The sequence below is a fragment of the Mycobacterium nebraskense genome (assembly GCF_002102255.1).
GTDB classification, from domain to species: domain Bacteria; phylum Actinomycetota; class Actinomycetes; order Mycobacteriales; family Mycobacteriaceae; genus Mycobacterium; species Mycobacterium nebraskense.
The window spans coordinates 115,344-165,979 of record NZ_LQPH01000158.1 but is presented as its reverse complement, the minus strand read 5'-3'; the positions used below and the strand labels follow the sequence as shown (position 1 = coordinate 165,979).

At 66.5% G+C, this 50,636-nt stretch carries 37 protein-coding genes and 1 pseudogene (1 of these 38 only partly in view); 15 read left to right on the top strand and 23 right to left on the bottom strand.

What is annotated here, in order from left to right:
• The 4 genes and pseudogenes from AWC17_RS24365 to lepA form a co-directional block, all read right to left on the bottom strand.
• A partial coding sequence (locus AWC17_RS24365; RefSeq protein ID WP_141224754.1) for a sensor domain-containing protein occupies positions 1 to 437 on the bottom strand: 437 nt, incomplete at its 3' end.
• On the bottom strand, positions 437 to 793 hold the full coding sequence (locus AWC17_RS33895; RefSeq protein ID WP_264056332.1) for a sensor domain-containing protein: 357 nt from the start codon (positions 791 to 793) through the stop codon (positions 437 to 439). The genes AWC17_RS24365 and AWC17_RS33895, both read right to left, overlap by 1 nt.
• Before the next feature lie 74 nt (positions 794 to 867).
• A pseudogene (locus AWC17_RS33890) lies at positions 868 to 1,161 on the bottom strand (sensor domain-containing protein); the annotation flags it as partial.
• Between the two features lie 5 nt (positions 1,162 to 1,166).
• A complete protein-coding gene (lepA, locus tag AWC17_RS24355; protein ID WP_082123088.1) occupies positions 1,167 to 3,161 on the bottom strand; it encodes a translation elongation factor 4 in 1,995 nt (664 codons plus the stop codon).
• Between lepA and AWC17_RS24350 the strand changes: the two genes are divergently transcribed.
• Positions 3,143 to 3,742 (top strand): type II toxin-antitoxin system PemK/MazF family toxin, encoded by a 600-nt coding sequence (locus tag AWC17_RS24350; RefSeq protein WP_046185099.1) that lies wholly within the window; start codon positions 3,143 to 3,145, stop codon positions 3,740 to 3,742. The genes lepA and AWC17_RS24350 overlap by 19 nt on opposite strands.
• A gap of 132 nt (positions 3,743 to 3,874) precedes the next feature.
• On the opposite strand, the gene AWC17_RS24345 is transcribed toward AWC17_RS24350, so the two are convergent.
• Entirely contained in the window at positions 3,875 to 4,303 is a 429-nt protein-coding gene (locus tag AWC17_RS24345) for a CBS domain-containing protein (protein WP_046185102.1), read from the bottom strand.
• Positions 4,304 to 4,490: 187 nt separating this feature from the next.
• On the opposite strand from AWC17_RS24345, the gene AWC17_RS24340 reads away from it, so the two are divergent.
• Positions 4,491 to 5,330: a ribonuclease Z gene (locus tag AWC17_RS24340; RefSeq protein ID WP_046185100.1), complete on the top strand. Its 840-nt coding sequence runs from the start codon at positions 4,491 to 4,493 to the stop codon at positions 5,328 to 5,330.
• A 3-nt stretch (positions 5,331 to 5,333) separates the two neighbouring features.
• Here AWC17_RS24340 and AWC17_RS24335 read toward each other — a convergent pair whose 3' ends face one another.
• From AWC17_RS24335 to AWC17_RS24320, 4 genes are all read right to left on the bottom strand, one after another.
• Complete coding sequence (locus AWC17_RS24335) at positions 5,334 to 5,909, bottom strand: hypothetical protein (protein WP_141224758.1); 576 nt, start codon at positions 5,907 to 5,909, stop codon at positions 5,334 to 5,336.
• A 132-nt stretch (positions 5,910 to 6,041) separates the two neighbouring features.
• Positions 6,042 to 6,881: a transglutaminase family protein gene (locus tag AWC17_RS24330; RefSeq protein WP_046186251.1), complete on the bottom strand. Its 840-nt coding sequence runs from the start codon at positions 6,879 to 6,881 to the stop codon at positions 6,042 to 6,044.
• A complete protein-coding gene (locus tag AWC17_RS24325) occupies positions 6,881 to 7,858 on the bottom strand; it encodes an alpha-E domain-containing protein (protein ID WP_046186252.1) in 978 nt (325 codons plus the stop codon). Before AWC17_RS24325 ends, AWC17_RS24330 begins: the two co-directional genes overlap by 1 nt.
• Entirely contained in the window at positions 7,858 to 9,534 is a 1,677-nt protein-coding gene (locus AWC17_RS24320; RefSeq protein WP_046186253.1) for a circularly permuted type 2 ATP-grasp protein, read from the bottom strand. Before AWC17_RS24320 ends, AWC17_RS24325 begins: the two co-directional genes overlap by 1 nt.
• 145 nt (positions 9,535 to 9,679) lie before the next feature.
• Here AWC17_RS24320 and rpsT point away from each other — a divergent pair, with 145 nt between their 5' ends.
• Positions 9,680 to 9,940, top strand: a complete 261-nt coding sequence (gene rpsT / locus AWC17_RS24315; RefSeq protein WP_046186254.1) for a 30S ribosomal protein S20 — start codon at positions 9,680 to 9,682, stop codon at positions 9,938 to 9,940.
• 13 nt (positions 9,941 to 9,953) lie between these two features.
• On the opposite strand, the gene holA is transcribed toward rpsT, so the two are convergent.
• From holA to AWC17_RS24300, 3 genes are read right to left on the bottom strand one after another with little or no spacing between them, the layout of a single operon-like run.
• Positions 9,954 to 10,913, bottom strand: coding sequence for a DNA polymerase III subunit delta (gene holA / locus AWC17_RS24310; protein ID WP_141224757.1), 960 nt, complete (start codon positions 10,911 to 10,913; stop codon positions 9,954 to 9,956).
• Between the two features lie 44 nt (positions 10,914 to 10,957).
• Positions 10,958 to 12,550 (bottom strand): ComEC/Rec2 family competence protein, encoded by a 1,593-nt coding sequence (locus AWC17_RS24305; RefSeq protein WP_047323202.1) that lies wholly within the window; start codon positions 12,548 to 12,550, stop codon positions 10,958 to 10,960.
• A 5-nt stretch (positions 12,551 to 12,555) separates the two neighbouring features.
• The gene (locus AWC17_RS24300) at positions 12,556 to 13,407 is read right to left on the bottom strand and encodes a ComEA family DNA-binding protein (protein ID WP_047323203.1); all 852 of its coding nucleotides are present in this window, start codon (positions 13,405 to 13,407) and stop codon (positions 12,556 to 12,558) included.
• Between the two features lie 194 nt (positions 13,408 to 13,601).
• Between AWC17_RS24300 and AWC17_RS24295 the strand changes: the two genes are divergently transcribed.
• The 3 genes from AWC17_RS24295 to AWC17_RS24285 are packed head-to-tail and all read left to right on the top strand — an operon-like array spanning position 13,602 to position 16,314.
• Positions 13,602 to 14,762, top strand: a complete 1,161-nt coding sequence (locus AWC17_RS24295; protein ID WP_046182133.1) for an acyl-CoA dehydrogenase family protein — start codon at positions 13,602 to 13,604, stop codon at positions 14,760 to 14,762.
• 7 nt (positions 14,763 to 14,769) lie between these two features.
• The gene (locus tag AWC17_RS24290; RefSeq protein WP_046182112.1) at positions 14,770 to 15,888 is read left to right on the top strand and encodes an acyl-CoA dehydrogenase family protein; all 1,119 of its coding nucleotides are present in this window, start codon (positions 14,770 to 14,772) and stop codon (positions 15,886 to 15,888) included.
• Positions 15,889 to 15,891: 3 nt separating this feature from the next.
• On the top strand, positions 15,892 to 16,314 hold the full coding sequence (locus AWC17_RS24285) for a PPOX class F420-dependent oxidoreductase (RefSeq protein WP_046182113.1): 423 nt from the start codon (positions 15,892 to 15,894) through the stop codon (positions 16,312 to 16,314).
• On the opposite strand, the gene AWC17_RS24280 is transcribed toward AWC17_RS24285, so the two are convergent.
• Entirely contained in the window at positions 16,258 to 27,291 is an 11,034-nt protein-coding gene (locus AWC17_RS24280; protein WP_046182114.1) for a type I polyketide synthase, read from the bottom strand. The genes AWC17_RS24285 and AWC17_RS24280 overlap by 57 nt on opposite strands.
• A gap of 293 nt (positions 27,292 to 27,584) precedes the next feature.
• Here AWC17_RS24280 and AWC17_RS24270 point away from each other — a divergent pair, with 293 nt between their 5' ends.
• The 9 genes from AWC17_RS24270 to AWC17_RS24230 all read left to right on the top strand — a co-directional run bounded on the left by AWC17_RS24270 (position 27,585) and on the right by AWC17_RS24230 (position 41,229).
• On the top strand, positions 27,585 to 29,006 hold the full coding sequence (locus AWC17_RS24270) for a condensation domain-containing protein (protein WP_046182115.1): 1,422 nt from the start codon (positions 27,585 to 27,587) through the stop codon (positions 29,004 to 29,006).
• A 141-nt stretch (positions 29,007 to 29,147) separates the two neighbouring features.
• Positions 29,148 to 32,147 (top strand): MMPL/RND family transporter, encoded by a 3,000-nt coding sequence (locus AWC17_RS24265; RefSeq protein ID WP_046182116.1) that lies wholly within the window; start codon positions 29,148 to 29,150, stop codon positions 32,145 to 32,147.
• A gap of 57 nt (positions 32,148 to 32,204) precedes the next feature.
• Positions 32,205 to 33,323 (top strand): acyltransferase PE, encoded by a 1,119-nt coding sequence (gene pe, locus AWC17_RS24260; protein ID WP_046182117.1) that lies wholly within the window; start codon positions 32,205 to 32,207, stop codon positions 33,321 to 33,323.
• A 10-nt stretch (positions 33,324 to 33,333) separates the two neighbouring features.
• Complete coding sequence (locus AWC17_RS24255; protein WP_082122840.1) at positions 33,334 to 35,070, top strand: AMP-binding protein; 1,737 nt, start codon at positions 33,334 to 33,336, stop codon at positions 35,068 to 35,070.
• A gap of 32 nt (positions 35,071 to 35,102) precedes the next feature.
• Positions 35,103 to 35,753, top strand: a complete 651-nt coding sequence (locus AWC17_RS24250) for a GAP family protein (protein WP_046182134.1) — start codon at positions 35,103 to 35,105, stop codon at positions 35,751 to 35,753.
• Positions 35,754 to 35,822: 69 nt separating this feature from the next.
• On the top strand, positions 35,823 to 36,881 hold the full coding sequence (locus tag AWC17_RS24245; protein ID WP_046182135.1) for an NAD(P)H-dependent amine dehydrogenase family protein: 1,059 nt from the start codon (positions 35,823 to 35,825) through the stop codon (positions 36,879 to 36,881).
• A 172-nt stretch (positions 36,882 to 37,053) separates the two neighbouring features.
• Positions 37,054 to 37,521: an MmpS family transport accessory protein gene (locus AWC17_RS24240; protein ID WP_197083342.1), complete on the top strand. Its 468-nt coding sequence runs from the start codon at positions 37,054 to 37,056 to the stop codon at positions 37,519 to 37,521.
• Entirely contained in the window at positions 37,518 to 40,442 is a 2,925-nt protein-coding gene (locus tag AWC17_RS24235; RefSeq protein ID WP_046182120.1) for an MMPL/RND family transporter, read from the top strand. The genes AWC17_RS24240 and AWC17_RS24235 overlap by 4 nt, the downstream gene beginning before the upstream one ends.
• 67 nt (positions 40,443 to 40,509) lie before the next feature.
• The gene (locus tag AWC17_RS24230; protein WP_046182121.1) at positions 40,510 to 41,229 is read left to right on the top strand and encodes a hypothetical protein; all 720 of its coding nucleotides are present in this window, start codon (positions 40,510 to 40,512) and stop codon (positions 41,227 to 41,229) included.
• Between the two features lie 31 nt (positions 41,230 to 41,260).
• Here the strand turns inward: AWC17_RS24230 and AWC17_RS24225 are convergent, their stop codons facing one another.
• The 10 genes from AWC17_RS24225 to AWC17_RS24180 form a co-directional block, all read right to left on the bottom strand.
• On the bottom strand, positions 41,261 to 42,103 hold the full coding sequence (locus tag AWC17_RS24225) for a DegV family protein (RefSeq protein WP_047323206.1): 843 nt from the start codon (positions 42,101 to 42,103) through the stop codon (positions 41,261 to 41,263).
• Positions 42,104 to 42,107: 4 nt separating this feature from the next.
• On the bottom strand, positions 42,108 to 42,845 hold the full coding sequence (octT, locus tag AWC17_RS24220) for a diglucosylglycerate octanoyltransferase (protein ID WP_046182123.1): 738 nt from the start codon (positions 42,843 to 42,845) through the stop codon (positions 42,108 to 42,110).
• Positions 42,835 to 43,518 carry a glucosyl-3-phosphoglycerate phosphatase gene (gene gpgP, locus AWC17_RS24215; RefSeq protein ID WP_046182124.1) on the bottom strand — a complete coding sequence of 228 codons (684 nt, stop codon included), beginning with the start codon at positions 43,516 to 43,518 and terminating at the stop codon, positions 42,835 to 42,837. The genes octT and gpgP overlap by 11 nt, the downstream gene beginning before the upstream one ends.
• The gene (rsfS, locus tag AWC17_RS24210) at positions 43,515 to 43,904 is read right to left on the bottom strand and encodes a ribosome silencing factor (protein WP_046182125.1); all 390 of its coding nucleotides are present in this window, start codon (positions 43,902 to 43,904) and stop codon (positions 43,515 to 43,517) included. The genes gpgP and rsfS overlap by 4 nt, the downstream gene beginning before the upstream one ends.
• Positions 43,901 to 44,557, bottom strand: coding sequence for a nicotinate-nucleotide adenylyltransferase (gene nadD / locus AWC17_RS24205; protein WP_264055822.1), 657 nt, complete (start codon positions 44,555 to 44,557; stop codon positions 43,901 to 43,903). Before nadD ends, rsfS begins: the two co-directional genes overlap by 4 nt.
• 248 nt (positions 44,558 to 44,805) lie before the next feature.
• On the bottom strand, positions 44,806 to 46,254 hold the full coding sequence (locus tag AWC17_RS24200) for a vWA domain-containing protein (RefSeq protein ID WP_046182126.1): 1,449 nt from the start codon (positions 46,252 to 46,254) through the stop codon (positions 44,806 to 44,808).
• A 10-nt stretch (positions 46,255 to 46,264) separates the two neighbouring features.
• Positions 46,265 to 47,140 (bottom strand): AAA family ATPase, encoded by an 876-nt coding sequence (locus AWC17_RS24195; protein WP_046182127.1) that lies wholly within the window; start codon positions 47,138 to 47,140, stop codon positions 46,265 to 46,267.
• A 36-nt stretch (positions 47,141 to 47,176) separates the two neighbouring features.
• Positions 47,177 to 48,406 carry a glutamate-5-semialdehyde dehydrogenase gene (locus AWC17_RS24190; protein ID WP_046182128.1) on the bottom strand — a complete coding sequence of 410 codons (1,230 nt, stop codon included), beginning with the start codon at positions 48,404 to 48,406 and terminating at the stop codon, positions 47,177 to 47,179.
• A 211-nt stretch (positions 48,407 to 48,617) separates the two neighbouring features.
• Entirely contained in the window at positions 48,618 to 50,063 is a 1,446-nt protein-coding gene (locus AWC17_RS24185; protein ID WP_046182129.1) for a mechanosensitive ion channel domain-containing protein, read from the bottom strand.
• Positions 50,060 to 50,636 carry the end of an adenylate/guanylate cyclase domain-containing protein gene (locus tag AWC17_RS24180; RefSeq protein WP_046182130.1) on the bottom strand. The gene runs 1,664 nt beyond the window's last position, so only the last 577 of its 2,241 coding nucleotides appear in the window; its start codon lies beyond the right edge, outside the window — the gene reads right to left on this strand; the stop codon is at positions 50,060 to 50,062. The genes AWC17_RS24185 and AWC17_RS24180 overlap by 4 nt, the downstream gene beginning before the upstream one ends.

The following is a 50,636-nucleotide window of genomic DNA, read 5'->3' as shown; positions in this document are numbered from 1 at the left end:
TACCTCGGATAGATTGGCAAAGACACGCCGATACCGCAGATACGGTGGCAATACATCACATCGGATGTCAACGGACACGCCGGTCCGCGCATGTTCCACCATGTTTCCCGCGCCGCGTTCTTGACGTCGCCGGATTGGTAGGCGTTCTTCACCATCATCGAGGTGACACCGACGCAGTTGAGGGGCGAGACCGCGCCGAACGCCGGCGGCAACACCTCGGGGCCGCCGAACCGCGCCGGAAGTTCGGTTTTGGCTCCGAAGGACTGGCCGAGCAGCTTCGACAGTTCACCGTCGTCGAGGAGCACCTTCTTGACGGGTTGCCCGGTGACCGGGTGGGGCTTCAAACCCGGCGCGGGCCGCGCGGTGCCGGCGACGGTGCAGCCGGTGCCCAGCGCGATGGCCAATAGGCAGGTGAGGACGGTCCGGCCGGCTCTCATCAGTTGCTGCTCGAGACTTTTCGCAACATCGCCTTGACGACATCGATGGCCCTGGTCCCGGCTTGCGCGTGCGGGTCGACGGCGACTTTGACATCGGCGATGATGTCGCCCTGGATGCCCACGGCCCGCTCGTCCGGGGCTGGCGAAGTGTGATGGTTGTCCCACCCGACGACGGTCGCCGAACGCACCGGCCCGTCGGCGCGGGTGTTTGTCACCTTCGCGTACAACTCGGTGTTGCTCGAGTCGTGGGTGAATATGGTGACCGTGGTGCCCGCGCAATGTTGCCATTGCTGCACGAACGACGCGAAGAGTCGTTGTGCGTCGGCCGGCGACGCCAGCTTGATCGCCGCCGCCATTGCGCTGGAAAGGCCACGCCGGAGTCGTAATTCCAGTAGGACTGCGTCGCGGCGCCGCGTACGTGGCCATTTTCGTAGACGATGCGCATCGCCGGCTCGATGACGCCGAGGCATTCGATGGGTGCGGCGTCACCGCTGTCCCGAATCCCGTTGGGCAGCATGTCGATACCACCAACCAACGCGGGACTATGTGGCGGCAGCGCGTTTCCCACCGCGGCGCTGACCTCCTCGGCGTCCGGCAGGATTTGTTCGAGTGGCAACGCGGCTCCGCCGAGGTGACCAGCGCGCGTAGGTGTGCCGGTGACCGTCGTGACGCATCCGGTGCCCAGCACACCGATACCAGCCAGAGCAACGGCCCGTGTCAGCATCGGGGCTACTTCTTGCCCTTGTCCCCCGCGGCATCGGTGGACAGCGCCGCGACGAAGGCCTCCTGCGGCACGTCCACCCGCCCGATGGTCTTCATCCGCTTCTTGCCCTCCTTCTGCTTTTCCAGCAGCTTGCGTTTGCGGGTGATGTCCCCGCCGTAGCACTTGGATAGCACGTCCTTTCGGATCGCCCGGATATTCTCGCGCGCAATGATTTTGGACCCGATGGCCGCCTGCACCGGCACCTCGAACTGCTGGCGCGGAATCAGCTCTTTGAGTTTGGTGGTCATCTTGTTGCCATAGGCCGAAGCCGCATCTTTGTGGACAATCGCGCTGAACGCGTCGACGGCCTCGCCCTGCAACAGGATGTCGACCTTGACCAGCTGGGCCTCCTGTTCGCCGGCCTCCTCATAGTCGAGGCTGGCGTAGCCGCGGGTCCGCGACTTCAGCGAGTCGAAGAAGTCGAAGATGATCTCCCCGAGCGGCATGGTGTAGCGCAGTTCGACCCGCTCGGGTGACAGGTAGTCCATGCCACCCAGCTCGCCGCGGCGCGACTGACACAGCTCCATGATGGTGCCGATGAACTCGCTGGGCGCGATGATGGTGGTCTTGACCACGGGCTCGTAGACCGTGCGGACCTTGCCCTCGGGCCAGTCGGACGGGTTGGTCACGATGATCTCTGTGTCGTCATCTTTGATGACCCGGTAGACGACGTTGGGCGACGTCGAGATCAGGTCCAGATCGAACTCGCGCTCCAGGCGTTCGCGGGTGATCTCCATGTGCAGCAGGCCCAGGAAGCCGCACCGGAACCCGAAGCCCAGCGCCACCGACGTTTCCGGCTCGTAGGTCAGGGCCGCGTCGTTGAGCTGCAGCTTGTCCAGGGCATCGCGCAGGTCCGGGTAATCGGAGCCGTCCACCGGATACAGGCCCGAGTAGACCATCGGCTTGGGTTCGCGATAACCGGTCAGCGCCTCGGTGGCGCCGTGCCGGGCCGTCGTCACCGTGTCGCCGACTTTGGACTGGCGGACGTCCTTCACCCCGGTGATCAGGTAACCCACCTCGCCCACCCCCAGGCCCTGGCTGGGCTTGGGTTCGGGCGAGACGATGCCCACCTCGAGCAGCTCGTGGGTGGCGCCGGTGGACATCATCAAGATGCGCTCACGCGGGACGATCTTGCCGTCCATCACCCGGACATAGGTCACCACACCGCGGTAGATGTCGTAGACGGAGTCGAAGATCATCGCGCGGGTGGGCGCGTTGGCGTCGCCCTGCGGAGGGGGCACCTCGCGCACGACGTGGTCGAGCAGGTCGGCGACGCCCTCGCCGGTTTTGCCGGACACCCGCAGCACGTCGTCCGGCTCGCAGCCGATGATGTGGGCGATCTCCCCCGCATAGCGGTCGGGGTCCGCCGCGGGCAGGTCGATTTTGTTGAGCACCGGGATGATGTGCAGGTCACGGTCCAGCGCCAGGTACAGGTTGGCCAGCGTCTGCGCTTCGATGCCCTGGGCGGCGTCGACCAGCAGCACCGCGCCCTCACAAGCCTCCAGCGCCCGCGACACCTCGTAGGTGAAGTCGACGTGGCCCGGGGTGTCGATCAGGTGCAGGACGTGTTCTTGATCGCCGACTTTCCAGGGCAGCCGCACATTCTGGGCCTTGATCGTGATGCCGCGTTCCCGCTCGATGTCCATCCGGTCCAGGTACTGCGCCCGCATGTCCCGGTCTGCGACGACCCCGGTCAGTTGCAGCATTCGGTCGGCCAGCGTCGACTTGCCATGGTCGATGTGAGCGATGATGCAGAAGTTCCGAATCAGCGCCGGCGGGGTGAAGGTCTTGTCGGCGAAACTGCTGATGGGAATCTCCTGGTCTGCACATGCTTGCGGCCGCTTGAACGCCGGCTCATTGGTATGTCCAGGGTATCTAGGCAGGGTGGCCGAGACATACTTGGACACAATCGCACCCGCGCGCCCGCGTCTATGCTGCGAATATGGCGTCTGCCCGCAAATCCCAGTGGAAGACGTTCCAGCGGTTCGCGGAAAACCTGGTGTTCGATCGGGCCCCGCGGCTGGCCCGGCACGTGCAGAACTCACAGACCGTGCTGCGGGAATTGCAGCAGGCCGTGAAGATCACCGCGAACGTCATCGCCGCCGCCGCGCCGCAACCGCCCGCCGTCACCGCGGGACGCCCGGTGACCAGCGCGAGTTTCCCCACCGCGCAGCGGGCGCGCAGGCTGGTCTACGCCCCCGACCTCGACGGTCGGGCCGATCCCGGCGAGATCGTGTGGACGTGGGTGGTTTACGAGGACGACCCCACCCGCGGCAAGGACCGCCCCGTGCTCGTGGTCGGTCGTGACCGTCGCGTCTTGCTGGGGTTGATGGTGTCCAGCCAGGAGCGCAACGCCGAAGACCGGGACTGGATCGGGATCGGTTCCGGCGCTTGGGATTACGAGGGCAGGCAGAGTTGGGTCCGGTTGGACCGGGTGCTCGATGTGCCCGAAGAGAGCATTCGCCGCGAGGGCGCGATCCTGGATCGGGAGATCTTCGATCTGGTGGCCGAGCGGTTGCGCGCGGACTACTCCTGGAGCTAGTCGCCCGCCCAGCGTGTAACCACTGCGAAAAGACCGCAGGATTTTCGCGCTGAGTACACGTTCGGCGAAGAGCAGTCAGCCCCGCCCGGTGACGATGCACGCCGTGGAACGGCGTGAGAAGGAACCGGGCAGTCAGCCCTGCGTGATGTAGGACTGCAGCTGCTGCTGTTCGGCCTCGAGTTCTTCCATCCGGGTCTTCACCACGTCGCCGATGCTGACGATGCCGATCAGCTTCTTGCCGTCGAGCACCGGCACGTGACGCACCCGGTTCTTGGTCATCAGCACACTCAGGGAGTCGACCGTGTCGGCTTTCGTGCAGGTGGCGAGGGTGGTGGTCATGATCTTCGAGATCGGGCGGGACAGCACGCTGGCGCCATGGGTGTGCAGTTGGCGCACCACGTCGCGCTCGGAGACGATGCCGACGACGCCCTCGTCGCCGACCACCACCATGGCCCCGATGTTCTGATCAGCCATGCCGGCGAGCAGCTCTTTGACCGTCGCCTCGGGGTTGATGGTCACCACCGCCGCGCCCTTGTTCCGCAAGACGTCCGCAATCCGCATCAAGGCCTCCAGCCGGTTTGTGATCCGCTTCACATCAGGCTACGGCTAACTCGCGCGGCGCAAAAGCCACGACGAGAACCGGTAGCCGATCCGTGTCCGTACCCTGACGTCGCCGTTCGAAACCGGTGCCCGGCCGGATCGTCAGATTGGGCCACTGCGGAGGGCGGCGGCTTGCAAGATAGGGGCCATGATTGAGATCACGCTGCTAGGGACCGGAAGCCCGATCCCAGACCCCAACCGCGCCGGGCCGTCGACTTTGGTGCGGGCGGGCGGGCAGGTGTTTCTGGTGGATTGCGGCCGTGGCGTGTTGCAGCGCGCCGCAGCGGTGGGCGTCGGCGCCGGCGGATTGTCGGCGCTGCTGATCACCCATCTGCACAGCGACCACATCGGAGACCTCGGTGACCTCCTCATCACGCGGTGGATCAGCACCTTCGCACCGGACCCCGCGCCGCTGCCGATCATCGGACCGCCCGGGACCGCGGAGACGGTGGAGGCGACGCTGCAGGCCTTCCGCCACGACATCGGGTACCGGATCGCTCATCACGCCGACCTGAACGCCCCACCGGCGGTCGAGGTCCACGAATGCACCGAGGGGGCGGTGTGGGACCGCGACGGAGTGTCGATCCGCGTGGCGCCGACCGATCACCGGCCGGTAGCGCCGACCATCGGGTTCCGAATCGACTACGGGACGGCGTCGGTGGTGCTCGCCGGGGACACCGTGCCCTGCACCGACCTGGACCAGCTGGCGGCCGGCGCTGGCGCGTTGGTGCACACCGTGATCCGCAAGGACATCGTCGGCAACATCCCGCAACAGCGGCTCCAGGACATCTGCGACTACCACTCGTCAGTCGAAGAAGCGGCGGCAACCGCGGCCCGCGCGGGGGTGGGCACCCTCGTCATGACGCACTACGTGCCGGCGCTGGTGCCGGGCCAGGAAGAACAGTGGCGGGCGCTGGCGGCTTCGCAGTTCGGCGGGCGGATCGAGCTCGGTGACGACCTGCATCGCGTCGAAATCAACGCGTCGTAAAGGTCATTCCCGAATGTCGTTGCGCCGCAACGGCAGCAGCGCCCCGGCCAGTACCAGCCAACTCAGCGCCAGCACCCGGGCAGCCGGCAGGATCACGCCCAGCGCCGGCCAGATCAATACCACCGTCGCGGATTCGGCGAGGGCGGCGGTTCCCAGGCCGGCCCAGGCGACCGCTCTCGGCAGCAAACCCAGATTCAGGCCGGGCGCCGCCATCGCGGCGACCAGCAGACCCAGGGCGACGATGTGCCCCGGCCCGCCGACCAGGAACACCAGCAAGTACAGCGCCCGGACCAACGTCGTATCCGCGGCCACTTCGGGCCGCGACAGCGGCCAGGCCAGCAACCCGCACAGCCCCAGCGCGCCGGCCGCCAAAGTGCCACCTGTGAGCGCGACCGCGGCGCCTGGCGCCGCAGCTCCGAGCTGGCGCAGCCGCGCACTGGCCGCCGCCGCGTAGATCGCCAGGGGTATCGACGAGGCAAACGTCGCGACGGCGATGACGCGCACCGCGACCGGCTGCGCGCGGACGTAGGCCGCCACCGCGGCCACCGGGCCGTACGGCAATGGCATCACACCGCCCAGGCCGACCCCAACGGCGATTCCACCGAAGAGCAGCGCCGCGCACAGCACCGCAAGCGGCAGCAACGGGGAGCCGCCGCGGCGGGGCGCAGTGTCGTTCATGGCATGAACGCTATGCTCGCGCACGCTCCACGGCTAAGCCAGCCGGGTGACCTCCACGACGACGTCGAGATCGGTCGCCCCCTGACCGGAGTAGATGCCTTTCAGGGGAGGGACGTCGGTGTAGTCGCGGCCTGCGCCCACGCTGACGTATTGCTCGGAGATCTCGGATTCATTGGTGGGGTCGTAGCTCCACCACCCGCCCGTCCACGCCTGAATCCAGGCGTGGCTGCGCCCGTCCACGGTGTCCCCGACGACGGCGCTGCGTTTGGGATGCAGGTAACCCGACACGTAGTACGCCGGAATTCCCATGGCTCGCAACAACATAAGCGACAGGTGCACGAAGTCCTGGCAGACACCCTTGCCCTCGTTCAACGCATCGAGCCCGGACGAGTGCACGCTGGTGGTACCCGGGAGATATTCCAGCTCGCCGCGCACCCAGCGGGCCGCGGCGACGACGGCCTCGGCGGGCTTGTGTGACTTGGCGATCTTTTTGGCCACGGACGCAACCTTCTTGCTCGCCGGGGTGTGCGCGGTGGGGCGAAGCAATTCGTCGAACCGATCGATCACCGCCTCCGACTGCAGGTCACCCCAGCCGACGTCGATCACCGGCGGTTCCGGCCGCTCGGTTTCGACCACCGACGACGACGTCACCGTGAGGTCGGTGTGCGGCGCGTGCAGGTCGAATGCTGTTACGGCCGTGCCCCAATAGTCGATGTAGCGATAGGACCGGGTTGCGGGAATCGTCTCGACGCGATTGAGGATGACGTTCTGCCGGGTGTCCGAGCGCGGGGTCAACCGCGCTTCGTTGTAGGACGCGGTCACCGCCGACTGGTAGGCGTACCCGGTCGTGTGCACCACCCGCAGCCGCCACATCAGGCGTCTCCCTGCCTGCTGACCAGCCGGGCGCGGTCGGCGGCGTCCGACCATGCGACCCACGGAGTGACGTGGAAGTACTGCACCGCCAACGCTTCTCCGACATCGCGGCAGGTTCGCTGCAGCCCCGCCAAGCGGTTATCCAAGGATTCCAGCAGTACACCGGGTTGCACGAATTCCAGTTCGCTGCGGGCCTGTCCGAGCAACCGCTGCGCCTCCCCGGTTGCCCCGATCCGGCTCTGCCGACTGTGCATCAGTTCGTCGAGGTTGTGTTCGGCCAGCCGAAGCGAATAGAACACCGAACGCGGAAACAGCCGGTCCAGCAGCATGAACTCGACCACCCGGCTGGCATCCAGCACGCCGCGGTAGGTGCGCAGATAGGTGTCGTGCGCGCCCGCGGAGCGCAACAGCGTCACCCAGGCCGGGGATGACGCGCTGTCCCCCACCCGCGACAGCAGCAGCCGCACCGTCATGTCGACCCGCTCGATCGCGCGGCCCAGCACCATGAAGCGATACCCGTCGTCGCGCGACAGCGTCGAGTCCGCAAGCCCGGCGAACATCGCCGCCCGGCCTTCGACGTACGACAGAAATTCATGGGGCCCAAGTCGTTTGGCGGCACGCTCGCGTTCGGCCAGGGCATGGTAGGTGGTGTTGAGGCACTCCCAGATCTCGCTGGACGTCACTTCCCGCGCCGACTTGGCGTTTTCCCGAGCCGCCGTGACGGCGTCGACGATCGAACAACCGCCCGAAGCGTTCGTGCTGAAGGCCACCAGGTCGGTCAACGACCAGACATCGAGGTCGTGGTGCGGCGGATCGATTCCGAGCACCCGTAGCAGCAGCCGAGACGCCTGGTCCGGGTCGACGCTGGAATCCTCGAGCAGCTGGTGCAGCGCCACGTCGAGAATGCGCGCGGTGTCGTCGGCGCGCTCGACATAGCGACCGATCCAGAACAGCGCCTCGGCGTTACGGGCCAACATCAGCGCTTCGCTTTTCGCTGTTGCTGTTGCTGCAGGTGCTGTTCCTGGGGCGGTTCGGTGGGTTGCGGCTGTGTTTGCGTCAACCGTGGCGCGCCGTCCAGCACCGGGTCAGGGATGGACTCCGGCAGCGAGCGCACGACTTCCGCCGCCCCGAGCTCCCGGTCGCCTCCCGACGCGCGCGGTGCCAGCACCCAGGTGTCCTTCGAGCCACCGCCCTGACTGGAGTTGACCACCCGCGAGCCCTCTACCAGGGCCACCCGCGTCAGCCCGCCGGGCAGCACCCACACGTCGTTGCCGTCGTTGACCGCGAATGGCCGCAGGTCGACATACCGGGGCCCCAGCGTGTTGTCGATCTGCGTCGGCACGGTCGACAGTTCCATCATCGGCTGGGCGATCCAGCTGCGCGGATCGTCGCGAACCTTCTTGGCGACGGTGGCCAACTCCTTGTCGGATGCTTCCGGCCCGAACACGATGCCGTAACCGCCGGACCCTTCGACCGGCTTGAGGACCAACTCGTCGATCCGGTCCAGCACCTCTTCGCGTTCGTCATCAAGCCAGCACCGGTACGTCTCGACGTTGGCGAGCAGCGGCTTCTCCCCCAGGTAGTACTCGATCATGGTCGGCACATAGGTGTAGACGAGCTTGTCGTCACCCACACCGTTGCCGATGGCGCTGGAGATGACGACGTTCCCGGCGCGCGCGGCGTTGACCAGGCCCGCCACGCCCAGCACCGAGTCGGCACGGAACTGCAGCGGGTCCAGAAAGGTGTCGTCGATGCGCCGGTAGATGACGTCGACCTGCACCTCGCCTTCCGTGGTGCGCATGTATACCTGGTTGTCCCGGCAGAACAGGTCGCGACCTTCGACCAGCTCGACGCCCATCTGGCGGGCCAGCAGCGAGTGCTCGAAGTAGGCCGAGTTGTGCACGCCGGGGGTCAGCACCACCACCGTCGGGTCGGCCTCGTTGGTGGCCGCGGAATTGCGCAGGGCACGCAGCAGGTGCGACGCGTAGTCGTCGACCGCGCGCACCCGGTGGGTGGCGAACAGGTTCGGGAAGACCCGCGCCATGGTCCGCCGGTTCTCCATGACATAGGACACCCCCGACGGCGAGCGCAGGTTGTCCTCAAGCACCCGGAAGTTGCCCTTCTCGTCGCGGATCAGGTCGATGCCGGCGACGTGGATGCGCACGCCGTTGGGCGGGACGATGCCCATGGCCTGACGGTGGAAATGCTCGCAGGAAGTAACCAGGCGGCGCGGGATGATGTCGTCGTTGAGGATCTCCTGGTCGCCGTAGATGTCGTCGAGATACATCTCGAGGGCCTTGACGCGCTGGATGATGCCGCGCTCCAGCCGGCTCCACTCGGCGGCCGAGATCACCCGCGGAACCAGGTCAAGTGGAAAAGGCCGTTCCTGACCCGACAGCGAGAACGTGATGCCCTGGTCGATGAAGGCGCGGCCCAGCGCTTCGGCGCGGGCCTTGAGCTCCGAGGCGTCCGACGGCGCGAGCTCGGCATAGATGCCCTTGTACGGTCCCCTAACGGTGCCCTGGGCATCGAACATCTCGTCGAAGGCCATCGAATAGGTGTCCGACGACACGTTGTATCCGCCGAAAATGCGCTCGGCACGCGCAGCGCGCAACCCCCGCCTGGTTTCCTCAAGCTGGCTCGGAAGACTCACTTTTCAGATGCTGCCTCAAATTGGCGTTCTGGCAGGCCACGGGTTCCCGTTTTGGGAGAAAACGTAACCGACTGATAACCTGGGCAGTCGCTGTGGTGATATCCGGCGCCCCAAACAAACGTCGAATCGGAGAAGGAACTCAAGCGTGGCCAACATCAAGTCGCAGCAGAAGCGCAATCGGACCAATGAGCGCGCTCGCCTGCGCAACAAGTCGGTGAAGTCTTCGCTTCGCACCGCCGTGCGCGCGTTCCGCGAGGCCGCTCACGCCGGTGACAAAGACAAGGCCACGGAGTTGCTTGCGTCGACCAACCGCAAGCTGGACAAAGCGGCCAGCAAGGGCGTGATCCACAAGAATCAGGCGGCCAACAAGAAGTCGGCCCTGGCGCGAGCGCTCAACAAGCTCTGAGCCCCGCGCGCGATCATCGGTGCCGGTGGGCGGCCAGTTCGGCCACCTTTCTGACCGCCGACTCCAGCGCGTAATCGGCGTCCGCCACGGCCCCCTTGACGTTGGCATTGAGCGTCGCCACCACCTTCATCGCGGCCGCCACGCTGTCGCGCGACCAATACCGCGCCTGCTTCTGGGCCTTCTGCACCCGCCAGGGCGGCATTCCCAACTGCGACGCCAGCCGATAGGGATCGCCTGACAGCGGCCCGACCCGGCCGATCGTGTGGACCGCCTCGGCCAGCGCGTCGGCCAGCACCACCAGCGGCTCACCGCGCATCATCGCCCAGCGCAGCGCCTCGGCGGCTCCCGCAACGTCGCCGGCCACCGCCTTGTCCGCGATGTCGAAGCCCTTCACCTCGGCTTTGCCGCTGTGGTAGCGGCGGACCGCGGCGGCATCGACGACCCCACCGGTGTCGGCGACCAGTTGCGAACACGCGGCCGCCAGCTCTCGCACGTCGGAGCCGACCGCGTCCAGCATGGCGGTCACGGTCTCCTCATCGACCTTGACCCGCAGCGCACGAAACTCCTTGCGGACGAAGTCAACCCGCTCGCTGGCCTTGGTGATCCGCGCGCACGGATGCACGACGGCGCCGAGTGACTGCAACTCGGTGGGCAGCGCCTTGGCCCGCCCGCCGCCCGAATGCACGACCACCAGCATCGTGCCCAGTGGAACGTCGGCCGCGGCCGAGGCGATCACCGCGGCCGCCTCCTTGCCCGCTTCGCCGGCGGCCTCCAGCACGACGATGCGCTCGTCGCCGAACAGTGACGGGCTCAGCAGTTCGGCGAGCTCGTAGGTGCTGACGTCACCGGCCCGCATTCGGCTGACCGGAACGTCGGCCTCGTTTTTGAAGCCGGCCCGCTCGCGAGCCGACCGCAACACGTCGGCCACCGCGCGCTCGACCAGCAGATCCTCGTCTCCCAGGACCAGGTGCAACGGCGCAATCTCGCTCACCCCACGATGGTGTCACGAAGGACCGACTAGGCCGCCCTGGGATCCAACAGCTCCGACAACCACCAAGCGAGCGCGCAGAGGACAGCCGTCAGCGCGCCCAGGCCGATCGCGGCGCCAAACCAGCGCCGGCCGCGTAGCCGCGTGGCGACCACAACCATCAACGTGGTCACGCCGGCGACCAGCAGCACTCCGGGCACGCCGGACGGAACGGGTACCGTCGCCGCGGGCGCACCGGCCGACCAGCGCGCCACCCGCACCACCCACCACAGTTCGGGGCCGGTGAAACGGATCAAGAACTGCGCACCGGACGGCCACGGCACGCTCAACACGGCCGCCGCGCTGCCCAGCACGGTGATCGGCACTATCACCGGTGCCGCCGCCAGGTTGGCGCCCACCGCCACCAGGCTGACTCGACCAGAGATACCGGCCACCAGCGGAGCGGTCACCACGTGCGCGGCCGCGGCGATCGCCAGCGCGTCGGCCAGCGGCTTGGGCCAACCTCTGCCCACCAAACGTCGCGACCACCCCGGCGCGATGACTACCAACGCGGCCGTCGCGACCACCGACAGCGCGAAGCCCACGTCAACCGCCAGCTGTGGGGCAATCGCCAGTAGGACCAGCACCGTGGCGCAGAGCGCCGGGATGGCCTGGCGCGCCCGCGAAGACAGCATCCCCGCCAGCCCGATGGCGCCCATCACGGCCGCCCGCAACACGCTCGCCGTCGGTTGCACGACGACGACGAACGCGACCAGTGTCAGCGCGGCGAGGACGACGGCCGCCCGCGGACCGATCAGACGCGCCGAGAACAGGACAGCGGCACACACGATGGTCACGTTGGCCCCCGACACCGCCATCAAGTGCGTCATGCCGGCCGCGCGAAAGTCGCGGTCGGTCTCGGCGGTGACCGCCGACGTGTCACCCAGGACCAGGGCGGGCAGCATCGCCGCCTGTTCGGCGGGCAACGTGCCGCGAACGGCGGCGGCGAATCGGCCGCGCACCGTGTGGGCGGCCCGCTGCACGGCGCCGGCGGTGCCCAGGGTCGGGCGGCCCGACGCGTTGAGCACCGCGACGGTGAGGTCGCGGCGGGTCGGACGGCCGATTCGTGCGGTGAACCGCACCGGCCGGCCCACCATCAGCCCACCGGCTTCCGATTCGAAGTCCGAGGCGCGCGCGAATACGACCACCCGGCCGGAAATCTGCGCGTCGCGCAGGCGCTGCAGCGTGGCGCGAAACATGAGCCGGCCGCGACCCAACGACACGGGGCTCTCGGTCGGGGTGACCGTCAGCGGGGCGACCGTCCCGAACGCCGCGGTGATCGGGTGGCGATCGACCGCTTCGGCGCGCAGCGCTACCGCGAACCCAAACCCCGCGCCGATGACCCCGACCGCGACGACGCCGGCGCTGACGGCCCGCAGCCGCCCGGTTTCGCCCGGCCTGCGCGCGGCGCGCCACACCAGCACGCCGGAGGCGGCGACCAACACGACGCAGCACGCCGCCACCACCCGGCCGATCGGCCACCAGATCCCGGCCGCGGTCACCACCCAGCAGGTGAGCGCGGCCGGCACCAGGCGCGCATCGACGGGCGCCGCGCCCGATTCGACGCGGCCGGAATCGCGCACCGGTGTCAGACACGGACCAGGGCGCGCAGCTTCTCCAGCCGCGCCGGTCCGATGCCGTCGACATCGGCGAGCTGGTCGACGCTGGTGAACTTGCCGTTGGCCTGTCGCCAGGCGACGATCGCGGCGGCCGTGACCGGTCCGACGCCGGGCAGGGCGTCCAAGTCCTCCGCGGTCGCGGTGTTGAGGTCGAGGACCTCACCCGCCTTCGGCTTGACCGACCCGGTGCCGGCCCGCGGCGGCGGCGGCTTCGACGTCGGCGTCGACCCGGAGGCCACCGAGCTTCCCAGCGCGGTCGGCTGCCCGGGGACGGGAACGAGCCCGACGACGATCTGCTCGCCGTCGCCGAGCGGGCGCGCCATGTTCAGCCCGATGGTGTCGGCCCCGTTCACCGCCCCGCCCGCGGCCTGCAGCGCGTCGGCAACGCGCGCGCCGGGCGCCAGGGTGACCAGTCCGGGGCTGTGCACCAGGCCCACCACGCTCACCACCACCGGCCGGTCGGGGCCGGCACCGGGGCTCGCCGAGGGCTTGGGGCTTGCCGTGGACGCCTTCTCGACCGGCGGCAATTTGGCCGACATCACCGGCGCCGGCCGGTCGCGCAGCAGGGTGAACACCGTGACAAGCACGGCCAGCGCGGCCACGATCGCCAATCCGATGGCACCGGCACGCCCCGGGTCGGCGCGCAGTCTGGCCACCCAGCCCCGATCCGGGGAAGCATCGGGCAGCCACCGCGGCAGCAGTGAATTCTGGTCCTCGTCTGCCGCCTCCCCGGGTGACGTCGACCCCGAGCCGTCGGACTCGGTGTCCGGTTCGGCACCGAGTCGCCGCTGCAGGCGCTCGGCAGGAAGCTCTGTTCGCATGCGCCGACCGTAGGCGCGCCAACCCCCAGATCGGCCCCGCCCGGCGGCGCCGCGACCCGGACTGTGGACTAAATCGAGGCTGTGCACAACCGCCGTACGGGATGGGTCAATATGTAACCAAGAACGCGTCCCCAGATCCGGGCATTCATCCGACGCTGGTAGCCGCGTTCACCCCCAGACGACAGGAGGTCGCCGTGCAACTGGCGCTCACACCGGAGGAAGCCGCGTTCCGCGACGAACTCCGCACCATCTACACCACCAAGATTCCCGAAGAGGTGCGCGAGCGGGTGCGCCGTGGCGCGGCGGAAGTGAACCGCGACGACATCGTCACCAGCCACAAGATTCTGCACGAGCACGGTCTGGCGGTACCGAACTGGCCGATCGAGTGGGGCGGCAAGGACTGGACGCCCACCCAGCACCAGATCTGGGCCGACGAGATGCAACTGGCGTGTGTCCCGGAGCCGTTGAACTTCAATACCAAGATGGTGGGCCCGGTGATCGCCGAATTCGGTTCGGAGGAGGTCAAACAACGCTTCCTGCCCCCGACGGCCCGGCTCGACATCTGGTGGTGCCAGGGGTTCTCCGAGCCCGAGGCCGGTTCGGACCTGGCATCGCTGCGCACCACCGCGGTGCGGGACGGCGACAGCTATATCGTGAACGGCCAGAAGACCTGGACCACGCTCGGCCAGTACGCGGACTGGATCTTCTGTCTGGTGCGCACCGACCCGCAGGCGCCCAAGCGTCAGGCCGGCATCTCGTTTCTGCTGTTCGACATGAAGACGCCGGGCATCACGCTGCGGCCCATCAAGACGATCGACGGCGGCCACGAGGTCAACGAGATCTTTTTCGAAGACGTCCGCGTGCCCGCCAACCAGCTTGTGGGAGAAGAGAATAAGGGCTGGACGTACGCGAAGTTCCTACTGGGCAATGAGCGCACCGGCATCGCGGGGGTCGGGCGCACCAAAGTACGCCTGGCCGAGGTGAAGAAGCACGCCGCGGCCACCGGGGTGCTCGAGGATCCCCTGTTTGCGGCGCGGCTGGCCGAGGCCGAAAACGAGCTGCTGGCACTGGAACTCACGCAGTCGCGGGTGGTCACCGACTCCGCGAACGGGCAGCCCAACCCCGCCTCGTCGGTGCTCAAACTCCGCGGCAGCCAGCTACAGCAGGTGGCCACCGAACTGCTCGTCGAGGTGGCGGGCCCGGACGCACTGCCCGCCGACGGGGAAGGCATTGCGTCCCCGGACTGGGCGCAACACAGTGCGCCGCACTACCTCAACTACCGCAAGACGTCGATCTACGGCGGCAGCAGCGAGGTGCAGCGCAACATCATCGCGTCCACCATTCTGGGATTGTGAGGCAGCCATGGACTTTCAGTTGACCGACGAGCAGACCCTGCTCCGCGACACGACCCGCGACCTGCTGTCGCGCAGCTATGACCCGGAGAGCCGCAACAAGGTCATCGGCTCCGATCTGGGCTGGAGCCGTGAGGTGTGGAGTCAGCTCGCCGACACCGGGATCCTCGGCCTCGGCTTCGACCCGGACGAGGCGGGCCAGATCGAGATCATGGTCGTGCTCGCCGAGGCCGGGCGCCGGTTGGCGCCCGAACCGATCCTGCACGCCGCGCTGGCGCCAGGTGCGCTGATCGCTGAGCTGGGCACCGACGCCCAGAGAGAACAGCTCGACGATGTCGCGGCCGGCCAACGGCTGCTGGCCTTCGCCCACCTGGAACCGGGCCACCGCAAGCCGACCGCAGCTGTGGGCACCAAGGCTGTGCGGCAAGGGGATTCGTGGACGTTGAGCGGACGCAAGAACCCGGTGCTCGCCGGCGACTGCGCCGACACGTTGGTGGTCAGCACCGCCTTGCCGGACGGCGGCACCGGGCTGTTCCTGGTCGACGCGAGCTCCGAAACCCCCGCCATCACCCGTCACCCGTACCGGACCTTCGACGGACAACGCGGCGCGCAGGTCGACTTGGACGCCGCACCGGCCGAACCCCTGGGTGAAGCGGTCGACGCCTCGCAGGCCATCCGCGACGCCATCATCCGCATCCAGTCGGCGCTGTGCGCCGAAGCGGTCGGGGCGATGGAAGAAGCGCTGCGGCTGACCACCGATTACCTCAAGACGCGCAAGCAGTTCGGCGTCACGCTCAACAAATTCCAGGCACTCACCCAGCGGGCGGCCGACATGTACGTATCGCTGGAGTTGGCCCGCAGCATGAGCCTGTACGCGTCGATGTCGATCGCCGACGGCAACCTCGACCCGGTGATCGCCTCGCGCGCCAAGCTGCAGATCGGCCGGTCGGGCCGGCACATCGCGCAGGAGTCGATCCAGATGCATGGCGGAATCGGTGTGACCGCGGAATATCCGGTCGCCCACTACGCGGCCCGGCTCACCGCAATCGAGCACACCCTGGGCACCTCCGGCGACCACCTGCACAATCTGATCGACCACATCGGCGACTACGACTTGGCCCGGCTCTAGCGAATGGCCGAGCTGTCCGGCCGGGTCGTCGAGTTCCTGTCCGGCGGAACCCGCACCGGGATGCTCGGGTACGTCGCCGCCGACGGCAGACCACTGGTCGCCCCGGTGTGGTTCGTCGTCGACGACGGACAGCTGGCGTTCAACACCGGCCGCGACACGTCGAAAGGCCGTGCGCTGGCACGTGATCCGCGAGTCGTGATCTGCGTCGACGATCCCCACCCGCCCTACTCGTTCGTCCAGGTGCAGGGTGTCGCGGCGGTAACGGAGGATCCCCAGGACGTCCTGGACATCGCGACCCGCACCGGCGGCCGGTACATGGGCGCCGACCGCGCCGAGGAGTTCGGTCGCCGCAACTCCGCCCCCGGCGAACTAGTGGTTCGCGTCCGCCCCACTAAGGTCATCACCGGATTCGACATCACTGCCTGACCCGGCAACCGACTGCCGGCCCGGCGCAGAGTCCGCCTCGGACAGCTGACCGACGAGATATTCGGCGAGCCCCCCGATGGTCGGATAGTCGAACACCGCGGTCGCGTTAATCGTGAACTTGCCGCCGAACTGACTATGCAGCCGGTTGCGGAGTTCGATCGCCATCAGTGAATCCGTACCCAGGTCCAGGAACCGACTGGTCGCGGCGGGCGGTTGCGCGAGCCGCAGGAAGTTCTGTACTTCGCGCTGAAGGAATTCGGTCACGAAACCCGCGCGCTGCGGCACCGGTATCTCCATCAGCTGCTTGAGCAGCTCACTGTCGCCCGTGACCTCTCCGACGGCACTCGGCAACACCAGGTCGAGAATCGGTGGACGCGAACTGCCCAGCACCTTCGCCGCACGCTGCCAGTTGGCCTTGATGACGGTGGCCTGGCCGGTTCCATTGGCGACGACCTCGGCCAGGGCGCCCAGCGCGGCCGACGGTTCCAGTGGAATCAGGCCCTGCGCAGTGACATTGGCGCTCGCGGCCGCCGAGGAGGCCATGCCGCCCTGGGCCCAGGGACCGAAGTTGACACCAGTGGCGGGCAGGCCCCGCGCCCTTCTCTGCGCCACCAGACCGTCGAGCAACGCGTTGGCAGTCGCGTAGTTGGCCTGCCCGGGTGAACCGAACAGGCTGGACACCGAGGAGGACACGATGAAGAAGTCCAGATCATCGTCCTTGGTCAACCCGTCTAAATGGCGGGCGCCGAACGCCTTGGGCGCCAACGTTGTCCGGAATCGCTCCAGGTTCTGCTGAGACAGCAGCGCATCGTCGAGCACGCCGGCCAGATGCGCCACCCCGGCGAGCGGCGGCAACTCGGTGCGGATCCGTTCCAGCAGCTTCTCCACCTCGGACTCGTCGCCGACATCGGCCGCCAATACGTGGATGCGGCACTTGTAGCGCTCGGTGATCTCCTCGATGACGCGTTGCGCGTCCGCATCGGGCGCGCGCCGGCTGGTCAACACGATGTCACCGGCCCCGCGTTGGGCCAGATACGAGGCCATGTGCAGACCGATGGCACCGAGGCCGCCGGTGATGAGATAGCTCCGATCGGCCCGCGGCTGCAACGGATTCGGCATCTGCAGCACGATCTTGCCGATATGCCGCGCTTGCTGCATGCGGCGAAACGCCGTCTTCGCCTCCGTCAGCGGGTAGATCTCGGCGGGCAGTGGTGTCCACTCGCCGGCGGCCAACCCGTCCGACACCTCGGCCAGCAGGCCACGGATGCGTTCGGGCTCTTGGAAGGTAACCGTGTCCAGCGCAACGATCTCGTAGGCGATGTCGGGACGGGCCGCCGCCATCTGCTCCGGAGTCCAGATGTCGCGCTTGGCGATCTCGGCAAAGCGGCCATTCTGGGCGGTGGCCCGTACGGTGGCTTCGACAAATCCCTCGTTGGTCAGGCTGTTGAGCACCACGTCGACGCCCGCGCCGTCGGTATCGGCGAGGATTTGGTCGGCGAAATCCGTACTGCGCGAGTCGTAGACGTATTCCACGCCCAGCTTGCGCAGCGCCGCGCGCTTGTAGGTGCTGGCGGTGGCGAAGACGATCGCACCGTGCCGCTGCACCATCTGGATGGCGGCCAATCCGACACCACCGCTGGCGGCGTGGATGAGGACACGGTCGCCGGGCTTCAGCTGCGCCCAGTCGAACGCGAGCCGGGCCGTCAGCGCCGCGGCGGGAATGGTCGCCGCGTCCACCGCGCTCAGCCTGTCGGGAATCGGCGCCAGCAGCTGGGCCGGCACATTGAACCGGCTGGCGAAAGCGCCCTGCATGAAGCCGAAGACGCGTTGGCCGACCTCGAGCCCGCTGACGCCCCCACCCACCTGGGTTACGACGCCGGCGAAGTCGCCGCCGATCGGGCCCGGATCGCCCGGGTAGAGCCCCAGCACATTGAGCACGTCCCGGAAGTTCAAGCCGGCAGCCTCCACCCGGACCTGGACATAGCCCTCGTCCGGCGGCGGCACTTCCGCCTCGGTCAGCCGCAGGTTGTCGATCGCGCCGCGTTCGGTGGGCGCCAGGACGTAGTCGGTTGAACGCGGCACCGCGAGATGACCGCTGCGTGCCCACGGCAACAGCCGGGAGGCCAGCAGCTTTCCTTGTCGCAGCGCGAGTTCCGGTTCGTCGACCGGGGTGGCCAGCAGACTGGCCAACGCCGCAACCGCCTCCGGCGATCCGTCGCAGTCGACCAGCCTGCAGTGCAGCGCCGGTTCCTCGTTGATGGTGGTGCGCCCGAATCCCCAGAGTGCCGCCTGCACTGGGTCGACCGGCTCGCCGGATTCGGTGGCTACCGCCCGATCGGTGACGATCCACAGTCCTCCAGGCAGTTTCACGTCGCCGCGTTGCGCGGTGTGCACGGCGCTGAGCAGGTTGGCGATCTCGGTCTCGATGCGTGCGGCGACCTCAGCGCTCGACTCGCCTCCGCCCGGTGCGGCGGCGCGCCAGACGACGCCCGAGAACGGCAGACCACGTTCGTGGGCCTGCGCCAGCAGCTGTCCCAGGGGCTCGGAATCGGTGGTCCGGTGCAACGGGATGCAGCCCGGCACGCTGGCGGCCAGTTCGTCGAATCCGGCGATCAACCAGGTGCCGTTCGCGGTACTGTCAGTCGGCGCCGGCGGCGGTACCTCGTGCCAGCCAAGGGTGTAGAGCAGTCGGGTGGCGTCGCCGCCAAGGCCGCGCAGCAGCGCCTCGCGGGGTGCGCGTTTCACGGTGAACTCGCGAATTCCTCCCAGCTGGCGGCCATCCCGATTGACGAAATCGAGGTCGAAGACCTGGGTTTCGCTGTTGAGTTCGCTGTTGTGCCACCTCGCGCGGCAATAGAACCGTCGAGGCATCTTCTCCCGCAGCGTCACCTGCCCGTACCGCAGCGGCAAGAAGAGATCGTTGACGCCCTGTTCGGCCGCGAGGAGCGCCGGGAACGCCGGGAAGGCGACGCCGGTGCACAGGTCCATCAGCACCGGGTGCATCGGCTCGGTCCCGAGGTGTTCGGCGAGTTCTTCACCGACCACGATGTCGCCGATCGCCTCACCCTCGCCGAGCCACAGTGACTTCAGGGAACCGGACCAGGTCGGCCCCCACGATAGCTCCAAGTCAGCGAAGGTCTCGAACAACTCCTGAGGACGCATCCGGTTCAGTCGCTCGATCGCTTCGTCGACGGGGACCGCGTCCTCCGACGCCGGTTCGTCGGTGACGGTCACGACGGTGCCTTCGGCGTTCAGCGACCATTCGGCGCTACGTTCACCGTACGGGCGGCTGTGCACTTGGAATGTGGACTCGCCGGCGTCCTGCGGCGGATGCAGGCTCAGCTGTACCTCGCGAGAACTCTTCTCGGGCAGGATGATCGGCTCGTAGAAGAAGATGTCCTTCACACGCGCCGGTGCACCGACCGCGGCCAGTGCCATCGCTGCGTACGTCGCCCCGGGGACGACGACGGTGCCGTAGATGACGTGATCGGATAGCCACGGCTGCGATTTGACGGACAACCTGCTGGTGTAGACGGAGTCACCGGAGGCGAGGTCTTTCGCGTTGCCGAGGATTCCGGACACCGCCGGGCCATCGACGGCGATGCTGGACGTCTTAGGCCAGAACCGGCGGCGCTGGAACGGATAGGTGGGCAGTTCGATCCTGTGCCCGCCGTGACGATGCAGCGCAGCGAAATCGGGGCGATGGCCGCCGACGTAGGCCGCTGCCAGCGCGTCGGCGATCTGGCGCCGGTCGCCGACGCCCTTGCGCAGCGAGACGATCGCCCGGGGCGCGGCCAGGTGCTCCGGCCAGACCTGCACCGCAGCACCGGTCAGCACCGGTTGCGGGCCGATCTCCATCAATACCGAGCACCCGAGCGCCGCGACGGTGCGCATGCTCTCGGCGAACTGCACCGGCTGGCGGGAATGCCGCCGCCAGTACTGAGCGTCGAGTGGCGTCTGGGGCGTCAGCACGGCGCCGGTGCGGTTGCAGACCAGCGGCATCGTCGGGGCGGCGAACTGCAATTGCGCTGCGTACGACTCGAATTCTGCGAGCACCGGATCCAGCAGTTCCGAGTGGAAGGCGTGGCTGGTCTGCAGCCAGGTGCAGCGGATCCCCTCGTCGCCGAAGCTGTCGACGATCTGCTCCAGATCCTCACCCGGCCCCGAAAGCACGGTGTTGGGTCCGTTGTAGGCGGCGACCGACACCCGCGGGAATTCGCCGGCGGCCTCCTCGACGTGCTTGGCGTCGGCGAACACCGCCACCATTCGCCCACCTTCGGGCAGGCTGCCGAACATCCGGCCGCGCTCGGCCATCAGCCGGGCGCCGTCCTCGAGACTGAACACGCCCGCCACACACGCCGCCGCGTATTGGCCCACGCTGTGCCCCAGCACCACATCGGGTTCGATCCCCCAGGACTGCCACAGCCGGGCCAGGCCCATCTCGACCGCGAAAAGTGCCGGCTGCGCAAACGACGTGTGCCGCAGCCTTTCTCCGGCTTCGCCGCCGGTTTCACGATCGGTGGCGAAGAGCACCTCCAGCAAGGGAAGCGGCAGGATGTCACTGACCGCGTCCGCACAACGTGTCACGGTTTCGGCGAAAAATGGCTCGGTGTCGAACAACTCACGCGCCATCCCCGGATATTGGCTGCCCTGGCCGGTGAACAACCAGGCCGTCGTCGGGTGGTGAGTGTGCTCGCCACGTACGACACCGGGTCGCAGCCGGTCCTCGGCCAATTCGGCCAGGGCCTCGCGCGCGCCCTCGACCGAATCCACGACCAGCGCGGCGCGATGTTCGAAGTGTGAACGGCCCGTTCCGGCGGTGCGGCATACCTCGTCGAGGTCCACGTCCGGGTGGGCGCCCAGCCAGGCCTCGTAACGTCGGGTCAACGCCGCCAGTGCTTCCGGTGACCGCGCGGACAGCGTCAGCACCTTTACCTGTTCAGCCTGAGCTTCCGACGCCGACTTCGTCGCGACTCCGTCCTCGGCTGCAGCTGGCGCCGGGCCCTCCTCGATCAGCACGTGCGCGTTGGTGCCGGTGAATCCGAACGAGCTCACGCCGGCGCGCCGGGGCCTGCCACTGGTCTGCCACGGCATCGACTTGTCCACGACCCGCACCGGCAGCGAATCCCACGGGATGTGCGGCGACGGCTTCTCGAAGTGCAGGCTCTGCGGCAGTACCTCATGCTGCAGCGACAACACGACCTTGATCAAACCCGCTGCACCCGAGGCTGATTCGGTGTGGCCGATGTTGGTCTTCACTGACCCCATCAGCAATGGCCGGTCCGCGTCACGCATGACACCGTAGGCGGCCGCGGCCGCCTGCACCTCGATCGGATCACCCAGCGGCGTGCCCGTCCCGTGCGCCTCGAGGTAGTCGACGTCGCCGCCGGCCCAACCGGCGCGAGCCAGCGCCGTCCCGATGAGCCGTTGCTGCGCACCACCATTGGGCACCGTCAAACCGCTGGACGCTCCGTCCTGGTTCACCGCGCTGCCGGAAATGACCGCGCAGATCCGGTCGCCATCACGCTGCGCATCGCTCAACCTCTTGAGTACCAGGATTCCGCAGCCTTCACTGCGCACGTAACCGTCGGCGGAGGCGTCGAAGGTCTTGCATCGCCCGACAGGGGAAAGCATCCTCGCGCGGGAGGCGGCGATGACCGTCACCGGCGAAAGCAAGACGTTTACACCGCCGGCCAACGCCATGTCGCAGTCACCGGAGTGCAGTGCCTGGACGGCTTGATGGACGGCCACCAGCGCCGAGCTGCATGCGGTGTCGACTGCCATGGCCGGTCCTTCGAGTCCAAGCGCGAAAGCAACCCGGCCGGAGATGGCGTTGAGCGCGTTGCCGGTGATGAAGTAGGGCTCGATCTTGTCGATCGACTCCGACGACAGCAGATGCGCATACTCGTTGGCGGCCACCCCGGCGAAGATGCCGGTTCGGCTGCCGCGCAGCGCCGCCGGTGAGTACCCGGCCCGTTCCAGACCCTCCCATACCGTTTCAAGCATCAGCCGCTGCTGTGGCTCGATCCAGACGGCCTCGCGGGGGGAAATCCCGAAGAATTCGGGATCGAATCCGTCGATTTCGTCGAGGAATCCGCCGAACCGCGTGTAGGTCTTGCCCGGGGTGTCCGGGTCCGGGTCGTAGAACTCGTCGATGTCGAATCGGTCCTCCGGGACCTCCCGGATCGCATCGACGCCTCCAGACAGCAACTCCCAGAAGGCTTCCGGATCGGGTGCGCCGGGGAAGCGGCACGACACCGCGACGATTGCGATCGGTTCATCCGTGCGCGTCGCCACCGCCGATGCCGGCTGGGACCTTGTTTTGGAGGATGCCTGATCGCTGAGCTCGAGCACGTCGTCGAGCAGGTAGTCGGCCACGTCGGACAGCCGCGGGTGATCCATCGCCAGGGTGGCCGGGATCTGCTTGCCCACGCCTTGCTCGATGCGGCGCCGCAATTCGACGGCCATCAGCGAATCCATGCCGAGGTCGAAGAACCCCGCGTCCTCGCGGATCTCCGCGGCATCCACGCGCGTCACCTCTGCTACCACGTCACGCAGGTAATCGGTCAGGAGTTTCTTGCGCTGCTGCACCGGAGCGCCGGTGAGCCGCTCGACCAACGGGGTCTTGCCAGTCGTTGTCACCGCAGGCACCGCATCGGGCACCTCGCGCTCCAGCTCCGCCAGGAACGCCCGCCTACCCGCTTGCTGGTAGAGCGGCAGGAAGCGGGCCCAGTCGATCCGGGCGACGACTCCTTGCGCGGGGCCGTGCGCCGGAGCGGACGCCACGACGTCGGCCAGACCTGCAAGTGCATCGGCAGGTGACAACGTCCGCACCCCGCGCTGATCCAGTCGCGCACGAGATTCCGCGTCGGCCATGCCCGCCGACCACGGCCCGAAATTGACGCTGCCCCCGAGGATGCCCTGCTCGCGCAGGCGCCAGGGCAGCCCGTCGAGGAAGGCGTTGGCCGCGCCGTAGGCGCTCTGGCCGAATCCGCCCCACACCGAGGCGATCGAGGACGTGCTGATGAAGAAGTCGAGCTTTAGATCGGTCGCCGCTTCGCTCAAATGCCAAGCACCCCAGACCTTGCCGGCGAAGACGCGATCGACCTCGGCGTCCTGTAGTGCGCTCAGCGGGGTGGTGCCGATCTCGCCCGCAGCGTGGACGATGCCGGCCAGCGGCGGCAGCTCGGCCTGCACGCCTGCCAGCAGGCGTGCGACGTCGTGCGCGTCGGCGACATCGGCGGCAACGACGCGGATTTGGCAACCGTGCTGTTCGCTCAGGGCATCGATGCGCCGTTGTGCGGCCTCGGTTGGGGCGCGTCGACCGGTCAGCACCAGATGCCCGGCACCGTGCGCGGCCAGGTACCCGGCAATCTCCAGCCCGATCGCACCCAGTCCGCCCGTCACTAAATACGTTGCGTGGTTTCGCAGTTGCAGCGGTGTACCGCTCGGCGGCTCGCTGCGCCGAACCAACCGGGGAACGTAGACCGCCTGATCGCGCAGCGCGAGCTGATCTTCCCTGATGGCCGGGCCGTGCGGCGTGGTGATCCGGTCGATGAGCGCAGACCATTCGCCGGCAGTACCTTCCGACAAGTCCGCCAGGCCGCCCCACACGTGCGGGTGCTCCAGCGATGCGGCACGCCCGAATCCCCACAGGCAGCTCTGATGCGGCGCCACCGTGTCCGTGTTGATGACGCGCTGTGCCCCTTGGGTCACGACCCAGATGGGGCTGCGTAGTTCAGCGGCGACCGCGGCGCTGAACAGCCGGCGTGTTCCGCCAAGGATCCGGTGTTGCATCCGCAACAGTGACCGCATCGATGGTGTGGTCCCGGCCTCCAGGGCCGCGACGTGCACGATGCATAGCGTCGAATCGTCTGCTGCCGCAGCGCGCAACGTGTCCGCCAGCCGTTCGGTGTCTGCGTCGGACAACGGCAACGCGACGACCCGGTGCCGGTGGTTGTGTGCACTCAGCACGTCGACCAACGGCTGGACCGCATTGACATCGTCGACGACGACGACCCAACTGGATCCCTCACCCACTTCGGTGCGGGAGAGTGGAGCAGTTGATTTGTCCCAGCGGATCTCGTAGCGGTCGTCCGCGATGGAGTGGGCCGTGCGTTGTTGGTTGTGTTGTGCCGCAAGCTTGGTGAGTACATCCAGAGTCTGATGATCACCGCCCACACCGTCAAGCAGGGTCGCGAGCTCCTCGATCCGGCCGTCCTCGAGAAGGCGGATGGCCTGGGTGCGCGCCGCCATGGGCTGTTGTTGGTCGACAGGATCGCGATTGTCCTCCCGATTGTCCCGAAACGAGTATTGCCGGCGCTCGAACGGATACGTGGGCAGATCGAGCTTTTGGGCGTGCGCCTGCCGTAACGCGTCGAAGTCGGGCACGTGGCCCAGGACATAGCTATCGGCGACGGCTTCGATGATCTGCCTGTGGTCGGCGGTGTTTCGGCGCAAAGAGGTGATCGCCCGCGGCGCGGTGGCCGGGTCGGGCCATGCGCCCAGGGCAGCCGCGGTGAGAACGGGTCGTGGGCCGATCTCCAGCAACACCTTGCAATTCAGGTCGGCAAGGGTGCGCACGCTCTTGGCGAATTCCACCGGTTGACGCGCGTGACGGCGCCAGTAGGCGCCATCGAGTTTCACGCTCCGGCCGAGCGCGGCGCCGGTGCGGTTGTCAATCAAAATCCGTTGTGGCGCATTGAAGTTGAACCTCTCCGCAGACGATTCAAATTCGTCGAGGATCGGGTCCAGCAACGCCGAGTGGAACGCGTGGCTGGTGTCCAGCCAGTCACACCGGACACCGTCGACCTCCAGTCGAGCCACCGCCTGCTCGAGATCCGCTGCGGGTCCGGACAATACGGTGTTGGCGCCGTTGTAGGCGGCGACAGACAGGCTGGGGAACTCGTCGGTCAGGCGCTCGGCCCGCTCGGCGGCGGTGAACACCGCGACCATCCGGCCACCCGGCGGCAGACTGCCGAAGAGACGGCCACGTTCGGCCATCAGCAGCGCGCCGTCCTCGAGACTGAATATGCCCCCGACGCAGGCCGCCGAATACTGGCCGACGCTGTGGCCCAGCACCACGTCCGGCTGGAAGCCCCACGACTGCCAGAGCCGGGCCAGGCCCATCTCCACCGCGAACAAGGCGGGCTGCGCGTAGGAGGTCTGCCGCAGCGTCGCTTCGCCATCCGGGCCGTCCACGTCGAAAATCACTTCCAGCAGAGGCTTTTCGAGAAGGTCAGCGACCGCGGCAGCGCAACGATTCAGCGTCTCGGCGAACACCGGCTCGGTGTCGAACAACTCCCGAGCCATGCCGGGGTACTGGCTGCCTTGACCGGTGAACAGCCAGGCCGTCTTCGGTGTGTCATGGGATTCTCCGCGAAACAAACCGGGCGCCGGGCGGTCGTCCGCGATTGCGCCGAGTAGCTCGATCGCAGCTTCTCTGGAATTGACCACCAACGCGGCGCGCTGCTCCAAGTGTGCGCGCCCCACCCCGGCGGTGAAGCACACGTCCGCCAGGGTGGCCTCCGGGTGCGCTATCAACCAGCTTCGATATTCCCCGGCGAGTTGCACCAACGCGGCGGGGGTTCGCGCCGAGAGCGGAAGGATGCTGAGCCGTCGGTCCCCGGGCTGCCCGACCGGAACCGGTGCCGCCCGCTCGGGCGCTTCGGAGAGAATCACGTGAGCGTTTGTCCCGGCGAACCCAAATGAGCTGATTCCCGCGATGCGCGGCTGCCCGTTGCGTTCCCAGGTGGTGGCCTCCTTGACAACCTGCACCGCAAGCCGGTCCCAGGGGATGTGGGGCGATGGGTTCTGAAAGTGGAGGTGCTGCGGCAGTAACTCGTTCTCGAGCGACAGGATGACTTTGATCACACCCGCGATACCCGCGGCCGCTTCCAGGTGTCCGATGTTCGTCTTCACCGAGCCCATCAGCAGCGGCTGGCCGGGTTCGCGCCCGGCGCCGAGCACCGCACCCGCGGCCTGGGCCTCGATGGGGTCGCCCAGCGAGGTCCCGGTGCCGTGCGCTTCGAGGTACCCGACGTCGCGCGGTTGCAGGTCGGCGCGCTTCAGCGCGTCGGTGATGACCCTTTGCTGGGCAACGCCGTTCGGCACCGTCAATCCCCCGGATGCGCCGTCCTGGTTGATCGCGCTGCCGCGGATGACGGCCCGAATCCGGTCGCCGTCGCGGATGGCGTCCTCGAGGCGCTTGATCACGATGACGCCGCATCCCTCGCCGCGCACATAGCCGTCCGCCGCCGCGTCGAATGTCTTGCATCGGCCGTCGGGCGCGAGCATGTGCGCGCTGGAGAACGTGATCATGGTCGCCGGGGTGAGCAGGACGTTTGCGCCGCCGGCAAGCGCGAGGTCGCATTCTCCCAAGCGCAGCGCTTGGCACGCCTGATGGATGGCCACCAGCGACGAGCTGCACGCCGTGTCGACGGCCACCGCGGGACCCTGCAGCCCCAACCGATAGCTGATCCGGCCCGCTGCCGCGGCACTCGACGTCCCGATGGCCATGTAGGCCTCGATCTCGGGGTAAGTCAGCTCGTCGGACGCCATTCCCAGGTAGTCGTGGGTGGCCAAACCAACGAAGACACCAGTGTTGGTGTTAGCCAGCGCCGTTGGCGCGGTACCCGAATGCTCGACCGCACGCCACGCGGTCTCCAGCAAGATCCGGTGCTGCGGGTCCATCAACCTGACCTCGCGCGTCGACATACCAAAAAACGGCGCGTCGAACCCCGTCACGTCATCGACAAAACCGGCACGACGGGTCACGACCTTGCCGGGCACACCGGGTTCCGGGTCGAAGAATTCGTCGACATCCCACCGGTCCTGCGGCACCTCCGATATCGCATCCCGGCCTTGGCTCAACACATCCCAGAACTCATTCGCATCCGCGGCGCCGGGAAAACGCGCCGCGTAGCCGACGATCGCAAAACCCGATGCCGGCTCGCTCAAACCCTCGACGGATGCCATGCGCTTCGTCCTCCTTGGCCGGTCAAGATGCGATCCGCGCGGCAGGCCGGTTGCGCTCCGGAATCATCCGAAGTCCAGCACTGCGGTTGCAGCGCTCGCACCGCGCAGCGACGGCCTGAGCGGCCGCCGCCCTGCTCCCCTCCCGGCCGTTCGATCGAACAACGGCCCACCGGATCCGTCAGCGAGTGTAGGCGGTGGCCCGCGCATGCCTGCGACAGCGATCGCCGCGAGGGTTATCTTGGTGTCGCCCGACGTGGCCGGAGTGGAGCCGTTAAACCGAGGAGGACGTAGTTTTGCGCATCGGGAAGATTACGATCGGCTCACTCGATGAATGGACGGTTACCCCAGGGTCGGTCACCTCGTGGCACCCGACGGCCGCGGCCCGCGAAAAGGTCCGACAAGCGCCGGTCAGCTCCGTGCCGGTCAGCTACATGCAGGGCCAACATCTTCGAAACTATGTGGAACGGACCGCTGCGGGGCTCAACTTCTCCCGGCAGATCATCGCTACCTGTGAAGTACCTGGGACTTGTGATGTCGCGGCCATGAATCACGCCGTCAACGCGTATCTGCGTCGGCATGACACGTTCCGCAGTTGGTTCGAGCACACCGGTGACGGCGAGTTCGTCAGGCGTACCACCAGCGATCCTGCGGACATCGAATTCACGCCGATCGACCACGGCCACATGACTGTTGACGAGATACACGCCCATGTCGTGGCCATACCGAACCCGCTGGAGTGGGGCTGCTTCACGTTCGGAATCATCCAATGCGAGGGGCACTTCACTTTCTTTGCCGCGATGGATCATGTCCACGGGGACGCGACGTTGATCGGCACAACGATGATGGAAGCCAACGGAATGTATACCGCGTTGAGCGGAGGCGGTGAGGCCCTCGTCCTTCCCGAAGCCGGCAGCTTCGATGATTTCTGCATTCGCGAACGCGAGTACACGTCATCGTTAACCGTAGATTCGCCCGAGGTGCGCGCGTGGATTGACTTCGCCGAGAACAACAATGGCGGGTTTCCTGAATTCCCCCTCCCGCTGGGTAATCCATCGGCGTCAAGTCGCAGTGAAATGGCCTCCGAACTCCTGATGGACCCGGCACAGACGGAGCGATTCGAATCGGCCTGCGCGGCGGCCGGCGCGCGCTTCGTCGGCGGGTTGTTCGCCTGCTTCGCCCTGCTGGAGCACGAGTTCACGGGCGCTCTCACGTATTACGGGCTGACTCCGAGGGATTCCCGCACAGCCGCCGACAATTTCATGACCCAGGGTTGGTTTACCGGCTTGATCCCGATCACCGTCCCCATCGCCGCGGCCTCTTTCGGAGATGCCGCATGGGCGGCGCAGGCTTCTTTCGATTCGGGTCTGGAGATGGCGAAAGTGTCTTACTATTGCGTGTTGGAATTGGCGCCGTGGCTAGGCTGGCCACGGGCGAACTTTCCGGTGTCGAACTTCTTTCATGGCGGCGCCGCTCCACTCAACGCCATTCTTGCCGCGGCCGACCTGGGTCTTGCGGACAACATCGGAATCTATCCCGACGGCCGGTATTCGTATCAGCTGACCATTTATGTATTCCGGTACGGGGAGGGCACGGTAATGGCGATCATGCATCCCGACAACCCGGTCGCCCGAAAATCGGTTAGCCGTTACATGGCGGCGATGAAGTCCGTGTGCGGGCGGGTGGCTGGTAGCGGGCACTGGGGACGCGTCGCGTAGCGTGGAGCCATTCGATGGCTAGGGCCTTTCTGAAAGCGCGGATTCCGGTTGGACCCACCACGAATTTGCGCGGCTTGACAGAGCGTCGGCGAGCCTCGCCGACGGGCGCACGCGACTGCGCCGACCAGGGTCGAGGTTGATATGCGACGGTTGGCTGATTTTGTGGTGCGATGGCCCTGGGCAGTGGTCGGGCTCTGGGTCGCGATCGCGGTCGCGCTACCACTGACATTGCCGTCCCTGAGCGAGATGGCCCAGAAGCATCCGCTCGCTATCTTGCCCAGCGATGCACCGTCGAGCGCCACCGCTCGAAAGATGACCCAGGCGTTTCACGAATCGGGCTCGGACGACCTCCTGTTGGTGGTTCTGACCGACGACAAGGGACTTGGTCCTTCCGACGAAGCCACGTACCGCAAACTGGTGGACGCGCTGCGCCAGGACACGCGAGATGTCGTGATGGTGCAGGATTTCGTCAGTACGCCGCCCCTGCGCTCGGTCGTGACCAGCAAGGATCACAAAGCGTGGGTGCTGCCGGTCGGCGTTGCGGGCGAGTTGGGCACTCCCCAGTCGTACGCCGCTTTCGACCGGATCGGCGACATCGTCAAACACACCGTGACCGGGAGTCCCCTGACGGTAAACGTCACCGGCCCCGCGGCAACCGTCGCCGACCTCACCGTCGCGGGCGATCAGGATCGGCTGCCGATCGAGCTGGCGATCGCGGTTCTGGTGCTCATCGTCCTGCTGGTGATCTACCGCAGCGCGGTCACCATGCTGTTGCCGTTGCTGACGATAGGCATATCCCTGGTGATCGCGCAGGCGGTGGTAGCGGGCTACTCCTATTTCACCGGCTCGGGCGTCTCGAACCAGTCCATCGTGTTTCTTAGCGCCATAATGGCCGGCGCCGGAACGGATTACGCGGTCTTCCTCATCAGCCGCTATCACGACTATTTGCGGTCGGGTGCGAATTCCGAACAGGCGATCAGGCGCGCGATGATCTCGATCGGAAAAGTGATCGGCGCGTCCGCAGCCACGGTCGGAATCACATTTCTCCTCATCAGCTTCGCCCGAATGGGCGTGTTCAAGACGGTCGGTGCGTCGTCGGCGATCGGAATCGGCGTGGCATTCCTCGCCGCGGTGACGTTGCTGCCGGCAATTCTGGTGCTCGCGGGGCCGCGTGGCTGGGTCAAGCCGCGTCGCGAACTGACCGCCCGGTTCTGGCGGCGTTCGGGCATCCGCATCGTGCGCAGGCCCAGGGCCAATCTGGTCGCCAGTGTGCTGGTGTTGATCATCCTGGCCAGCTGCGCCGGCTTGGTGCGCTACAACTACGACGACCGCAAGGCCCTGCGTTCTTCCGCTCCGAGCTCCATCGGCTATGCCGCGCTGGATCGTCATTTCCCGGTCAATCAATCCATCCCGGAGTACATCCTCATCCAATCACCGCACGACCTTCGCACGCCGAAGGCCCTTGCCGATTTGGAACAGATGGCGGACCGAGTTAGCCAACTGCCGAATGTCGCCGCGGTCAGCGGCATTACGCGTCCCACCGGAAACGTGCCTGAACAATTCCGGGCCACGTATCAGGCGGGCGCTATCGGCACCCTGCTGGCCGGCGGCTCCACCATGATCAACGATCACACCGATGACCTCAACCGGCTGGTCGCAGGTGCCGGCACGCTGGCCAACAGCCTCGGCGATGTCCGCGGCCAGGTCAACCAGCTCGCCGCCAGTTTGCAGGAACTGGAGAGTGCCTTTTCCTCCGCGAAGAACCAGTACAGCGGAGACGCCCTGGTCAAACAGGTCGACATCGCGGCCCAGCTCGTCGACCATGTCAATGCGCTCAGCAATGCCATGGGCTGGAACTTCTCGGCGGCCAAGAACGTGTTCGCCTGGATAGGCCCGGTGCTCGCGGCGCTGCAGGGTAACCCGATATGCGATGCCGATCCGTCGTGCAGCGCCACCCGCGGAACATTTGAGCAACTGGTCGGCAGCCGCGATCAAGCAGACCTCGACGCGATCAATGACTTGGCCCACCAACTGCAGGACTACCAAGACAAAAGGGCTCTGAAAGCCTCGACCGACCGCGTGCGTGCCGCGTTGGGAAAGCTCACCAATGTGCTGCACTCCATGGGGATGGACAAACCCGGTGGCATGCAGGCGAATTTGAACGGTGTGCAGGATGGCGCAAACCGACTCGCCGGTGGGAGCCGGCAGGTGGCCGACGCGGTGGCTCAACTCGTCGACCAAGTCAAACAGCTCGGCGCCGGGCTCAATGAGTCGGCGGCATTTCTGTTGTCGCTGAAACGCGACGCGGCTCAACCGGCGATGGCCGGGTTCAACATCCCGCCCCAGCTGCTGCACTTAGAGGAGTTTCAGAAGGCGGCCAAGGTATTCATTTCCCCAGACGGACACTCGGTGCGGTATTTGGTTCAAACCAAACTGAATCCGTTCAGCACCGAAGCCATGGATCAGGTCAATTCGATCACTGCGGCCGCGCGGGGCGCGCAACCGAATACCGCGCTGGCTGATGCCACGATTTCGATGGCGGGGTACACCGTTGGCCTGAAGGACACCCGCGACTACTACCAGCACGACATCCGGTTCATCATCGCGGTAACCCTGTTCGTCGTGCTACTGACCTTGATCGCACTGCTGCGTGCAATTGTCGCACCGCTGTATCTGGTTGCCTCCGTGGTCATTTCGTATTTGTCGGCGGTGGGCATTGGCGTACTGGTATTTCAGTACCTACTCGGCCAGCAATTACATTGGAGCGTTCCCCCGCTGGCATTCGTGGTGTTGGTAGCGGTGGGAGCCGACTACAACATGCTGCTCGTCTCGCGAATGCGTGAGGAGTCTTCGCACAGCATGCGTTACGGCATCGTTCGCACCCTGAGTTCGACGGGCGGTGTCATCACTGCGGCAGGTCTGATCTTCGCCGCCTCGATGTGCGGCCTCCTGTTCTCCAGCATCGGCACCGTGGTCCAGGGCGGTTTCGTGATCGGTGCGGGAATCTTGCTGGACACCTTCTTGGTGCGCACCATCACGGTTCCCGCCATCGCCGCGCTGGTCGGACGGGCGAACTGGTGGCCGTCCCGAGTGGGTGATCGGCCGTCGCCGGCCGGACGCGGCGAGCTGCAACCCGGTTAGCGCGTACACATGAGGTGTGTGAGACTACGAAACGAATCCGAGCGGTCAGGATTAGGGATGAAGAAAGTACTCGCAGGAGTTACGGCGCTGGTAACCGTTGGCGCCACAGCATGTTTCGGCGTCGTAACCGCGTCGGCTGACGACACGCCCATCGGCGGGCCGCCGACCCCCGGGGCGCCGGGCGACCAGACCGCGTTCGCCCTCGGCGGCGCCCACGTTCTGGGCATCCCCTACGACGAGTACATCCGCCAGGAGGGCGCCCAGTGGTTCCCCGGGCAGAAGCGAGAAATCGTCCGCTACCCGGCGGGGCAGGTTCAGGGCCACGTGCTGGAGCGACTCTTTCCGGGCATCGGAAAGGTCGGCGATGAGCTGTTCCCCGGCCTGGGTCTGGACGGCCCCAGCGTCGGCCAGTCGGTCGACGTGGGGATAAACAATCTCGACGCGTCGATCCGCGCCGGTCGCCCCGGTACGGCGATCGGCTTGTCCGAGGGCGGGTTCGTGGTCGATGGCGAGCAGGCTCGGCTTGCCAATGACCCGACCGCTCCCCCGTCGGACACATTGAACTTCGCCACATTCGGCGACCCGATCGGGCGGCACGCGTTCGGCCAGAGTTTCCTGACTGCGATGTTCCCGGTCGGCAGCGTCGTTCCGGCACTCGACTACACCATGCCGCCGCCGTACGAGAGCCAGTACGACACGAACAGGTTCGTGGCCGCCTACGACTCGATTGCGGACTTCCCCGACCGGCCGGACAACATGTTCGCTCTCGCCAACACGCTCCTAGGCCTCGCCACGGGTCACACCGCGGTGGCCTTCACGAACCCGAGCATGGTGCCGCCGCAGAACATCAGGACGACCATCAACTCCCGGGGCGCGAAGGACACGACGATCATGGTCCCGGAAAAACACCTTCCCCTTGTCATGCCGCTGGCCTACATCGGGATTCCGGAAGACACGCTGAACAAGCTGGACGCAATCCTGATTCCCCGGGTGAACGCGGGCTATTCGCGGAACGACGACCCGTCGACCGCTCCGGTCCAGGTGGACCCGGTGCACGGATTCGACCCAGCCGAAGTCACCGCGCCGGCCAACCAGGCGACATTCGGCGGCGGCGCCGACCCGCTCTCGCAGATCCTCAGCGGTGCCACGTCCGTGTTGTCCCATGGCACCGGCTGAGAACGCGCCTATGTCTGGATCATCGATTCTCTCCATGCTGCACGGACGTGCCAGCCTGCGGCCCCACGACGTGGCGTACACGTTCACCGATTACGAGGGCGACCCGGCGGGTGTTCCCGAGAGTCTCACGTGGTCGCAGGTATCCCGCCGAACGCTGAACGTGGCGCGCGAACTCGGCCCGCACGGTTCGGCCGGGGACAGGGCGGTGATCCTGGCTCCCCAGGGCCTCGATTACATTGCGGCCTTCCTGGGGTCCATGCAGGCTGGCCTCATCGCGGTTCCGCTCCCGCTGCCGCATCGCGGCTCGAGCGATGAGCGGGTAAGTACGGTCCTTGCCGACACGTCGCCCTCGGTTGTGCTCACCACGTCCGAGGTCGCCGAAGATGTCGCCGAATATGTCGATCGTTCACGCATGGAAGACGTGCCGAAGATCGTCGAAATCGATTCGATGAATCTGGATGTCGAGGGCGGAACACACTTTCTGACAGCAGATTTGCCTAGCCTCGCGTACCTGCAGTACAGCTCGGGTTCGACCCGCACGCCGACCGGCGTGACGATCTCGCACCGCAATCTGCAGGTGAATTTCGAGCAGCTGATGCGCAGCTTCTTCGCGGACTCCCATGGCAAGGCCCCGGCGAATGCCACGCTTGTGTCGTGGCTGCCGTTTTACCATGACATGGGTTTGGTGCTGGGGGTTTGCGCGCCGATCCTGGGCGGCTATCGCGGCGAGCTGATGAGTCCGATCGCATTCCTGGAGCGGCCGGCCAGGTGGATGCGATCCCTGGCTGAGAATCCGTCCACCTGGTCGGCGGCGCCTAACTTCGCCTTCGACTTGGCGGCCCGCAAGACACGCGACAGTGACCTTTCCGGGCTCGACCTCTCCGGCGTGCTCGGCATCATCAGCGGTGCCGAACGTGTCGAGCCGGCCACCCTTAATCGATTCGTTGACCGGTTTGCTCACTTCGATTTTCGGGACCACATGCTGCGTCCGTCATTCGGCTTGGCCGAGGCAACCGTCTTCGTGGCGACCGGTACCTGGGGTGACTCATCGACGGTTCACTTCGAACTCGAAGAGCTGTCCGCGGGTCGCGCTCGGCGGTGTGCGGCCGGGACCGGCGCGGCGCTGGTGAAATACAAAGTGCCGCAATCACCCACGCTGCGAATCGTCGACTGCGACACCAACCGCGAGTGCCCGCAGGAGTTGGTCGGCGAGATCTGGATACACGGCGCCAATGTGGCCGAGGGCTACTGGTGCAAACCGCCGGAGGAACAGACCTGCTTCGACGCAATGCTCGTGGACCCGTCCCCGGGTACGCCCGCGGGCCCCTGGCTGAGAACCGGCGACCTGGGTTTCATTCACGAGGGTGAGCTGTTCATCGTCGGCCGCATCAAGGATCTGCTGATCATCCGTGGGCGCAATTATTATCCCGAGGACATCGAGGCGACGGTCCAGGAGATCACCGGTGGTCGGGTCGCGGCGATATCGGTTCCGGTGAACAGTACGGAGAAGCTCGTCACCGTCATCGAGCTCAAGAAGCGAGACGATTCCGACGAGGAGGCGATGCGCTGGTTCGCCTCCGTCAAGACCGACGTCATCTCGGCGATTTCCAACGCGCACCGCGTGAATGTCGGGGACCTCGTTCTGGTACCGCCCGGGTCAATTCCCACCACCACGAGTGGCAAGATCCGGCGCGCCGCCTGTATCGAGCAGTACAACCGGGACCAATTCGCCCGGTTGGACGCCTAAGCGCGGCCGGCGGGCGCGCACCGAGAATGCCGATGTTGGTCACTGTTTTGTTGATGGCGGTTGCCGTCAGTGTCGAACCGGTCCGAATCGGGATGACGGTACTCATGCTGAACAGGCCGAGACCGGCGCTGCAACTGCTCGCGTTTCTGTCTGGCGGTTTCGCAATGGGAATGACGGTGGGTCTGGTTGTCTTGTTAGTCTTTCGCCGCAGATTGCTCGGCTCCACCCACTTCGCATTGCCCGAGGTTCAGATTCTGATCGGGTTCCTCGCGCTGTTGTTCGCGGTGGTGGTGGCCGCCGACGTGCCGGCGCGGTTGGGCTCGCGCCCAGCAAGATTGGCGACACCGGCCCGACGATTGCTGAGCGGGCATTCGCTGTCCGTCGCCGGGATCGCCGGTCTCGGGATCGCGTTGCCGTCGGTCGACTATCTGGCCGCGCTCGCCGTCATCGTGGTCTCCGGCGCGACGGCCCTGACGCAAGTCGCAGCGCTGTTGATGTTCAACGTCGTGGCCTTCGCGCTCGTGGAGTTTCCGCTGCTGGCCTATCTACTGGCGCCGAAGGCGACCGCCACGTCGGTGGCGGCGCTGCACAACTGGATTCGATCGCGTCGCCGCTTCGAGGTTGCAATACTGCTGGCCGCGGCCGGCTGTGCGTTCCTCGCAGTCGGCATGGCCGGTCTTTGACCCATTCTCAAAACGCCCCGTAACCGCTGACTAATAATGAGTCCAACCCGCAGCGGCAAAGGAGCCATGATGAGCACAACCAGCACTGACCGTCCCTTACGCGTCATCCAGTGGACGACCGGGAACATCGGGCGACGTTCGCTGCACGCCATCATCGGCAGACCGGACATGGAGCTGGTCGGGGTGTATGCGCACGGGGCGGACAAGGTCGGGGTGGACGCTGCCGAACTGGCCGGCTGGCCGGAGCCGACCGGCGTGCAAGCGACGAATGACATCGACGCGCTGCTCGCCCTGGGCGCCGACGCGTGTTGCTATAACCCGTTGTGGCCCAACGTCGATGAGTTGGTGCGGTTGCTGGAAGCGGGTGTCAACGTGTGCTCCAGCGCGGCCTGGATCACCGGGGGAAAGCAGACACCTGAGGACCGCGAACGCATCGCGGACGCCTGCAAGCGAGGCGGATCGACGATCTTCGGCAGCGGGGCGCACCCGGGCATGACGAACATGGTCGGCATGGTGCTCAGCGGCGCCTGCGAACGCGTCGACGAGATCCGCATCACCGAGTCCGTGGATTGCTCGACCTACGAATCAGCGGAAACGCAAACGGCGATGGGATTCTCGCAGGATCCCGACACGCCGGGGCTGGCCGAAAGCGTGCGGCGCGAAAGCGAGGTCTTCGCCGAATCGGCCGCGATGATGGCCGACGCGATCGGGGCGAGGCTGGACCGGATGACGTTCGACGTCACCTTCACCGCCGCCACCGGCGATTCCGATCTGGGCTTCATGCAGATCCCCGCGGGAACGGTCGGCGGTGTCTATGGCTTCCACCGCGGCTGGGAGGGCGACCGCAACGTGGTCAGCGTCGGGTTCAACTGGACCATGGGCAATCACGTGGTGCCGCCCAAGCCGCTCGAGCACGGCCACGTCATCCAGGTGTTCGGGCTGCCCAACATGCGCACCGTCCTGCATTGCCTGCCGCCGAAGGATTGGACGGAGCCCGGGTTCATGGGGTTGGGAATGATCTACACCGCGATGCCGGTTACTAATGCGGTCCCGGCAGTGGTGGCCGCCGAGCCCGGGATCGTGACGCTTGCCGATTTGCCGCCGGTCACCGGCCGGGTGGCGCGGTAGGCGCCCGGAACGATATGCCGTTCGCCACATCGGAGGCCCCCGGAGGAACGCTTGCGTGCACTAAGGTTTAGAGTGCTTAGCTGAGCAAATCGTCGACAGACATCGGTGTCGTCGGCGACGTAGTTGAGCTTTGCGGCAGCGCCGGGGTGGCGGTCAAGCGGAAGGCGGTCAGGTGGTGGCTAGTCCAGACTCAGGTCCACGCACCGGCGCCGTAGCCCGTGTGCTCAAGCGGGCGTGGATACCGCTGGTTTTGGTGGTGGTGCTGGCCTTTTCGGCATTGATCGTGTCGCGGCTCCACAAGATTTTCGGCTCGGAGGATCTCAACGCGAACGCCGGCAAGGGGATCGAAATCGTGCAGTTCAACCCGAAGGTCGTGGTCTACGACGTCACCGGGCCGCCCGGGGCCACCGCCAACATCAACTACTGGGACGAGAACGCCAACACCCATCAGGTCAACGCGGCGCCGCTGCCGTGGTCGGCCACCATCTCGACGACCTTGCCCTCGGTGAGCGCCAACATCATGGCGCAGAGCGACGGCGGTGAGATCAGCTGCAAGATCACCGTCGACGGCGTCGTCCGCGAACAGCGGAACTCCGACGGCCACAACGCGCAGACCTTCTGCCTGGTGAAGTCCGCATGAGCGACGCGAACAGCCGGGGCCCCCTGAACGCCGCCGACACCGCGGATACCGAAGACACGGGTCCGATCCGGACACCGGGCCAAGCCAAGGCCGAGCGCGGCCACCGGCCGTACCTCCCGCATGCGATCCGCATCTTCGCGGTGCCGATCATTCTGGGCTGGGTATTCGTCACGGTCCTGGTGAACGTCATCGTCCCCACACTGGAAGTCGTCGGAGAGCAGCATTCGGCGCCGATGACACCGCTGGACGCGCCGTCGATGAAGGCGATGATGCGCCTGGGCCACAACTTCCGCGAATTCGATTCCAACAGCACGGTCATGATCGTGCTGGAGGGCCAGCAACCCCTCGGCCCGGACGCGCACCAGTATTACGACAAACTGATCCGGGACCTCCGCAAGGATCCCCAGCACATCCAGCACATCCAGGACTTCTGGGGCGACCGGCTCACCGCCGCTGGCGCGCAGAGCGCCGACGCCAAGGGCGCCTACGTCATGATCAACCTGGCCGGAAACCAGGGCACCACGCAGGCGAACCACTCCGTCGAGGCCGTGCGCAAGGTGATCGACGAGAACAAGGCACCGCCGGGCGTGAAGGCCTACGTCACCGGTCCCGCGGCGCTGTCCGACGACATGCACATCATCGGTAACGCCAGCCTGGCCAAGATCACGCTGTTCACCTTGGGCGCCATCGCGATCATGTTGCTGCTGGTCTACCGGTCCATCGTCACCACGCTGGTCCAGCTGTTCATGACATTCGTCGCCTTGCTCTGTTCGCGGGGCGTCGTCGCGGTTCTCGCTTACCACAACGCATTCGGGCTCACCACCTTCGCCGCCAACATCCTCACCATGCTGGCGATCGCGGCCGGCACCGACTACGGCATCTTCCTCGTCGGCCGTTATCAAGAAGCGTTGCGCGCAGGCGAGGATCGAGAAACCGCGTACTACACCACCTTCAAAGGGGTGGCCCCCGTTGTGCTGGGGTCCGGCCTGACCATCGCCGGGGCGACGTACTGCCTGAGTTTCACACGGTTGCCGTGGTTCAACACCATGGGCGCACCCGTGGCGATCGGCATGCTGGTGGTGGTGCTGGCCGGACTCACGCTGGGCCCCGCGGTTGTCTTCGTGGGCAGTCGCTTTCACTTCTTCGAGTCCAAGCGGGCGGCCAAGGGTGGGCGGCTCTGGCGGCGGGTGGGCACCGCGGTGGTGCGCTGGCCCGCACCGGTTTTGGCCGTGAGCGCCGCCGTCGTGTTGATCGGCATGGTCGCCCTGCCGAGCTACAAGACGAGCTACAACGACCGCTACTACCTACCGACCTCCGCCCCGTCCAATCTCGGGCAGGCGGCCGCCGACCGCCATTTCTCGCAGGCCCGGATGAACCCCGACATGTTGATGGTCGAGTCCGACCATGACATGCGAAACCCGGCCGACATGCTGGTTTTGGACCGGGTGGCCAAGAACGAGATGCGCACGCTCGGCATCGCCATGGTTCAGGACATCACCCGGCCGCTGGGCATTCCGATTCAGCACAGCTCGATACCGTTCCAGAACAGCATCCAAAGCCAGACGACGATGCAGAACATGGGCTTCCTCAAGGAGCGCATCGCCGACATCCTCAGGATGGCCGACGACCTGCAGACCCAGATCGAGACCACGCAGCGCCAGTACGAGGTGTCACTAGACCTGGCCAACGCCGCAGACGACAGCGCGAAAACCACGGCGGTGACGTCGCAAATCACCGATACCCTGCGTGACCACATCGCGGATTTCGACGACACCTTCCGGCCGATACGCAGCGTCTTCTACTGGGAGAGGCACTGCTACGACATTCCCGTGTGCATCGGGTTGCGGTCCCTCTTCGACACGTTCGACGGGTTCGACCAGCTCGCCGAGCAGTTCCACTACCTCACAGCCGACATCCAGCACACCGCCAAAGCCACACACGACCTGAATGCGCTGTTTCCCACGCTGATCACCACGCTGAAGACCACCAGGGGCATCACGCTCACCCTGTACCAGACGTTCAAGGCGATGATCGACCAGATGGAAGCGATGAGCAACACCGCCATCGTGATGGGGCAAAGCTTCGATTCGTCGAAGAACGACGACTTCTTCTACCTGCCGCCGGAAGCCTTCGATAACCCGGATTTCCAGACGGGCCTTCGCATGTTCTTGTCACCGGACGGTAAGTCGGCGCGGTTCTTCATCACCCACCAGAGCGATCCGATGACGCCGGAAGGCATTTCGCGAGTCGACGCCGAGCGCACCGCCGCACAGGAGGGACTCAAGCAGTCCTCCCTGTCGGACGCGAGGGTCTATCTCGGCGGAACGGCCCCAACCTTCAGGGACATGGCCGACGGTGAGAAATACGACCTGATGATCGCGGTGGTGTCGGCCCTGACACTTATCTTCATGATCATGCTGCTGCTCACGAGGAGTGTGGTGGCCGCGCTGGTGATCGTCGGCACCGCGGCCAGCTCGATCGCGGCTTCATTCGGGCTGTCCGTGCTCATTTGGCAGGACCTGTTCGGCATCAGGATCCACTGGATCGTGATGGCGCTGTCCGTCATCATCCTGCTGGCCGTCGGATCCGACTACAACCTGCTATTGGTCTCGCGATTCAAAGAAGAGATCCATGCCGGGCTCAAGACGGGGATCATCCGGTCGATGGCCGGCACCGGTGGGGTGGTAACGGCCGCGGGTCTGGTGTTCGCCTTCACCATGGCGTCCATGCTCGGTAGCGACTTGCGGGTGCTGGGACAGTTCGGGTCGACGGTCTGCATCGGCCTACTGCTCGACACCCTGATCGTGCGCACGCTGCTCATGCCGTCAATCGCGACGCTGCTGGGCCGCTGGTTCTGGTGGCCGCAGGTGGTGCACCCGCGCGGCGACAATGCCCGACGACCGGTTGGTAGCACGGCGTAGACGATGAATGCGACCCCTACTACGTAGCGGCCGCGAACCCCCACAACCACTGCCAGACAGCGCACCAATGGACGAGCCCCACGAGCACACATTGCCGGCGCCTGTGGCGGAGGCGCTGGAACGGATGTACATGCGGTTTGCGGGCAATCCATTTCCGCGCAACGTGATGGTATGTCCGCGGTGCGGCCCCGAATGGTCGACTGAAGGCATTGCCTCAACATCACCGCGCGCGCTGTCCGGCCGACAACTTGACGCGCTTCATGTCGTGTCGCTGGACGACACCGCCCTACGCCACTTTTTTCCTCGCCTCGTCGAGTTGCTCCTCCTCGAACCGGCTCCGCCATTCGACTTCGTATCTGGCCTGCACAGACTGAAGGGGCGGTTACCGAAGTGGGACGCCACCGACTCATCGGTTCTGCGTCAGGCGCTCGACGCGGTCTGGTTCGAGCTGCTGAACACCTACCCTGCGCCGCTTGGCTACCTGTCGGATGTGCGGTCCGCGCTGAATTTCGCGGACTGGTGCGACATTCCGCTAGGACCCATGCTGGACTACTGGTCGTCCACCTATGCGCCGTCGGCGACTATGCACGTTGCCGATCTGATTTCCGAGATCTTCATGTTTGACAAGCCTTTCGAGCCCCCGACTAAGGCCTTGATACTCTCCTGGCTGAGCCAACCTGCGGTCGGTGACCGGCTCCAAGACGCCTTCCTCGCGACCGACTCGGATCAGGCGGCGAGCCAGCTCTCGACCGCGCACGAAATCTGGGCCGCCTGCATACGCGCCTAAGCTCTGATGAATCGAGTCCGAACAGCAGTACTCACCGCTCTGACACCGTGTCTAGCTGCACGACGACCGCGACGGCTCCGGCGCCGACGTGCAGCGCCAGCACCGGCCCCAACGGGGTGATGATCGCCGGCTCGCATGCCGGCAACCGCCGCGCCAGCGTCGCCGCCACCTCCTTGGCGCCGTCCGGGTTGGCAACGTGATGCACCGCCAAGGCGGCGGGCCTGTCGCCGACGACCTCGCAGACCCGGTCGATCATCGCCTCCGTCGCGTGGCTGACGGTGCGCACCCGTTGGGCCAGAACAAGTTTGCCGTCGTCGATGCGCAGCAGCGGTTTGAGCGCCAGCGCGGTGCCCAGCCATGCCTTGGCCCCGCCGATCCGCCCGCTGCGGCGCAGGTTGTCCAGCCGGTGCACCACCATGAACGCATAGCTCTGTCGCACAGCCAGATTCGCCGCCTGTTCAACGGCGTCGAGGTCGCCGCCGGCGGCCGCGGCCCGCGCGGCGGCCAACGCCACAAAGCCCGTCCCCATCGCGGTCGACTTCGAGTCCACGACCCGCACGTGGGGGTCCAGGTCGGCGGCGGTCCGTGCGGCGGCACCGCAGGTGCCCGACAGCCCAGACGAAAGGTGCACCGCCACCACGCCGTCCCCGCCGCTGTCGGCCAACGCCTGCTGGTAGGCGTCGGCGAGTTCGGCCGGTGTGGCAGCCGCGGTGGTGGCGTGGCGCTTGTAGATGTCGTCAGGGATCTCGTCCACACCGTCGCGCAGATCGACACCGTCGAGCAGAATGTGCAGCGGCACAATGCGTATCGCCCACTTATCCAGCAAGTCGGCCGGCAAGCGCGCCGACGCGTCGGTCACCACCACGACAGACATGGAGCTACCCGCGTGGCTTGTCGGTGGGCACCCCGGCTTCGGTCAGCGCCTTCAGCATCAGCTCGGCAACCGCCTGGTGGGCCTCGAAATTCCAGTGAATCCCGTCGGGATTTCCCCGTCCGCTCATGATCTGTTCGGCGACAGCCGCTTTGAGATCCACCAGGGGAACATCGTTTTTTTGCGCCCACTCGGTGATCGCCGCCACGGTCCCCGGGCGGCCGTGGTGGGCCCTCCCGTACGTGTCGGCGATATGCACCGATGGCAGCGACGCCACAATCGGGATGCCCGGGCGGTTGAAATCGATTGCACCGCGGGTTTGTTCGAGGTAATCAGCGCTCAGGTGCGGAGGCAGCGCGGACCTGGCCACCGGCGAGAGCCTGGGCTGCAGCCAGCCGTAGCCGTCGCGGACCCAGCGCCGCAGTCGGGGCGGGCGCACATAGCGGATCAGTTCGCGCACCGCGGTCGGCAGCACCGACGGCAGCGAATCCATGCCGCCGGTCGCGAAGATGACGGCACCCGCCCTGGGCAGCGCCGCCCAGGCGCGCGGGTCCTGCGTCGCCGCCCACCAGATGTCCCGGCAGGTCCAGCCGATGCGGCCGATGAGTTCGATGTCCCAACCCAATTGGGCCGCAACGATATTGGGCCAGATGCGGGGATCGTCAGCGGGCAGGCCGCCGGTGGGCCCGTAGTAGGCCAGTGAGTCGGCGAATATCAGCAGGGTGGGCCGGGCCTCAGAGGACATCGTTGGACACCTGCGCCGAAGCGTTCCACACGTCCAGGCGCCAGCGGATGCCGGTGAAGCCCGCGCCTTCGTCATCGGAGTCGTCGGAATGGCCCGAAAGCTGCACCCAGCTGGCATTGCCCATGCCGCCCAGTGTCGGCCAGTTGGCGACCGGAAGTCTCAGCAGTGCGGCGGACAGCGCTGCGATCAGGCCGCCGTGGGCCACCAGTACCACCGGCCGATCGGCATGCTGGGGGTCACCCCATTCCGGCTCGTCCGATGCCAGTTCGGCGACCAATGGCACGCTACGGGCGGCGACGTCGACTCGGCTTTCGCCGCCATGCGGTGCCCAGGCGGCGTCTTCGCGCCAAGCCAGCCGGGCACCGGGAGCCTGCGTGTCGACCTCGGTGTGCGTCAACCCCTGCCAGTCGCCGAGATGAGTTTCCCGCAGCCGCTTGTCCACCCGGATCGGCAGGCCGGTCCGCTCCCCCAGCCTGATCGCCGTGTCGTAGGCGCGATGCAGATCCGACGACACGATAAGCAATGGCTGTAGCTTGCCGAGCACCTCGGCGGCGGCGATCGCTTGTGCCCGCCCGAGTTCGCTGAGTTGGGAATCCAGCTGGCCTTGCATCCGGCTACCGGCGTTGAACTCGGTTTGCCCGTGCCGCAACATGATTAGGCGCCGGATCGTCATTGCGTGCCCGCTGAGTCTTCGGGGACCTCGGCCAGGTCCACCCACACGACCGGACAGTCGCCCCACAACCGGTCCAAGGCATAGAAGTCGCGGTCGTCCTGGTGCTGGATGTGCACCACGATGTCGCGGTAGTCCAGCAGCGTCCAGCGGCCCTCCCGGGTGCCCTCCCGCCGCGCCGGTTTGTAACCGGCCCTGCGCATCTTTTCCTCGACCTCGTCGACGATGGCGTTGACCTGCCGCTCGTTGGACGCCGAGGCGATGACGAAGCAGTCGGTGATGACCAGCTGACCGGACACGTCGATCACGACGACATCGTCGGCCAGCTTGGCGGCTGCCGCGCCGGCGGCCACGGTCGCCATGTCGATGGCTTCCTGGGTGGCGGTCATGTGTTGTTCCCGGCGGGCAGGGTTGAGCGGCTCACGGTGTCCTTCGATTTTTCGCCATTGCGATATAGGCGGCGTTTGGAGACGTACTGCACGACGCCGTCGGGCATCAGGTACCACAGGGGCCGATGTTGTTCGGCGCGCAGCCGGCAATCGGTCGACGAGATCGCCAGCGCCGGGATCTCGACGAGCGTCAGCACGTCCTCGGCCAGCTCGCCCAGTACACCGGTGATGTGTTCGCGCCGCAGCTCGTATCCGGGCCGGCTGACGCCGACGAACCGCGCCAGCTGGAACAGTTCCTCCCAGCCCTGCCAGGACAGGATGGAAGCCAGCGCGTCGGCGCCGGTGATGAAGTAGAGCTGCGAATCGGGGTTGAGGGCGTGCAGATCCCGCAGTGTGTCCTTGGTGTAGGTGGGCCCGGCGCGGTCGATGTCGACCCGGCTCACCGAGAAGCGGGGGTTGGACGCGGTGGCGATCACCGTCATCAGGTACCGGTCCTCGGCGGCGGAAACGTGCCGATCCTTCTGCCAGGGCTGACCGCTGGGCACGAACACCACTTCGTCGAGGTCGAACAGGTCGGCGACCTCACTGGCGGCAACCAGGTGTCCGTAATGGATGGGATCGAATGTCCCACCCATCACGCCCAGTCGGCGCAGCTGCTTTTGCACGATTTGCCAGCTTACTTGAGGCGGCGGAAGGGTCCGATTTCTCAGCCCGGGCCCTGCAGGCCGCCCGACACATCCCGCCCGCTCACATGCGCCCCGTCGTTCTCCGCGCCAGGCAGAACTCGGCCGAGCGAGAACACGGCCAGGCGCCGGGCTGTCGCTGTGAGGCGGGCACAAACGAACACACTTCCCGGTGGGGACTCCTGGCGCTGTTGTGACAGCTTGCCGGGCAACCGCCCTCAGACCGGCAGCAGCTGGTCGATCACCCCGGCGAGCTGCTTGGCCGACCGGCATTCGTGCATCGTGATGATCTCCTGGTAGCGCGGCACCGCCGAGTCGCCGCTGCCCCATAGATGCCTGGGCTCGGGATTCAGCCAGTGCGCGTGCCGGCTGGCGGTCACCATGTGGGACAGCAGCTCGGTCTCCGGATTGCGGTAGTTGGTGCGCCCGTCCCCGAGCACAAGCAGCGAGCTGCGCGGTGACAAGACGTTGGGGAACGCTTGCACGAACGACGCGAACGCGTTGCCGTAGTCGGAATGCCCGTCGCGGCTGTACACGCCGGCCTCCCGGGTGATGCGCTGGATCGCCACGGCCAGATCGGCTTCGGGCCCGAACATGTGGGTCACCTCGTCGGTGGTGTCGATGAAGGCGAACACCCGGACCCGCGAGAACTGTTGGCGCAGAGCGTGTACCAGCAGCAGGGTGAAGTGACTGAAGCCGGCGACGGAGCCGGACACGTCGCAAAGCACCACCAGTTCCGGCCGCGCCGGGCGGGGTTTGGCCAGCACCACGTCGATCGGCACGCCGCCGGTGGACATCGACTTGCGCAGCGTCTTGCGCAGGTCGATCACACCCGCGCGCGACCGACGCCGCCTAGCCGCCAGCCGGGTCGCGAGGGTACGGGCAAGCGGGGCCACGACCCGTTGCATCTGACGCAGCTGTTCGCCGGAGGCCCGCAGGAACTCGACGTTCTCGGAAAGCTGTGGGATGCCGTACATCTGGACGTGGTCGCGGCCGAGTTGTTCGGCGGTGCGTCGTTTGGTCTCGGCGTCGACCATCTTGCGCAGCTGGGTGATCCGCTGCGCGGCGAGGGCTTTGGCGATCTGCTCCTGGGTGGGTGTGGGTTCGTCGCCGTACGGGGCGAGCAGGCCCGCCAGCAGCTTGCCCTCCAACTCGTCCAGCGCCATCGCCTTGAGCGCCTGGTACGAGGAGAACGACGGGCCGCGGCTGGAACTGTATTTGCCGTAGGCCTCGACGATTCGCGCGACCATCGCGACCAGCCGCTCGTCCATGTCGGCCAGGTCGGGGTTGTCGGTGAGCAGGTCTACCAGCATCTGGCGCATCGCCTCGACGTCGTCGGCCGGCAACGAGTCATCGTCCCGCGCCCCGTCGGCTTCTTCGTCGGTGACCACCGCGCGGGCGCCCATTGCCGCGGGGAACCACAGGTCGAACATGGCGTCGTAGGTCTCGCGGTGATCGGGACGGCGCAGCACGGCGCAGGCGATGCCCTCGCGCAGCACCTCACGATCACTCAAACCGAGGGTGGCCATCACCCGGCCCGCATCCACGGTCTCAGACGGACCTACCGAAATACCAACTCCGCGAAGCGCTTCGACGAAACCAACCAGGTGGCCGGGCAGTCCGTGCGGGGCGAGCGGCCGGGTGGGTCGGATGCGGCGGGGGGCCATCGGTGCGTTCCTAGTTCAACCGGAGCTCGCCGCTGGCGCGCTGCTGGTCGGATTGATGTTTGAGGACCACGCCGAGCGTGGCGGCAACGACGGAGTCGTCGATGGTGTCCAGGCCCAGGGCGAGCAGCGTGCGGGCCCAGTCGATGGTCTCGGCGATGGACGGAACCTTCTTGAGTTGCATGCCGCGCAGCACGCCGATGATGCGAACCAGTTCCTCGGCGAGATGCTGGGGCAACTCTGGCACCCGCGACAACAGGATGCGGCGTTCCAATTCGGGACTGGGAAAGTCGATGTGCAAGAACAGGCAGCGACGCTTGAGGGCCTCCGACAGTTCCCGGGTCGCGTTGGAGGTCAGCACGACGAACGGCGTCCGCTCCGCGCTGATCGTGCCCAATTCGGGGACGGTCACCGCGAAGTCGGACAGCACCTCGAGCAGCAGGCCCTCGATTTCGATGTCGGCCTTATCGGTTTCGTCGATCAGCAGCACCGTGGGCTCGGTGCGCCGGATCGCGGTCAACAGCGGCCGCTGCAGGAGGAATTCCTCGCTGAACACGTCGTCCTTGGTCTGATCCCAGTCCCCCGAGCCGGCCTGGATGCGCAGGATCTGCTTGGCGTGGTTCCACTCGTACAGGGCGCGCGCTTCGTCCACCCCCTCGTAGCATTGCAGGCGGACCAGTCCCGAGCCGGTCGCCTGGGCGACGGCGCGGGCCAGCTCGGTCTTGCCGACGCCGGCGGGGCCCTCCACCAGCAACGGCTTGCCCAGTCGGTCGGCCAGGAACACCGCGGTCGCGGTGGCGGTGTCGGGCAGGTAACCGGTTTCGGCCAACCGTCGCGAGACGTCGTCGATATCGGCGAACAGCGGCTTGGGCCGGGCGGGCACGCTCACTATCTCAGTTCTCCTAAAGCACTTTTCGTCGTGGTGTCAGGCGGGACGGACTTGCCCGTCGCCCCATGCGATCCATTTGGTCGAGGTCAACTCCGGCAGCCCCATCGGACCGCGCGCATGCAATTTCTGGGTGGAGATGCCGATTTCGGCGCCGAAGCCGAACTGCTCACCGTCGGTGAACGCCGTCGACGCGTTGATCATCACCGCGGCGGCATCGACACCGTCGCTAAACCGTTGCGCCGCAGCCATATTGCTGGTCACGATGGCCTCGGTGTGTCCGGTGCCGTACTCGTTGATGTGGGCGATCGCGGCGTCGATGCCGTCGACCACCGCGACCGCGATGTCCATCGACAGGTACTCGCGGCGCAAGTCGTCCTCCTCGGCGTCCGCCGCAAGCCCACCGTGCACGGTCACGCCGGCATCCTGCAGGGCCGCCACCAACCGCGGCAGCGCCTTCTCGGCGATCGCGGCATCCACCAGCAGCGTCTCGGCGGCGTTGCAGACACTGGGCCGGCGGGTTTTGGAGTTCAACAGGATCCGTTCCGCGACGTCCAGGTCGGCCCCTTCGTGCACATACACGTGACAGTTGCCGACGCCGGTCTCGATGGTGGGCACCTGCGCGTCACGGACCACCGCGTTGATCAGGCTCGCTCCCCCGCGCGGGATAACCACGTCGACCAGGCCGCGGGCCTGGATCAGGTGTGTCACCGTGGCGCGATCGGCGGCCGAAAGCAGTTGCACCGCATCGGCGGGCAAGTCCTCACTGACCAGCGAAGCGCGCAGCACCTGCACCAGCGCCTGGTTGGACCGTGCCGCCGAGGAACTTCCGCGCAACAACACGGCGTTGCCCGATTTGAGCGCCAGACCAAAGGCGTCGACGGTGACGTTCGGCCGGCCTTCGTAGATCATGCCGATGACGCCGAGCGGCACGCGCTGCTGTCGCAAATGCAAACCGTTGGGCAGGGTGTAGCCGCGCAGCACCTCCCCGACCGGGTCGGGCAGCCCGGCGACCTGGCGCAGTCCGGCGGCGATTCCCTCGACACGCTTGGGGTCCAGCGCCAACCGGTCGAGCATCGCGGTCGGTGTGCCGGCGGCTTCGGCGGCGCGGAGATCTTCGGCGTTGGCCGAGAGGATCAAGTCGGTGTGGGCCGCGATCGCGTCGGCCGCGGAGCCCAGCGCCTGGTCCTTGGCGACGGTCGGCAACAGGGCCAGGACGCGGGAGGCGACCCGCGCGCGGCGAGCGGCGTTGTGGACCTCGCGGCGCAAGTCAGACTCCTGCTGTTGAGCCGTCCCCCTGCCCTGCGGGCGGGTGGGGGTGCCTCCCTCTGGGGGCGTACCCCCACCGCTGAGGAATGGTGCTTGCAGACTCATTGAACCAGGGTATCGGGCCTTAGCCCGCCAGGTGAGGCGGCCCGGGTATTACGCCATCCGCTCCGCGCGTAACGTGCCGGCCACCAAGATTCCGACCGCCAGTGGGTCAGCGGCGCGGTTTCGCCGACTCCCGTGCCTCGACGCCGGCCGGCCCGACCCGCTCGCGGCGAGTCGCCTCTCTCACCTTGGTTTGCCGCTCGTCGATCAATCGGCCTAAGTCTTGGAGCAGCAATGGTTTACGCATCACCAGGGGCTCGAGGTGCTCGCGGTCTATCTGCAGCGCCGTCACCTCGTCCAGCGCGTACGCGCCGGCAAGGTTGGGTTGGCGGGTCAGCGCGGTCAGGCCGAGGAACGATCCCTCGTCGATGATGCTGACCGGGATCACCGACCCGTCTTCGGTCGTCGCGGTCAACCGCACCCGGCCGGCCACCAAGAAGGTCATCCCCGAGGACACCTGACCGGCGGACTCGACGATTTCGTCGGCACCGTAGCGGACGATCTTCGCGTACGGCACCAGCGATTGCTGATCGGTGTGGCTCAGCCGCAACGCGGGGGCGACCACGGTGCGCAACGCTTTCTCCACCCGTTGCTTGGTGGAGAAGTTGTCGTCGGCGCCGTCGAGGCGCAGGCGCGCTCGCCGCGCGGCGTACCAGACCCAGCGCAGGAAGGTCGCTTCGGTGGCGTCGGCGTCGGCGGGCGACATGAGCCTGATGGTCGTGCGGTACTGGGCGCCGCCCAGGGCGACCGTGGTGGGCAAGATTTCGGGTCTGCGGGTCGGCAGCGCCCCGGCGACCCGCGTCAACATCGCGCAAACCTTGTCCGGCGAGTCGCCGGCCGCGAATTTGGTTGTGATCGCACAGTCGTACGCGCGGGAGGGGCGACTGAGGTTCGTGAACGCAGTGCTGGCCAGCATCGAGTTGGGCATGATGCGGATCCCGCTGCCGGTGTCGATGTGTACGGACCGCCAGTTCACTTCGACGACGCGGCCCCGCGTTGTCCCGGTGTCCAGCCAATCGTTGATCCGGAACGGCTGCTCGAACAGCATGAACAGGCCGGACACGACCTGGCCGACGGAGTTCTGCAGCATCAGGCCGATGACCACGGAGGTGACGCCCAGTGCGGTGAACAGGCCCCCGATCCGGACGCCCCAGATATACGAGAGCATCACCGCCAGGCCGACGCCGATGACTCCGAAGCGGGCGACGTCGATGAAGATGGCGGGCAGTCGTTTGCGCCAGCTTTCTTCGGGCGCGCCCTCGAACACGGTGGCGTTCAGGGCCGACAGCACCAGCACCAGCACCAGCAGGCCGAAGACCGTGGTGAGGATCCGCACCGAGCCCTGCCCGGCCGGAACCTGCGAAGCCTTGACGACCAGGAGTAACAGCGCACCCAGCGGCAGCAGGTAGTTGCGCAGCAGGCTGACCTGCCGTGCCAGGTGGCTATTCCGCCGGACCAGCGCGCGGTGCAGCTCGGTGAGCAGGATCAAACAGACCGGAAATCCCAACGCGATGCCGATGGCCCAGTAAAACCACGATGATTCGAACAAGTTCATGATCGCTCCGACAACCGGTAGATCGCCTGGTCTGTTCCACCCACCGAGATGGTGCCGGCCGGCGCGAACTGGCGCACATCGCGCATCGCCTCGTACACCTGCGAGGTGACGTATATGCCCGATTGGTTTGAGCCGCTCTGCATTTGGTAGGCAAGGCTCACGGCGGCGCCCCACATGTCGTAGACGAGACCCGAGCGGCCGACCAGTCCGCTGATGACGTTGCCGGTACTGATGCCCACTCGTAGGCGCAACTCGTGACCGGTTTGGTTGTTGAATCGTTCGATGACGTGGCGCATTTCGACGGCGAAGTCGACGCTGCGGTGAATGCTGTCCAGCCGCGGCGTGACCACGCCGCAGCTGGCGAGGTAGCCGTTGTGGAAGGTGCGGATTCGCTCGACGCCGAGAGATTCGGCTGCCGAATCGAATTGCCGGAACAGCTCGTCGACGATCCCGACCAGCTCGTCGCCGGATACGTCAACGGAAACCTCGTCGAGTCCGACGATTTCGGCGAAGATGACGGCCACATCCTGGTGCTCCTGCGCGATGGTCTCCTGGCCCTCGCGATATCGCTGG

What these genes read in the sequence shown, in the direction of transcription:
- AWC17_RS33895 (WP_264056332.1), bottom strand. Translation starts at nt 793, where the DNA reads ATGGCGGCGGCGATCAAGCTGGCGTCGCCGGCCGACGCACAACGACTC.
- AWC17_RS24350 (WP_046185099.1), top strand. Translation starts at nt 3,143, where the DNA reads ATGGCGTCTGCCCGCAAATCCCAGTGGAAGACGTTCCAGCGGTTCGCG.
- AWC17_RS24345 (WP_046185102.1), bottom strand. Translation starts at nt 4,303, where the DNA reads ATGCGGATTGCGGACGTCTTGCGGAACAAGGGCGCGGCGGTGGTGACC.
- AWC17_RS24340 (WP_046185100.1), top strand. Translation starts at nt 4,491, where the DNA reads ATGATTGAGATCACGCTGCTAGGGACCGGAAGCCCGATCCCAGACCCC.
- AWC17_RS24330 (WP_046186251.1), bottom strand. Translation starts at nt 6,881, where the DNA reads ATGTGGCGGCTGCGGGTGGTGCACACGACCGGGTACGCCTACCAGTCG.
- AWC17_RS24325 (WP_046186252.1), bottom strand. Translation starts at nt 7,858, where the DNA reads ATGTTGGCCCGTAACGCCGAGGCGCTGTTCTGGATCGGTCGCTATGTC.
- AWC17_RS24300 (WP_047323203.1), bottom strand. Translation starts at nt 13,407, where the DNA reads ATGCGAACAGAGCTTCCTGCCGAGCGCCTGCAGCGGCGACTCGGTGCC.
- AWC17_RS24290 (WP_046182112.1), top strand. Translation starts at nt 14,770, where the DNA reads ATGGACTTTCAGTTGACCGACGAGCAGACCCTGCTCCGCGACACGACC.
- AWC17_RS24285 (WP_046182113.1), top strand. Translation starts at nt 15,892, where the DNA reads ATGGCCGAGCTGTCCGGCCGGGTCGTCGAGTTCCTGTCCGGCGGAACC.
- AWC17_RS24280 (WP_046182114.1), bottom strand. Translation starts at nt 27,291, where the DNA reads ATGGCATCCGTCGAGGGTTTGAGCGAGCCGGCATCGGGTTTTGCGATC.
- AWC17_RS24265 (WP_046182116.1), top strand. Translation starts at nt 29,148, where the DNA reads ATGCGACGGTTGGCTGATTTTGTGGTGCGATGGCCCTGGGCAGTGGTC.
- pe (WP_046182117.1), top strand. Translation starts at nt 32,205, where the DNA reads ATGAAGAAAGTACTCGCAGGAGTTACGGCGCTGGTAACCGTTGGCGCC.
- AWC17_RS24255 (WP_082122840.1), top strand. Translation starts at nt 33,334, where the DNA reads ATGTCTGGATCATCGATTCTCTCCATGCTGCACGGACGTGCCAGCCTG.
- AWC17_RS24250 (WP_046182134.1), top strand. Translation starts at nt 35,103, where the DNA reads ATGTTGGTCACTGTTTTGTTGATGGCGGTTGCCGTCAGTGTCGAACCG.
- AWC17_RS24245 (WP_046182135.1), top strand. Translation starts at nt 35,823, where the DNA reads ATGAGCACAACCAGCACTGACCGTCCCTTACGCGTCATCCAGTGGACG.
- AWC17_RS24235 (WP_046182120.1), top strand. Translation starts at nt 37,518, where the DNA reads ATGAGCGACGCGAACAGCCGGGGCCCCCTGAACGCCGCCGACACCGCG.
- AWC17_RS24230 (WP_046182121.1), top strand. Translation starts at nt 40,510, where the DNA reads ATGGACGAGCCCCACGAGCACACATTGCCGGCGCCTGTGGCGGAGGCG.
- AWC17_RS24225 (WP_047323206.1), bottom strand. Translation starts at nt 42,103, where the DNA reads ATGTCTGTCGTGGTGGTGACCGACGCGTCGGCGCGCTTGCCGGCCGAC.
- octT (WP_046182123.1), bottom strand. Translation starts at nt 42,845, where the DNA reads ATGTCCTCTGAGGCCCGGCCCACCCTGCTGATATTCGCCGACTCACTG.
- gpgP (WP_046182124.1), bottom strand. Translation starts at nt 43,518, where the DNA reads ATGACGATCCGGCGCCTAATCATGTTGCGGCACGGGCAAACCGAGTTC.
- rsfS (WP_046182125.1), bottom strand. Translation starts at nt 43,904, where the DNA reads ATGACCGCCACCCAGGAAGCCATCGACATGGCGACCGTGGCCGCCGGC.
- AWC17_RS24200 (WP_046182126.1), bottom strand. Translation starts at nt 46,254, where the DNA reads ATGGCCCCCCGCCGCATCCGACCCACCCGGCCGCTCGCCCCGCACGGA.
- AWC17_RS24185 (WP_046182129.1), bottom strand. Translation starts at nt 50,063, where the DNA reads ATGAACTTGTTCGAATCATCGTGGTTTTACTGGGCCATCGGCATCGCG.